Genomic DNA, 57,230 nt, shown 5'->3' with positions numbered 1-57,230 from the left:
GCGAATACGCCTCCTCGGACCAGCGCAATTCCGTGCTGACCCAATGGCTGCACCACTACAACTGGCACCGCCCTCACATGGGGATCGGTGGCCAGCCACCTATTTCCAGAGTCCTGCTGAACAACGTGGTGGGTTTACACAACTAACAGTCGACTCTACAGAAGCGGTGTGGAGCGCGCGGGCGGCAGAGCGCCCTCAAGTTCGGCGCCTACCCCGCCGATACAGCAGCCATGTCCCATGACCTGCTCAACCGGATCGACCAGCGGACCCGACTGGCCGGCCACAATCGCCTGGCGCTGCTGCTGTTCCGTCTCGGCGGACGTCAGCTTTTTGGCGTCAATGTCTTCAAGGTGCAGGAGGTCCTGCGGCGCCCGGAGCTGTTCCAGGTGCCCGGGCTGCCCAGCCAGTTCTCCGGCGTGGCCGACGTGCGCGGCCGTTCGGTGCCGGTGCTGGACCTCGGGCTGGCGATCGGCCATCCCGAGCGCGAGCCCGATGCGGACACCTCGCCCGGCTATCTGGTCGTCACCGAATTCAACCGTTCGATCCAGGGCTTCCTGGTCAGCGGCGTGGAGCGCATCGTCAACATCGCGGTGGAAGACATCCACCCGCCGCCGGAACTGGGCGCCGAATCGAGCTACCTGACCGCCGTGACCCGCTTCCAGGGTGAACTGATCCAGGTGATCGACGTGGAGAGCGTGCTGGCGGACATTGCCCAGGTGCGCGGCGAGGCGGTGCTCGATCCGGCGATGGCGATGCCCTCCGACGGCCCGCAGCTGCAGGTGCTGGTGGTGGATGACTCGCGCGTGGCCCGCCAGCAGATCCGCAGCGTGCTCGACCAGCTGGGCGTGGGTGCCACTCTGCTCTCCGATGGCAAGCAGGCGCTGGACCACCTGCTGCAGATTCACGCCTCGGGCGAGAACCCGGCCGAACGCTACGCCATGGTCATCTCGGACATCGAGATGCCGGCCATGGACGGCTATACGCTGACGACGGAAATCCGGCGCCATCCGGGCCTGGCCGGCCTGTACGTGCTGCTGCACACCTCGCTGTCGGGCGTCTTCAACAACGCCATGGTCGAGCGCGTGGGCGCCAACGCCTTCGTCGCCAAGTACTCGCCGCACGAGCTGGCCGATTTCGTGCTGGACCGCCTGCGCAAGGTCGCGATGGCGGCCTGACGGCCGCTGATCCGGTAGTGCCGGCCGCTGGCCGGCAACCGCAGATCCATCGGGGAGCCGGCCAGCGGCCGGCACTACCCTTCCCCTTTTGGCACACCCCTTGCAGCTTCCCGGGCAACGTTCCCGTGGGAGTGCACCGTGCGCAACCTGATTACCGACTACCTGGGCGTCCATGCCCAGGCCATGCCGTTGCGCGAACAGCGGATGAAGCTGATCGCCAGCAACCTCGGCAATGCCGACACTCCCGGCTACAAGGCCCAGGACCTGGACTTCGACGCCGCCCTGCGCCATGCCCAGGGGCAGGATGCCAATGGCCTGATGGCCACCACCCATGAGCAGCACTACGAAATCAGTAGCGGCCTGAACCCGTTCCAGATCGCGCGCGAAGGCGTGCAACCCAGCCTGGACGGCAACACCGTCGATCCCGATGCCGAGCGTGCGGCCTATGGCCGCGCCGCGCTCGAGTACCGCGCTTCGCTCAGCTTCGTCGAGAGCAAGGTGCGTTCCATGTTGACCGCGATCACGGGGCAATAAGCCATGAGCAACCTGCCGATCTTCGATATCGCCGGCTCCGCGCTGCAGGCGCAGTCGGTGCGCATGAGCACCATCGCCTCCAACCTCTCCAACGCCGATACCGTCGCCGGCTCCGCCGACGCGGTGTACAAGCCGCTGGAGCCGATCTTCCAGGCCGTCACCAGCAAGAACGATCCGAACATCACCTCGGTGAAGGTGAAGGAGATCACCCAAAGCGATGCGGCGCCGATCAAACGCTATGAGCCGGGCCACCCGCTGGCCGATGGCGATGGCTACATCTACCAGCCCGACGTCGACCCGGTGGCGCAGATGGTCAACCTGATCTCGACCTCGCGCAATTACCAGGCCGGCGTGGAGATGCTGACCACCGCCAAGGAACTGGCCCTGGCCACCCTGACCATGGGCCGCTGAGGCCCGCAGTACCGGATACCGCCATGACCACCGCCGTCAACAACCAGACCAACCAGGACGTCTACACCGCTCTCGGTCTGAACGCCCCGAACAGCAACGCCACCAAGAAGAAGAACACGCTGGACCAGGCCGATTTCCTGCGCCTGATGACCGAACAGCTGCAGCACCAGGATCCGCTGAAGCCGATGGACAACACGCAGATGGTCGCGCAGATGGCGCAGATGTCCACCGTGCAGGGCATCACCGATCTGAACAAGACGGTGAAGGGCTTCCAGGAATCGATGGCCAGCGACCAAGTGCTGCGTGGTGCGGCGCTGGTCGGCCACCAGGTGCTGGTGCCGTCGGAAAAGCTGGTGCTGGAAAAGGAAGGCAACGTTGAAGGCACGGTGGCCGCGCCCTCGGCCGGCATCATCACCGTCGACATCACCGATGTCACCGGCGCCAAGGTCACCTCGCTGAGCGTGGAAGCCAAGGCCGCCGGCGAGACTGCGTTCCAGTGGGACGGCAAGGATGCCAACGGCAAGCGCATGGAGCCGGGCAAGTATTCCATCGTTGCCAACCACGTCGATACCGCCGGCAAGAGCACCAAGCTGTCCACCTATGTGCAGGCGCCGGTGGAAAGCGTGACCGTCGGATCCGACGGCCTGTACCTGAACCTCAAGGGCCTGGGCACGGCCCCGATCGACTACGTGCTCCGCGTCAGCTGAGCCGCACACCCCGTACTTACCAGGAGCATCCCATGGGCTTCAATGTCTCGCTGTCCGGCATCAATGCCGCCAATTCCGACCTGAGCGTCACTGCCAACAACGTCGCCAACGTCAATACCACCGGCTTCAAGGAATCGCGCGCCGAGTTCGCCGACCTGTTCTCGGCCACCGGCTACGGCCTGTCGAAGAACGCGGTCGGCTCTGGCGTGCGCGTTTCCAATGTCGCCCAGCAGTTCAAGCAGGGCCACAACGAACAGACCGGCCGCAGCCTGGATATGGCCATTTCCGGTGAAGGCTTCTTCACCATGAACATGAACGGCAGCCGCGTGTACTCGCGCGCCGGCAACTTCCAGACCGATCCGTCCGGTTACGTGGTCAACCCGCAGGGCGCACGCCTGCAGGTGTTCGCGCCGAATGCCGATGGCACCAACTTCGATGCCGGCCGCATGGTCGACCTGCAGCTGCTGACCACCGACAGCCCGCCGAAGCAGACCAGCGAAGTGAAGGTCGGCTTCACCCTGCCGGCCAACGCCAAGCAGCCGACGGTCACCACCTTCGATCCGACCGATTCGAACAGCTACAACCACTCCAGCGGTGGCATCACTGTGTACGACTCGCTGGGCGTCAGCCACATCCAGGTCTCGTACTTCGTGAAGGGTGCCAACCCGAACGAGTGGACCGTGCGCAACTACGTGGACGGCCAGCCAGCCGGCGCGCCGACCCCGGTCACCTTCGACAACAGCGGCAAGCTCACCGCGCCGGCCAACGGCAAGGTCAGCCTCGGCACCTTCACCCCGACCACCGGTGCAGGCGTGCTGAACATGACGCTGGATGTGAGCGGCTCGACCCAGTACGGCGAAAAGTTCGCGCTGCGCAACACCCAGCAGGACGGCTACGCCGCCGGCAAGCTCAACGAAATCACGGTATCGGAAACCGGCGTGGTCTACGCCCGTTACTCCAACGGTGCCGACAAGCCGCTGGGCCAGGTCGCGCTGACCACCTTCAACAATCCGCAGGGACTGGAATCGAAGGGCAACAACCTGTGGGTGGATACCTTCAGCTCGGGCACGCCGCGCACCGGCATGCCGGACACCTCCAACCTCGGCAAGATCCAGGCCGGCTCGCTGGAAGCGTCCACCGTCGACCTCACCGAGCAGCTGGTCAACATGATCACCGCGCAGCGCAACTTCCAGGCCAACGCGCAGATGATCACCACCCAGGACCAGATCACCCAGACCGTCATCAACATCCGTTGATGACGCGCTGACCCTGTCACGGAACTCCCCGCATGGATAAAGCCCTTTACGTGGCGATGACCGGTGCCCGCGCCTCCCTGCAGGCGCAGGGTACGCTCAGCCACAACCTCGCCAACTCCGACACCCCCGGCTTCAAGGAAGCGCTGGCCAACACTGAAGCCTTCCCGATCCGTGGCCCGGGCTTTGCCTCGCGGGTGGATGCGCTGCACGTGGACGCCGGGTTCAACCGCACGCCCGGCTCGCAGCACATCACCGGCAAGCCGCTGGATCTGTCCCTGCAGACCGGCACCTGGCTGGCCGTGCAGTCCAGTGACGGCAGCGAGGCCTACACGCGCGGCGCGGCGTTGTCGGTGACGCCGAACGGCCAGCTGGTGACCTCCAGCGGCCGTCCGGTACTGGATGACAACAACAATCCGATCGCCATTCCGCCCTACCAGGCCATGGAGATCGGTGCCGACGGCACGATCTCGATCATCCCGCAGGGTGAAGGCCCGCAGACCATGGCGCAGATCGGCCGCATCAAAGTGGTGCAGGCACCGGATGAACGACTGGAGCGTGGCCTGGATGGCCTGTTCCGCAACACCGACCCGCGCCAGCCGTTCGCCCCGGCACAGGGCACCGCCGTGCACAGCGGGCAACTGGAGGGCAGCAACGTCGATGCCGCCGGTGCGCTGGTGCAGATGATCCAGCTGCAGCGCCAGTACGAAATGCAGGTTCAGGTGATCAAGCACGGCGACGACAACGCGCGCAGCGCCAACAGCATGCTGCGCCTGGGCAGCTGACGGAATTCCGGCGCCGGCTGACAGCGGCGCTGGCACACCGCTTGCACACCCGCATACAAGGGCCGCACCACGCGGCCGGCTTCACCAGACAGGACACCGAAGATGAACCAGGCATTGTGGATCGCGAAAACCGGACTGGATGCGCAGCAGATGCGCATGTCGGTGGTTTCCAACAACCTCGCCAACACCAACACCACCGGCTTCAAGCAGGACCGTGCCAGCTTCGAAGACCTGCTGTACCAGCAGGTGCGCCAGCCCGGCGGCTCCTCCTCGGCACAGACGCAGCTGCCCACCGGCCTGCAGCTGGGTACCGGCGTGCGCGTGGTCGCCACCGCCAAGAATTTTGAACAGGGTGGCCAGCAGCAGACCGGCCGCGCCCTCGACGTGATGGTCAATGGCCGCGGCTTCTTCGAGGTTCAGATGCCTGATGGCAGCTCGGCCTACACCCGTGATGGCTCGTTCAAGATCAACCAGGACAGCGAGCTGGTCACCAACAGCGGCTACCCGGTGCAGCCAGGCATCCAGATTCCCGAAGGCGCGCAGTCGGTGACCATCGGTACCGACGGCACCATCAGCGTGAAGATGGCCGACGGCGCCGCCTCGGTGGAAGTCGGCGCGCTGACCCTGACCGACTTCGTCAATCCGGCCGGCCTGCAGGCCCGTGGCGAGAATCTGTTCCTCGAGACCACGGCCTCCGGCCCGGCACAGAACGGCAACCCCGGCCTCAACGGCCTCGGCACCGTGGTGCAGGGCGCGCTGGAAGGCAGCAACGTCAACGTGGTGGAAGAGCTGGTGTCGATGATCGAAACCCAGCGCGCCTACGAAATGAACGCCAAGGCGATTTCCACCACCGATTCGATGCTCGGCTACCTCAACAACAAGCTCTGACCGGCCAACCCGGGAAACCGCCATGTCGCCCATTTCCAACTTCGCCCGCACTGCCCTCGCCTGCACCGTGGCTGCCCTGCTCGGTGGCTGCGTGATTGCTGGCGATGTGCGCCCCTATCCGGCAATGGCACCGATCCAGCCGATCATGCCACCGCAGGCCGAACCGACCGCCGGCGCGATCTACGCGGCCGGCCCGACCCTGCAGTTGTATTCGGACCGTCGCGCGCGCGATGTCGGCGACCTGCTGACCATCACCCTGCTGGAAAACACCACCGCGCAGACCAGTGCCAACACGGCCACCAACAAGGAATCGAACCTGAGCCTGGGCACGCCGTCCATCCTCGGCGCGCCGGTCACCCTGGGCGGCAAGGACATCCTCAGTGCGACGGCCAAGGGCGCGCGTGACTTCACCGGCAAGGGCAACAGCGCGCAGAGCAACCGCCTGCAGGGCAGCGTCACGGTCACGGTGATCCAGCGCCTGCCCAACGGCAACCTGGTGGTACAGGGGCAGAAGAACCTGCGCCTGAACCAGGGTGATGAACTGGTGCAGGTGCAGGGCATCGTGCGCCCGGGCGACATCAGCCAGGACAACACCATTCCGTCCAGCCGCGTGGCCGAAGCCCGCATCGTCTACGGCGGCCGCGGCCCGGTCGCGCAGTCCAACGCGATGGGCTGGCTGAGCCGCTTCTTCAACTCCGGCCTGACGCCGTTCTGAGTATGGCCATGAAACTCTTCTCCTCTTCTTCCTGGCAGCGACGCATGACGTCGCTCTACTGCGGCGTGTTCCTGGTCTTCGCCGTGGTGGCCCCGGCCAGCGCCGAGCGCATCAAGGACCTGGCCCAGGTCGGAGGCGTGCGTGGCAATGCGCTGGTGGGTTATGGCCTGGTGGTCGGCCTGGATGGCAGCGGCGACCGCACCAGCCAGGCACCCTTCACCGTGCAGAGCCTGAAGAACCTGCTCGGCGAGCTGGGCGTGAATGTTCCGCCGAACGTCAATCCGCAGCTGAAGAACGTGGCCGCCGTGGCGATCCACGCCGAACTGCCGCCGTTCGCCAAGCCGGGCCAGCCGATCGACATCACGGTGTCTTCGATCGGCAACGCGGTCTCGCTGCGTGGCGGTTCGCTGTTGATGGCCCCGCTGCGCGGCGCCGATGGCCAGATCTATGCCATCGCCCAGGGCAACCTGATCGTGGGCGGCTTTGGTGCACAGGGCAAGGATGGTTCCCGTGTCTCGGTGAACGTGCCCAGCGTCGGCCGCATTCCCAACGGTGCGACCGTGGAGCGTGCGCTGCCCGATCCGCTGGCCAACGGCGGCGAGATCACCCTGAACCTGCACAACAATGACTTCACCACGGTCTCGCGCATGGTCGCTGCGCTCAACAATGCGTTCGGCGACGGTGCGGCGCGTGCGGTCGACGGCGTGACCGTGGCGGTTACCGCGCCGACCGATCCGGGCGCACGCATCGGCCTGCTGGCGCGCATCGAGAACCTGGAACTGACCCCGGGCAGCGCTCCGGCCAAGGTGGTGGTCAATTCGCGTACCGGCACCGTGGTCATCGGCCAGCAGGTGCGCGTGGGACCCGCCGCGATCTCGCACGGTTCGCTGACCGTGACCATCCAGGAAAACACCAACGTCAGCCAGCCCAATGCGCTGTCCGGGGGCCGCACCGTGGCCAGCCCGCAGTCGACCATCACCGCCACCAACGACGGCAGCCGCATGTTCAAGTTCAGCGGCGGCACCACCCTGGACGAGATCGTGCACGCGGTGAATGCCGTGGGCGCAGCACCAGGCGATCTCATCGCGATCCTGGAAGCCCTGAAGCAGGCCGGCGCATTGAGTGCCGAGCTCGAGGTGATCTGACATGCGCATCAATCCCGCATTCGATCTGCACCCGGCACAACAGAACGATCCGGCCAGGATCGACAAGGTCGCGCGTCAGCTGGAAGGCCAGTTCGCGCAGATGCTGGTCAAGAGCATGCGTGACGCCAGCTTCGGCGACTCGCTGTTCCCCGGCGAAAACAAGATGTTCCGCGAGATGTACGACCAGAAGATTGCCGAGGCGATGACCCGCGGCAAGGGCCTTGGCCTGTCCGGCATGATCAGCCGGCAGCTGTCCGGCCAGGCCGTCGATGGCCCGGCGCTGGATACCCGCGTGGACCCGGCCAAGGCCAGCCGTGCCTATCAGCTCAATGCACCGGCCAAGCCGGCACCGTCGCTGCCGCTGGAAGACGGTAGCCAGGCCGTGCGTTTGCTGCAGCAGATGGCCGCCGGCGCGCAGTCCGGCGCACACGCGGCGGTTGCACCGATGGAACAGGCGCTGGACCTGATCGCCGGGCGCGAAAGCAGCAGCATGCACCGCTCGCTGGGTACCGAAGATCCGTACATCGGCGGCCTGCAAGGCGAGGACTGGGCTGCCAACAGCGACCAGTGGTCGGCCACCGCCAGCAACCGCGGCACGGCCATCAGCCCGGCCGATGCGATGGCGACCCGCACCGCCGTCGCCCAGCTGGGCGAACACACCCCGGAAGGCTTCGTCGCCAGCATCTGGCAGCACGCGCAGCGTGCGGCCAAGGAACTGGGCGTGGATGCCCGCGCCCTGGTCGCCCAGGCGGCGCTGGAAACCGGCTGGGGCAAGCGCCACATCAAGCATGCCGACGGCAGCACCTCGCACAACCTGTTCGGCATCAAGGCCAATGGCTGGAACGGCCAGCGCGCCGTGGCCGGCACCCACGAGTACGTCGATGGCGTGCGCCGCAACGAAACCGCCAGCTTCCGTGCCTACAGTTCGCCGGCCGAGAGCTTTGCCGACTACGTGCGCCTGCTGAAGACCAGCCCGCGCTACCAGCAGGCCCTGCAGGCCGGCACCGACGTGCAGGGCTTCGCCCGTGGCCTGCAGCGCGCCGGCTATGCCACCGATCCGCGCTACGCGGCCAAGATCGCCGCGATCGCCGGCGGACCGACCATCGAGCGCGCCGTCAGCGCCGTGGCCGATGCCGGCTCGCGCCTCGGCCAGACCTTCGCCAGCACCGCAACCGCGGCGCTGGGTATCACCCGTCGTTGAGGAACCCCATGTCCAGCGTACTTTCCACCGGTACCGGTGCCCTGCTCGCCTTCCAGCGTGCGTTGGCGACCACCAGCCACAACGTGGCCAACCTCAATACGCCCGGCTACAGCCGGCAGAAGGTCAACTTCGCCACGGCTGATCCCCAGAACTACGGCTACGGCACGGTCGGCAACGGCACCCGCATCACCGACATCCGCCGTACCGCCGACCAGCTGGCGATCTCGCGCCTGCTCGACAGCAGCGGCGAGCTGGCGCGCCTGAAGCAGCTCTCCGGCATGGCCGACCGGGTCAATTCGTTGTTCTCCGACGCGGCAACCAACGTGTCCGGCGTCTGGTCGAAGTTCTTCGATTCGGTCAGCGGCCTGTCCTCCAATGCCGCCGGCACCGCCGACCGCCAGAACATGCTGGATGGTGGCAAGGCGCTGGCCAACCGCTTCGTGCAGCTCAACACGCACCTGAACAACCTCAACAGCGAGGTCAACAACGGCCTGCTGGCCGGCGCCACCGAGGTCAACCGGCTGGCGCAGGAGATCGCGCAGATCAACGGTGCGATCGGCACCAACATCGCTACCGCCGCACCGGACCTGCTCGACCGCCGCGACCAGCTGATCACCCAGCTGATCGGCTACACCGGTGGCACCGCAGTGATCCAGGACGGCGGCATCATGAATGTCTATACCGCTGGCGGAAACGCGCTGGTGGTGGGCACCACGGCGACCAAGGTCACCACCGTTGCCGACCCGTACCAGCCGGAGCGGCTGCAGCTGGCGCTGGAAACGCAGGGCAACACCATCCGGCTCGACCCGAAGGCGGTCGGTGGCCAGATCGGCGGCCTGCTGGAATTCCGCGACACCGTGCTGACGCCTGCCCAGGCCGAACTGGGCAAGCTGGCGGTAGGCCTGGCCGAGAGCTTCAACCAGGTGCATCACCAGGGCGTGGACCTGTATGGCCAGCTGGGGGGTGACTTCTTCAACATCGGCAACCCGCGCGTCACCGCCAACAATGCCAACACCGGCACCGCCAGCCTCAGCGCCAGTTACGGCGACCTCGGCAAGCTGGACGCGCAGAACGTGGTGCTGCAGTTCGATGGCACCAACTGGAAGGCCAGTCGTGCCGACACCGGTGCCAACGTTCCGCTGACCGGCACCGGCACCGCCGCCGATCCACTGGTGATCAACGGCGTCAAGCTGGTGGTCGGCGGTACCCCGGCGGCCAACGACCGCTTCCTGCTGCAGCCGACCGCAGGCGTGGCTGGCAGCATGGAAGTGGCGATCACCGATCCGTCGCGCATCGCCGCTGCTGCGGCAGTGAAGGGCGCGGCGGCGACGTCCAACACCGGCACCGGCAAGCTGAGCGGTGTCACCGTCAGCGATTCGACCAACGCCAACCTGCGCAATCCGGCCGCGATCGTGTTCACCTCGGCCACCACCTACACCATTGATGGGGGGCCGCCGCAGACCTACACCCCCGGCCAGACCATCAGTGCCAATGGCTGGAGCTTCGTGCTGGACGGTGCGCCGAAGGTTGGCGACACCTTCAACATCACCCCGACTCCGGCGGGCTCGTCGGACAACAGCAACGCCTCCAGGCTGTCCAAGGTGGAGAGCGCCAAGGCATTCAACAGCGGCACGGTCACCCTCAACGGCGCCCTGGGGGGCCTGACCACCCAGGTCGGTGCAGCCGCCCGCTCGGCCGAGTATTCGCTGGAAGCGCAGCTGGTGATCAATGACAAGGCGCAGGAAGCACGCGATGAAGTATCCGGCGTCAACCTGGACGAGGAGGCGGCCGACATGCTGCGCCTGCAACAGGCCTACCAGGCAGCCTCGCAGCTGATCTCCACCGCCGACAGCATGTTCCAGACCATCCTGGGAGCCGTCCGTCGATGAGCAGCCGTATCTCCACCAGCATGATGTTCAACCAGTCCGTGTCGCTGATGATGGCCAAGCAGGCCAAGCTCAGCCACCTGGAGCAGCAGATCGCCACGGGCAGCAAGATCGTCAGCGCCAAGGACGATCCGGTTGCCGCTGGTGCGGCGGTCGGGCTTGACCGCAGCCTGGCCGCACTGGACCGGATGAAACTGAATGCCGGCAACGTGCAGAACCGACTGGGCGTACAGGAAAACACCCTGGCCCAGGTCAACGACCTGATGGCGCGCGTCAACGACCTGACCATCCAGGCCAGCAATCCGGCACTGGGCGCCGCCGACAAGAAAACGCTGATCACCGAACTGAACCAGATCCGCGAGGGCCTGCTGTCGCTGGCCAACGCCGACGACGGCACCGGCCGCTACGTGTTCGGCGGCACCAACGATGGCGATCCGCCGTTCGCCAAGATCAATGGCAAGGTGGTCTACCGTGGCGACCAGACCCAGCGCCAGATTGAAGTCGGCCCCGATACCTATGTGCGGGATGCCCTGCCCGGCAGCGAAATCTTCATGCGCATTCCTACCGGCGACGGCTTCGTCGATGGTGTTGCCGCAGCCGGCAATACCGGCAATGGCGTGCTGACCAACATCACCCGCGATGGCAGCGACAGCTGGAACGGCCAGTCCTTCAGCATCCGATTCACCGCCGCCGACCAGTACCAGGTACTGGACGGTGCTGGCAACGTGACCGGCACCGGCACGTTCAAGGCCGGTGACAACGTGGAAGTCAACGGTGTCCGCCTGCAGATCACCGGCGCACCCGCTGCCGGTGACAGCTTCAACGTGAAGCCGGCAACCAGTCGCGACATCTTCGACACCATGGACAAGCTGATTGCCGCGCTGGATGCCGACACCGGCACCACCGCCAGGATGAGCGCGCAGCAGAACGAACTGCAGAGCGCCCTGCGCGATGTGGCCCGTGCGTCGGAACGGATGATCGATTCGCGTGCGGCCGGCGGTGCGCAGCTGAAGGCACTGGACAATGCCGCCGACATGCGCGAAGCCAACAGCGTGACCCTGAAGACCACGCTGTCGCAGATGCGCGACCTGGACTACGCCGATGCACTGAGCCAGTACCAGTTGCAGAGCACCGCGCTGCAGGCGGCACAGACGATCTTCTCGCAGATGCAGTCGATGTCGTTGTTCAACAAGATCCGCTGACGCATCTCCTGCGTCACCCCTGAAAGGCCGCGATGCCCTGCATCGCGGCCTTTTTCGTTTCTGCTTGCCCGTTCCGTCGCGCTCGCCGGGCGTGGCCCGGCGCTACCGGAAACGTGCTGCACGCATTTCCCGTGATTGCCCATCAAGCCCGGCCCTGCCCCGCCGATACCTTCATCAGCGCTGGTTGGGCATGCCCAACCGCCCTTTCCGGGGTCGCCTTCACGCCCAGCCAGGGCTGGAAAACCCGGGAAAAACAGCCTCCGGCACCGGATTTCAGCATCGACGGAATTCACGGCTAAAGGTTGTTGACAAAGCGCCGTTATTCATTTGGCAACAGCGAAGCACACAGCCACACAAAAAAACAGGCGGCGCTTCGTTTCATTCACCAACGGGTTCCATATAAGAGGAGACGACCCCATGGCACAGGTAATCAACACCAATACGATGTCGCTCAACGCTCAGCGCAACCTGAGCACCAGCGGCAGCTCGCTCGCTACCACCATCCAGCGCCTCTCGTCCGGCCTGCGCATCAACAGCGCGAAGGACGACGCGGCCGGCCTGGCCATCAGCGAGCGCTTCACCACCCAGATCCGCGGTCTGGACGTGGCCATCCGCAACGCCAACGACGGTATCTCGCTGGCCCAGGTCGCCGAGGGTTCGCTGAGCGAAGTCGGCAACAACCTGCAGCGCATCCGTGAACTGGCCGTGCAGTCCTCCAACGCCACCAACTCGGCCAGCGACCGCAAGGCCCTGCAGGCTGAAGTGACCCAGCTGGTCTCGGAAGTCGACCGCGTGGCCAAGCAGGCCGACTTCAACGGCACCAAGCTGCTGGACGGCTCCTTCACCAGCCAGCTGTTCCAGGTCGGCGCCAACGCCGGCCAGGCCATCGCCATCAACAGCGTGGTCAACGCCAAGGCCGATTCGCTGGGCGCGGCGACCTTCGCCAACGGCTACACCGGCACCAGCCTGGCTGCGGCCGACAAGGCCACCGCCGACACCACCTACTCCGGCCTGCAGATCTCGGTGACCCCGCCGGGCGGCACCGCCACCACGGTCACCATCAACGACTTCACCGTGAAGGCGGGCGAATCGATCACCTCGGCCACCTCCGCAGCGATCAACAACAAGCTGGGCGAAACCGGCGTCATGGCCTCGGTCAATGCCGGCGTGATCAGCCTGGCCTCGGTCAAGGACGGCCAGACCTTCACCCTGGGCGTCAGTGCCGCAACCCCGCCGGCCGGCGCCACCGCCGCGACCATCGCCGGCCTGGGCCTGACCGAAACCAGCACCAACGGCGGCCTGCTGACCGGCGCCACGGCCAACTTCGTCAAGGACCTGAACGTCACCACCGCCGAAGGCGCGCAGAAGGCGCTGTCGATCGTCGACAAGGCCCTCGAATCGGTCAACAGCGTGCGCGCCGACCTCGGCGCGATCCAGAACCGCTTCACCTCGGTGGTGGCCAACCTGCAGACCTCCTCGGAGAACCTGTCGGCCTCGCGCAGCCGCATCCGCGATACCGACTTCGCCAAGGAAACCGCCGAACTGACCCGCACCCAGATCCTGCAGCAGGCCGGTACGGCCATGCTGGCCCAGGCCAACCAGGTACCGCAGAACGTGCTCAGCCTGTTGCAGCGCTGACATGAGCCGCCCCCGGGGCACGTCGGGGGCGTCTAACCCAACTCACGTGCAACCGCTCAAGGACCTCTCCTCATGGCACAAGTCATCAACACCAATACGATGTCGTTGAATGCTCAGCGTAACCTGAGCACCAGCGGCAGCTCGCTGGCCACCACCATCCAGCGCCTGTCCTCCGGTTCGCGCATCAACAGCGCCAAGGACGACGCCGCCGGCCTGGCGATCTCCGAGCGCTTCGGCACGCAGATCCGCGGTACCGACGTCGCCATCCGCAATGCCAACGACGGCATCTCGCTGGCCCAGGTCGCCGAAGGTTCGCTGACCGAAATCGGCAACAACCTGCAGCGCGTCCGCGAGCTGTCGGTGCAGGCCTCCAACGCCACCAACTCGGCCAGCGACCGCAAGGCGCTGCAGGCCGAAGTGACCCAGCTGGTCTCGGAAATCGACCGCGTCGCCAAGCAGTCGGACTTCAACGGCACCAAGCTGCTGGACGGCACGTTCTCCAGCCAGCTGTTCCAGGTCGGCGCCAATGCCGGCCAGGCCATCGCCATCGACAAGACCATCGATGCGAAAGCGGGTTCGCTCGGCACCTCGACCTTCGCAAGCGGTGCAACTGACGTACTGGCCGCCAGTACCGACGGCTCGCGCATTACCGGCAAGGTAATGGGCGTGGACATCGGCACCGTCGAGATCAAGGCCGGCGCCACCACTGCCGACGCGTCCAAGGCTGTCGCCACGGCGATCAACGCAAAGATCGGCGAAGCCGGCCTCTATGCCGAGGCGAATGCCGACGGCTCGATGAAACTGACCTCGGTGAAGGAAGGCAAGGCCGTCGTCGCTGCCGACATCGCGCTTGAGCGCAGCGATCTGACCGCCGCGACCGGCGTGTGGAGCGCGAAGACCGCAGCCGGTGCTTACACCGCTGGCACCGCCACCGCCGCCAACGTGCAGAAGCTGGACGTGAGCACGGTGCTTGGTGCACAGCAGGCGATGGAAGTGGTCGACAAGGCCCTGGGTGCGATCAACAGCACCCGCGCGGACCTCGGTGCGATCCAGAACCGCTTCACCTCGGTCGTGGCCAATCTGCAGACCTCGTCGGAAAACCTGTCGGCGTCGCGCAGCCGCATCAAGGACACCGACTTCGCCAAGGAAACCGCAGAGCTGACCCGCACCCAGATCCTGCAGCAGGCCGGTACGGCCATGCTGGCCCAGGCCAACCAGGTGCCGCAGGGCGTGCTCAGCCTGCTGCGCTGATCCACGGCAAGAAGGCGCCGCTACCGTCGGATCGAACCGACGGTAGCGGCAACCCGGAAGCCACGGTGCACGAAGGCGCGGGCCATGCCCGGCCCGGGATCGCTCCCGAACCGGCTTGGCATCGCCCGCTCCTGCGGACCTCTCTTTCAGCGCTGTACCTTTGACTGTACGTACCGGGCGGCTTCGTCTCCCCCCGATTGTCAGTAGCCTGATCCCTCCCCTGCCTTGGGGGAGGGTTTTTTGCAGACTCCCGGCAGCCTGCGGTGATTCCACCCGCACCCTGCCCCAACCCTCCTGCAAACCGCGTGCCAGAACCTGCGCCAGACCACTGGCACGGCACGTGCATCAACGAAGTCCTCAAGACCCAGCGGCGCAGGCCGCTATTTTCGTTGACGACGGGCCACCGCACGGCGGCCAGGCCCGGATACCAGGAGAATCATATGGCAAGCTTTGGATACGGTGGCATTGGCTCGGGGCTCAACATCTCGGACATCGTCAACCAGCTGGTCGCAGCCGACCGCAAGCCCGCCGACAACGCGCTGAACCTGCAGCAGTCCAAGGCCAAGATGCAGCTGTCGTCGATCGGCACTGTCACTTCGGCCTTCGACAAGCTGAAGACCGCACTGACCGCACTGAAGGCCACCACGGCCTTCGATACCCGCACGGTGACCGCCACCGGCAAGGCACAGCCCGCCAACACCGACGACGTGCTGACGGCCTCGGTGGCACTGTACGACCTGGGCACGACCAAGGCAGCGGCCTCCAATGGCACGCATCAGGTGGAGGTGAAATCCCTTGCCACCGCGCACAAGCTGATTGCCAATACCTCGGTGGGGAAGACCGACACCTTCGGCGCCGGAACCTTGACGCTGACCGTTGGCGTTGGCGACAAGGCAAAGACGATGAAGGTCGAGGTGGAAGCCGGCGATACGCTGACCACCGTGCGCAACAAGATCGACGCCGCAGGCCGCAAGGAAGGCGTGCAGGCGACCCTGATCGCCTCGGGCGACAACCAGTACCTGTCGATCGCCCAGGAAAAGACCGGCGCGGCCAATGCCATCAAGCTCGAATACGGCGGCAGCGACCCGAAACTGACCGCACTGGTGGGCAGCCTCCAGGAAAACACCGCGGCAGCCGATGCCGAGCTGACCATCGATGGCGTCACGGTGGTCAGCGCTAGCAACACCGTGGCCGACGCCGTGCCGGGGTTGACCCTGAACCTCAAGGTCAAGGGCAAGAGCACCGTCGTGATCAGCACCGATACCACTGCAGCCACCAAGGTGATGCAGGAGTTCGTGACCGCCTACAACGCAGCAATCGCGGCGATCAACACCGAGACCAAGTACGACGCCAAGACCAAGGAAGCCGCCACGCTGACCGGCGACGCGCAGATGCGTGGTGCCTCCAGCCAGTTGCGCTCGGTGATGTCGGGCGTGCTGAAGGAGCTGTCCGCCGATGGCCTGGACCCCAAGACGCTGGGACTGCAGACGCGCGGCTATCCCAACGCCGACGGCAGCCTGGTGCTGGACGCCACCAAGTTTGCCGCCGCGCTGGCCAGCCAGCCCGAGAAGATCCGCTCGGCGATCACCGGCGACACCGGTGGTGCCGGCACGCTGTACACCATGGTCGACGGCTACGTCAGCACCACGGTCGGCAAGGAAGGCGCCTTCGTCGCCCGCACTAAGGGCCTCAACACCACGCTGGACAACATCGACAAGCGCCGCAAGGACCTCGACACGCGCATGAAGAACGTGGAAGAGCGCTACAAGAAGCAGTTCATCGCGTTGGACAGCCTGATGGGCAAGTTGCAGCAGAGCAATACATCGCTGCAGCAGCAGCTGGCACAGCTGAACCGCTAAAGGACTGCGTGCAACGCTCAAGTTTGGCGTGTAACGCACCGATAACGGACGCAACAGCAATCAACGCCGCACCGCCGTCAGCGGTCCCCACGACCGTCCGGCGGCACCCCGCGCAAGGAGAATCACGAATGTACGGTTCCAGCCGTCAATATGCCGAGCAGTACCGCCAGGTGGGAGTGACCAGTGCGGTCGCCGATGCCGATCCGCACAAGCTGGTGGCGATGCTGCTGGCCGGCGCGCTGGAGCGCGTGCGGCGCGCCCTGGCCAGCCTCGAGCGTGGCGACCAGGCCGGCAAGGGCAAGGCGATCGGAGAGGTCTGCGCGATCGTCGGCCACCTCAATGGCTCGCTGGATCATGAGGCTGGCGGTGAAATCGCCGGGAACCTGTCGGCACTCTACGACTACGTGCTGCAGCGCCTGACCGAGGCCAACCTGCACAACGACCGTGCCGCCCTCGATGAATCCCTGCAGTTGCTGGGCGAGATCGACAGCGCCTGGAATGCGATCCCGATGGAACAGCGCCGCCCGGCTGCGGTGGCCCCATGAGCCTGCACGAACTGCACGCCCAGCTGGACGCCTTCGAAAAGGCCCTGGGCGAAGACGCCCTCGACCAGGCCGACAGCCTGCTCGACGGTCACGACAGCACGCTGCATGCCCTGCTCAGCCAGCCGCTGACCTCGGACGACCACGCACCGCTCAGTGCGCTGTTCGAGCGCCAGCAGAACCTGCTGGGCCTGCTGCGCCAGCGTCGCGATGCGGTGGCAGCACTGATGAATGACGGCCAGCGCTCTCTTCGCGCGGCCCATGCCTACCTGCAGGCAGAATCGCTGGCATGACCCAACTGCCGACAACGTCGCTGCACCATCCCGCCGAAAGCGAGCTGTTCGACGAAACGCTCAGCTGCGAGCTGGCACTACCCGCCGAATTCCAGGCAGGCAGTGGCACCGGCCGTACCGGCAGTGCCGAGGGCCTGCTGCGCAGCCTGGCGCTGGTTGAAGACAGCCGCGTTGACGAGCATGACGACCGCAATGAAGCCAGCCTGCAATTGCAGCGGCTGGAGGCGAAGCTGGATCTGGCGATGGTGTTGCTTGGCCGTCTGGTCCGCCAGCAGGGCCAGGAACTGACCCTGCGCCCGGTGCGCTGGTCGCGCCGTGGCATCCGCCTGCAGCTGGGCCCGCGCAGTGGCGCCAGCCCGGGCCAGGCGGGCCTGGTCCGTCTGCAGCCCAGCGATTGGCTGCCCGACCATATCGACCTGCCGGTGGAAGTGATTGCCGAAGCGGCCGATGGCGGCGGCGGCCACTATCTGTGGCTGCGCTTCCAGCGCCTTGGCGATGGCCTGGAAATGGCCATGGAGCGCCACCTGTTCCGCCTGCACCGGCGCCAGGTGGCCGAGGCACGCCGGGCGCGTTGAAACCTGCCACCATCACGCTTGGCGGGCAAGCCTTGGCGCGCCCGTTCAGCTAAGTTAAGGTGGACTCCCCTACACGGACCTGCTGCGTGCCTGTGCGAGTTCTCATCGTCGACGATCACACCCTGGTCCGCGCCGGCCTGGCGCGGCTGCTGCAGGGGTTTGCCGACGTGCAGCTGGTTGCAGAGGCCAGCAACGCCGAACAGGCGCTGCAGCTGGCCCTGCAGCACGCCCCGGACGTGGTCCTGATGGACCTGTCATTGCCTGGCCGTACGGGTCTGGAAGCGCTCAGCGATATCCGGCTGCGCGCGCCCGGTACCCGGGTTGTGATGATGACCATGCACGACGACGCCGCTCACGTGCGCGATGCGCTGGATCGGGGCGCGGTCGGGTTCGTGGTCAAGGATGCAGCACCGCAGGAGTTGGAACTGGCGCTTCGCGCGGCGCATGCCGGCCAGGTGTTCCTGAGCCCGCAGATCTCCGCCAAGATGCTGGCACCGATGCTCGGCCGCGAGAAACCCACCGGCATCGCCGCACTGTCGCCGCGCCAGCGCGAGATCCTGCGCCGCATCGGCAAGGGCGAGAGCAACAAGGAAATCGCCGCCGACCTCGGCATCAGCGTCAAGACAGTGGAAACCCACCGCGCACGCATGATGGAGTCACTGGGCTGCCGTCGCGCCAACGATCTGCTGCTGCTGGCCGCGCGCCACCAGCACGAGCTGGAGTGATCCAACCCCACCGTGGGCGTCGGGAAAATGCCGGGTAGAGTCGACTGCCAGTCGACTTGCGCGCGAAGCGCGCGGGCGTTTTTCGCTATCTGACCGGAGAGCAGTCGACTGGCAGTCGACTCTACCAACCCACGCCCGCCCACTTCACCGGCGTCGAATTCCCGTCATCCCGACACTCCCCGACAGGAATACGTACACGGCGCAGCCCGATCAATCCGGGCCTTGCACCGGAAATCAGCAACTTAGCGGAGCTCATCGTCAACATTCCGCGCCGCTGTAGGGAATACCCCTACACGCCGTCAGGAAATTCACGAAGCTCCTCAGGAACCCCCCGATTCCGCCACCGCCGGATCAAAAGCAAGATGCGTTCCACAAGGCGCCGGGGAGCGGCGCCGGGGAACCACGATGAAGGCTGCACTCTCGACCCAGCTGGGCCAACAACTTCACCTCACCCCGCAGCTGCTGCAGTCGATCCGGCTGCTGCAGCTTGATGGCCTGCACCTGGAACAGGAAATCCAGCGCCTGCTGGACTCCAATCCCCTGCTGGAAATCGAAGAGCCCGAAGCACCGGCCGCCGACGCCACCGACGTTGCCACCGCGACGCTGGAAACCGCCGCGTTCGACGAGCTGCCGGAGTCGTCGATGTGGGACGTGGCCGGCGCCAGCTGGCAGGACGACGACGACGACCGCATGGCGCGCATCGCCGCCGGCGAATCCACCGACCCGCAGCTGCGCGTGCTGCAGCGTCTGTCGCTGGACATGGATGACCGCCAGCTGGCAGTGGCCGCATTCTGGCTGGACCACTGCGACGAGGCTGGCTACCTGCAGGCGCCACTGGGCCAGCTGCAGCTGCTGGCCAGCGCCCAGTTCGACATCGACGCCGACGGCGTCGAAGCCATCCGCCAGCAGCTGCTGCACGGTGAACCGGCCGGCATGGCCGCCCAGGACCTGCGCGAGGGCCTGCAGGCGCAGCTGCGCAGCCTGCACGGCGCGGTGCCTGCCCGCCACCTGGCCACGCGCATCCTGGACGGCGCACTCGATGCGCTGGCCGCACATGATTACCCCGCCCTCGCCCGCCAGCACGACGCCGAGATCGACGACGTGCGCGAAGCGGTACGCCTGATCCTGTCGCTGCAGCCACGCCCAGGCGACAGCCTGCTGCCGGAACGCAATGCCGTTGTGGTTCCGGATGTGGTCGCCTGGCACGCCGATGGCCAGTGGAAAGTGGCATTGAACCCGGCCACCAGTCGCCGCGTCTCCATCAACAGCCAGTACGAACAGGCGCTGGCAGAGACTAGTGAAGCCGCCCCGGCTCTGCGCGAGATGCTGCAGGAAGCGCGCTGGTTCAGCCGCGGCCTGTCGATGCGCTACGACACCCTGCTGCGCACCGCGCGGGTGATCGTCGAGCGCCAGGCCGCGTTCCTGGTGCGTGGCGAGGAAGCCATGGCGCCATTGACCCTGAAGGAAGTGGCCGAGGAAATCGGCATGCACGAGTCCACCGTCTCGCGCATCACCACCGGCAAGTTCCTGCAGACCCCGCGCGGCACCTTCGAACTGAAGCATTTCTTCGCCGTCCGACTGGAAGGCGCCAGCGTCTCCGGGCAGGCGGTCAAGGCCATGGTCCGCCGCCTGATCGACGCCGAACCGGCCGGTCGGCCACTGGCCGATGAGGCGATCGCCGGCCTGTTGTCACGCCAGGGGGTGAACATTGCCCGCCGAACCGTCGCAAAATACCGGGAACAACTGGACATCGCCCCGGCCCGTGAACGGCGCCGGCTCGGCGCCAGGCAACCACAGCTGGCCCGGGTGGGCTGAAAAGGATGTTGGACATGAACAAGCTTACCGTCCTGCTGGTCGATGACCACGAGGGCTTCATCAACGCGGCAATGCGCCACTTCCGCAAGATCGACTGGCTGCAGATCGTCGGCAGCGCCGGCAACGGCCTGGAAGCGATCGAGCGTTCGGAAACGTTGCGCCCGCAGGTTGTATTGATGGATCTGGCAATGCCTGAGATGGGCGGCCTGCAGGCCACCCGCCTGATCAAGTCGCAGGACGACGCACCGTACATCGTGATCGCCAGCCACTTCGACGACGCCGAGCACCGCGAGCACGCGCTGCGTGCTGGTGCCGATAATTTCGTCAGCAAGCTGTCCTACATCCAGGAAGTCATGCCGATCCTGGAAGGCCTCAGGGAGGAACAGTCGTGAGCGAATCGCGCATCCTTGTGCTGGACAACGACGCCGTGCGTGCAGAGCGCACCGTTGCCCTGCTGGAGTTCATGGACTTCAACCCGCGCTGGGTCTCCGACGCGGCCGACTTCGATCTGGGCCGGCAGCGCCAGAACGATTGGATGGCAGTGATCGTCGGCAGCCTGGACGACAACGCCGCCAGCGCCGCACTCTACAACTGGCTGGGCGGCAGCAGCCTGCCACCGCCGGTACTGCTGGCCGACGGTGATGCCGCAGCCTTCGCGCAGCAGCACGGCCTGCACGAAGCCAACATCTGGCCGCTGGAGACGCCGCTGCGCCACGCGCAGATGGAAGCCCTGCTGCGCCGCGCCAGCCTCAAGCGCCTGGATGCCGAGCACCAGGCCGGTGCCGCGCAGGAGCAGGGACCGACCGGCAACGGCCCGGCGGTCACCGCGCTGCGCACCATGATCGAGCAGGTCGCCGCGTTCGACACCACCGTGCTGGTGCTGGGCGAATCCGGCACCGGCAAGGAAGTGGTGTCGCGCGCCATCCACCAGCGTTCGCCGCGCCGTGATGGCCCGTTCGTGGCGATCAACTGCGGCGCCATTCCGGCCGACCTGCTGGAAAGCGAACTGTTCGGTCACGAGAAGGGTGCCTTCACCGGCGCATTGACCGCGCGCAAGGGCCGCTTCGAAATGGCCGAAGGCGGCACCCTGCTGCTGGACGAAATTGGCGACATGAGCCTGCCGATGCAGGTGAAGCTGCTGCGCGTGCTGCAGGAACGCAGCTTCGAGCGCGTCGGTGGCAACCAGACCATCCGCTGCAACGTGCGTGTCGTGGCCGCGACCCACCGTGATCTGGAAACCCGCATCGCCGAAGGCAAGTTCCGTGAGGATCTGTTCTACCGCCTCAACGTGTTCCCGATTGAAGTACCCGCGCTGCGCGAGCGTCGCGAGGACCTGCCGGCACTGGTGGAAACCATCGCCGCACAGTTGGCGCGAACCGGCCGTGGCGAAGTGCGCTTCACCCCGGAAGCCCTGCAGGCACTGGCCGGCTACGAGTGGCCGGGCAACGTGCGCGAGCTCACCAACCTGGTCGAACGACTGGCCGTGCTGCATCCGGGTGGATCGGTGCGCGTACAGGACCTGCCGGCCCGCTACCGTGGCGATGCCGCGCTGGCCGCCGTCGCTACGCCGGCGCCGGCACAGGCCGCCACCAGCGAAGAGCGACTGGACCTGCGCAGCTTCTCGTTCCACACGCCCGGCAGCGGCAACCAGCCGGCGCTGGAGCACGGCATCGCCGTCAATCGCCCGGCGGCACCGGCCGCCCTGCCCGACGAAGGCATGGACCTGCGCAACCACATGGCCAACATCGAACTGGGCCTGATCAACGAAGCACTGGAACGCACCCAGGGCGTGGTCGCCCACGCCGCCCAGCTGCTCGGCCTGCGCCGCACCACCCTGGTGGAAAAGCTGCGCAAGTACGGCATCGAGCGCGAGCAGGCCGAACTGGCCGGCTGACGCGCGCTACCAGCATGAAGGGGGCACGAACGCCTGGGCTTGCCCGGGCGTTGGTGTTTCTGGCGCCGCTGCACGACGTCAGTAGATCCACGTCATGCGTGGATAGAGACCGTGGCCGCGCGCTGACAGCGCCGCGCATCTGCACGAATTCCTACAGACAACGTTGCCGCGTTCCGGAGGATGGAGTGGGACCTCCCAACGAGGCTCCACCATGCATCGCCTCACCCTGCTCGCCGCCCTGCTCTGCCCCGGCATTGTCACCGCCACCGGCTGCACCCTGCCCGCCACGCTCGACCAGCGCCAGAATTCCGGCCGCTGGACCCTGCAGCCCCAGGCCAGAAAACCGACGCCGGTTAAATGGCGCCACCAATGGGGTCAGAGCCCGTGCCGACCAACGGTCGGCACCCACCATCAGCAGCAGGTTCCAACAGATCGCGGCCACCTGTCTAAGGCGGGGTGGGTCCGGTTGCGGGGGCGTGAGCGCCATGGATGGCGCGACCGAGCCTCCATGGACGGATTTACGGCGTCCCGCGTAACCGGACCCACCCCGCCACCCCACGGATAGCCCGATTTTGACGTTGATGTTGACGTGGCGTCGGCGGGTGCAGGGCGCAGCCCTGCCAGCACCCCCAACCCTCACTTCACTGAATCGAAAACCGGTTTCGGCACGGCACTTGCACTGGCTACAGCAGACAACCCCATCCCTGTTTCTGGAACCGTTGCAGATGTCCCACTCCGTCACTTCGATCCTTTCGCAGATCCGCTCCTATCAGACCCAGATGGGACAGCCGGCGCTCAACCCGCTGGGCGAAACGCCTCGCAGCAACGCCCTGACGGGCACGGTGCTGGATGCACCGCAGGCCCAGCCGGCCAGCTTCACCGAAACCCTGCGTGGTGCGATTGCCGGCGTCAACGATGCGCAACAGAAATCCGGCGCCCTCGCCAAGGCCTTCGAAATGGGCGACCCCAGCGCCGACCTCGCCAAGGTGATGGTCGCCTCGCAGCAGTCCCAGATCGCCTTCCGCGCCACCGTGGAAGTCCGCAACCGTCTCGTCCAGGCTTACCAGGACGTGATGAACATGCCGCTGTAAGGAATAGAGACGCATGGCACTGACGCTCTCCAAGGACAGCCTGAACGCCGAAAAGGCCGGGCAATGGTTCGACCGCCTGCAGAGCCTGCAGATCACCCGTCGGCTGGGCCTGATGGCGATGATCGCGGTGGCGGTGGCGGCAGGCCTGTCCGTGTTCTTCTGGTCGCAGAAGCCGGGCATGGTCCCGCTGTACACCGGCCTGGACCAGAAGGCGACCGCTGAAGCGACCGACCTGCTGCGCGCCGCGCAGATTCCGTTCGCACTCGACCCGGCCACCGGTGGCATCACCGTGCCTGAAAAGAACCTGCACGATGCCCGCCTGAAGCTGGCCGGCTCGGGCCTGACCGATAGCGGCAAGCTCGGCTTCGAGCTCATGGAACGCGACCCGGGCTTCGGCGTCAGCCAGTTCGTGGAAAGCGCGCGTTACCAGCATGCGCTGGAAACCGAGCTGTCGCGCACCATCAACACGCTGCGCCCGGTGCGCGATTCGCGCGTGCACCTGGCCATTCCCAAGCCCAGCGCCTTCACCCGCCAGCGCGACGTAGCCAGTGCCTCGGTCACCCTGGAACTGCGCGGTGGCCAGCAGCTGGAACGCAGCCAGGTGGATGCCATCGTGCACATGGTTGCGGCCAGCATCCCGGATCTCGCGCCGGAGCGGGTGACCGTGGTCGACCAGAGTGGGCGCATGCTCAGCATCACCGACCCGAACAGCGAAGCGGCGGTCAACGCTGCCCAGTTCGAGCAGGTGCGCCGCCAGGAAACCTCGTTCAACCAGCGCATCCGCGAGCTGCTGGAACCGATGACCGGCCCTGGCCGGGTCAACCCGGAAGTGAGCGTGGACATGGATTTCTCGGTGACCGAGGAGGCCCGCGAGCTCTACAACGGTGAGCCGCAGAAGCTGCGCAGCGAGCAGATGAGCGAGAACACCACCAGCACCCCTGGCCCGCAGGGTGTGCCGGGTGCCACCAGCAACAGCCCGCCGGGCCAGCAGGCTGCACCGGCCACCGCGCAGACGCCGACCGAAAGCAGCAAGAACGCCACCCGCAACTACGAGCTGGACCGCACCCTGCAGCACACCCGCCAGCCGGCAGGCCGCATCAAGCGCGTCTCGGTGGCGGTGCTGGTGGACAACGTGCCGCGCGCCGGCGCCAACGGCAAGATGAGCCCGCAGCCGCTGTCGGCCGCCGAACTGACCCGCGTCGAAGCGCTGGTCAAGCAGGCCGTCGGCTTCAACGCCGAGCGTGGCGATACCGTGTCGGTGATGAATGCCCCGTTCGTGCGGGATACCACGCCGGTCGAAGGGCCGGCCTGGTGGGAACTGCCGTGGGTGCACGATGCCGGCCGCATGCTGCTCGGCGCGGTGGTGGTGCTGGCGCTGCTGTTCGGTGTGCTGCGCCCGGCACTGCGTGCGATCACCGGCCAGAACAGGAAGAACGACGAACCGGCACTGGAACCGCATACCGCGGATGTGCAGCTGGTCGATGACGATGGCATGCCGCTGCCGGCGCTGGGCGCCGACCGGGCCAGCCTGGCCGGACCAGACGCACTGGCCCTGCCGGTGGATTCTTATGAGGAACGACTGCGGATGGCGCGTGAAGCCGTGAAGACCGACTCCAAGCGCGTGGCCCAGGTGGTCAAGGGCTGGGTGGCCAATGACTGAGGCACAACTGACCGGCGTACAGCGCGCGGCCGTGCTGCTGCTGTCCCTGGGCGAGCTGGATGCGGCCGAAGTGCTGCGCCACATGGAACCCAAGGAAGTGCAGAAGATCGGCATCGCCATGGCCACCATGACCGACATCACCCGCGAGCAGGTGGAACGGGTGATGGACCAGTTCGGCCAGGAGCTGGGCTCGAAGACCTCGCTGGGCGTGGGCTCTGACGACTACATCCGCAACATGCTGGTGCAGGCGCTGGGCAGCGAGAAGGCCGGCAACCTGATCGACCGCATCCTGCTCGGCCGCAACACCACCGGCCTGGACGCGCTGAAGTGGATGGACCCGCGTGCGGTGGCCGACCTGGTGCGCAACGAGCACCCGCAGATCATCGCCATCGTGATGGCGCACCTGGAGACCGACCAGGCCGCCGACGCGCTGAAGCTGCTGCCGGACCGTACCCGCGTGGACGTGCTGCTGCGCATCGCCACCCTCGACGGCATTCCGCCGAACGCGCTCAATGAACTCAACGAGATCATGGAGCGCCAGTTCGCCGGCAACCAGAACCTGAAATCGTCCAACATCGGCGGCGTGCAGTGCGCGGCCAACATCCTGAACTTCATGGACAGCGGCCAGGACCAGGCGATCCTGGGCGAAATCGCCCGCATCGATGCGCCGTTGAGCAACCGCATCCAGGACCTGATGTTCGTGTTCGACGATCTGGTCGACCTGGATGACCGCGAAATGCAGCTGGTGCTGCGCGAAGTGAGCGGCGAGCGCCTGGGCCTGGCCCTGCGCGGTGCCGACATCAAGGTGCGCGACAAGATCACCCGCAACATGTCGCAGCGCGCGGCCGAAATCCTGCTGGAAGACATGGAAGCCCGTGGCCCGGTGCGCCTGTCCGACGTGGAAGGCGCACAGCGCGAGATCCTGGCCATCGTCAAGCGCATGGCCGATGAAGGCACCGTCACCATCGGTGGCAGCGCGGAGGCCATGCTGTGAGCAACGTCGTGCGCTGGCTTGCCCCGGACCTGCTGGCCCAGCCCGAACCGGTGCTGGAGCAGGAGGATGCGTTCGAACTCACCGAGCCGGACCCGGAACACGAGCCGGAGCCGCCGCTGCAGCTGCCGACCCTGGAGGAGATCCAGGCCATCCAGGACAGCGCCGAGAAGGAAGGCTTCCAGCACGGCCATGCCGAAGGTTACGGCCAGGGCCAGGCCGAAGTGCGTCGCCTCGCCGCGCAGATCGAAGGCATCCTCGACAACTTCAGCCGCCCCCTGGTGCGGCTGGAGAACGAAGTGGTCGGCGCACTGGGCGAACTGGCGGTACGCATCGCCGGTGCGCTGGTCGGCCGCGCCTACGAAGCTGACCCGGCACTGCTGGCACAGCTGGTCGGTGAGGCCATCGACGCGGTGGGTGGCAGCACCCGCGAGGTCGAAGTGCGACTGCACCCCGACGACATCGCCGCCCTCGCCCCGCTGTTGAGCCTGCCGCCACAACAGCGCCTGGTGCCAGACACCAGCCTCAGCCGCGGCGATCTTCGCGTGCACGCCGAAGCCGTGCGCATCGACGGCACCCTGGAAGCCCGCCTGCGCGGCGCGCTGGACGCGGTGATCCGCCAGACCGGAGCCAATGCATGAACCCCGATCCGCAGCCGACGCCGCCACCGGCCGACTGGGCCATGGCCCGCAACCTGCGCCTGGCCCGTCGCCTCGATGGACTGCGCGTGGATACCGCCCATGGCCGTGGCCTGATCCGCGAAGGCGTGCTGCGCCGCGCGGTCGGACTGACCCTGGAAGCCGTCGGCTGCGAGGCGCCGCTGGGGGCCAGCTGCAAGGTGGAAGTGGTCGACGGCGGCTGGGTCGATGCCGAAGTGGTCGGCTTCGCCGGCGAGCGCACTTACCTGATGCCCAGTGCCGAGCTGCATGGCCTGTTGCCCAACGCCCGCGTGGTGCCATCGGCGCGCCGCGGTGGCGTGGAAGTGGGCGAAGGCCTGCTTGGCCGCGTCATCGACAGCGATGGCGTGCCGCTGGACGGCAAGGGCCCGATCCGCGCCGAAGGCCATGTCGGCATGGCCGGCGTGTCGATCAATCCGCTGGCGCGTGAACCGATCACCCAGCCGCTGGACGTGGGCGTGCGCGCGATCAACGCGCTGCTGCCGATCGGCCGCGGCCAGCGTGTCGGCCTGTTCGCCGGCTCCGGCGTCGGCAAGTCGACCCTGCTGGGCATGATGACCCGCTACACCGCCGCCGACGTGATCGTGGTCGGCCTGATCGGTGAACGTGGCCGCGAAGTGCGCGATTTCGTCGAGACCACGCTGGGCGAGGAAGGCCTGCGCCGCGCCGTGGTAGTGGCCAGTCCCGCCGACCGGCCGCCGCTGGCGCGCCTGCACGGCGCCTACCGCGCTACCGCCATCGCCGAATGGTTCCGCGACCAGGGACTGAACGTGCTGCTGCTGATGGACTCGCTGACCCGCTTTGCCCAGGCACAGCGCGAGATCGGCCTGTCGGTGGGCGAGCCGCCGACCACCCGCGGCTACCCGCCGTCGGTGTTCGCCAAGCTGCCGGCACTGGTCGAACGCGCCGGCAATGGCGCCAAGGGCCGTGGCTCGATCACTGCGTTCTACACGGTGCTGACCGAGGGCGATGATCCGCAGGACCCGATCGCCGATGCGGCGCGCGCGATCCTCGACGGCCACATCCTGCTCTCGCGGCGCGTGGCCGACAGCGGCCTGTACCCAGCCATCGACGTCGAATCGTCGGTCAGCCGCGTGGTCACGGAAATCGCCGACGAGCCGTGGCGCCTGCGCATCCGCAAATTGAAGCGACTGGTCTCGGCCTACTCGGCCAACCGTGACCTGATCGCCATCGGTGCCTACCAGCGCGGCAATGACGCGGCCACCGACGAAGCCCTGGGGCGCTGGCCGGAAATCATGGAGTTCCTCGGCCAGGACGTTGCCAAGGCCGCAGATCTCCCGCACAGCCAGGCGGCGCTGCAGCGCCTGGTGGAACAAGAGAGTTAAGCCATGAACCAGTCCAAGCGCATTGATCCCCTGCTCAAGCGGGCCCAGGAACACGAGGACGCGGTTGCCCGCGACCTTGCCGAACGCCAGCGCGTGCTCGATACCCATCTATCGCGACTGGACGAACTGCGCCGCTACGCCGAGGAGTACGCCAACGCTCAGATGGCCGCCACCAGCCCGGCGCAGCTGCTGAACCGACGCGCCTTCCTCGACCGGTTGGACAGTGCCGTCGAACAGCAGCAGGCCACGGTCAATGGCAACCGCGAAAAGGTGGAAGCCGAGCGCGCCCGGCTGATCCTGGCCAGCCGTGACAAGGCCGTGCTGGAACAGCTGGCCGCCAGCTACCGCGCGCAGGAAAAAGTGGTGACCGACCGCCGCGACCAGCGCGAGATGGACGATATCGGTGCGCGCCGCGCGCGTCTGGTCCAGGCCGAAGACCAGGACGGCACCGAGCAGGGAGGTCGCTCGTGATGCCCTCCCCACTCGCCGGCAGTGCCAACCCCGCCACGCCGGCCACCAGCAACAGTGCGGCGCGCGCCCCGCGCAGCGAAGGCGGAAAGGACTTCAGCCAGCTGCTGCAGGACGGCGCGCCCTCTGCACCCGGCCCTGCCGGCAGCGCCACCACGCCGTCGCCATCCACGACGAGCCAGCCGTCGACCACTGACAGCAGTGGCCAGGCACCAGGCGAACGCAGCGACGCCGAAGCGGTAACCGCTGAAGCGCCGCCGCCAGCGCCCGTTGCCGTGACCCCGGCTGTACCCGCTACCGACAAGGACAAGCCCGCCGCGACCGAAGACGCCCCTTGGCCGCCGCTCGGTCTGGCCGGCCTGGTGCTGGCGATGCCGACGACCGTGGATGCGGCCGCTGCCCTGCCGACCACCGCTGCACCGTCGCAGGCCAGCGACGGCAGCGCACTGCCCGTTCCCCCTGCCGCGAACCCGGCACTGCCTGCAACTGCCCCAGCAGCGGCCGCCGCAGCGACGGCCGACGGCAAACCGGCGGCGACCAGCGCGGGCGATGCCAGCGCGCTGCCACTGCCGGAGATGATCCTGCCCGGCAAGCGCAGCGAGCGCGGCGAAGGCAGTGACGTGGCCGCCGTTGGCGACCGCGCCAGTGCACCACTGCTGCATGCACCGGCGGGGGCCGCCGTACAGGACCTGAAGGCGGCGCTCGCCACCGGCAACGCGATCTTCAATGGCGAACCCACGCCCAAGCCCGTGCTGGGTGACGACGGCTTCGACCAGGCCATTGGCGCACGCCTGGGCTGGCTGGCCGACCAGAAAATCGGACACGCCCACATCCGCCTGAGCCCGGACGACATGGGCCCGGTCGACGTGCGCCTGCAGTTGAACGGCGACAAGGTGCATGCCAGCTTCAGCAGCCCGCACGTGGACGTGCGACAGGCTCTGGAAAGCAGCCTGCCGCGCCTGCGCGAGCTGCTGGGCGAACAGGGCTTCCAGCTGGCACACGCTGATGTTGGCCACCAGGGCCCGGGGGGCGACGGCAATGCGTCGGGAGCATCTGGCAACGGTGGGACCGCCGGTGACGGAGAACCGTCGCCGGGCGACACCAACGTGTCGTCCGCACAGTTGATCCGCCAGCGCGGGTTGCTGGACGCCTACGCCTGACAGGCGTGCCAACCAAGGTTGGCACCCACCAGGGCAGTGCGGTTGGCACCCACCAGAGTGGGGCGGTTGGCACCCACCAGGGCACCGGGGCAATAGAGCCGCACCGGCCAGTATCGCGTTGGTGGGTGCGGAGCTTGCTCCGCACGGCCCCACCGCCCCCCCCGACGGAATTCCGTCGCACCCCTCTGCCCCGGCTCCGGCACACCCCTTGCATATCCCGGTGAAGCAACCCTCAGGAGCTTCACCCCGTGGCCGCAGCCGCTGACAAAACCAAGAAGACCGCCGAGAAGGACAAGGCCGCCAAGCCGCGCAGTCCGATCCTGATCACCGCACTGGTGGCCGTACTGGCCGCCGCTGCCGCCGGTGGCGGCGTCTGGTTCTTCACCCAGTCCAAGCACGAAGACAAGGCCGCGCAGGCCCCGAAGAAGACCACGACCCCGGCACCGGCCCAGTATTTCGCGCTGGACCCGGCCTTCGTGGTCAACCTCAACGGCCCGGTCGATGGCCCGCGCTACCTGCAGCTGGAAGTGCAGCTGATGACCCGTGACCCGGCTGCGCTGGAAGCTATCAAGACCCATGCACCCGCCATCCGCGCACGCCTGCTGATGCTGTTCTCGCAGGTCAGCCCGGACCAGATCGCCGATGTCGCCGGCAAGCAGAAGCTGCAGGCTGCGTCGCTGGCCGAAGTGCAGAAAGTGCTCAAGGCCGAGACCGGCAGCAATGGTGCCGACGACCTGCTGTTCACCAGCTTCGTGACCCAGTAAGGGCCCACCGATGAATGATCTGTTGTCCCAGGACGAGATCGATGCCCTGCTCCACGGCGTGGACAGTGGCGCGGTCGAAACCGATCCGGAACCGCCGTCAGGCGAAGCGCGCTCGTACGACTTCGCCAGCCAGGACCGCATCATCCGCGGTCGCATGCCAACCCTGGAAATGGTCCACGAGCGTTTCGCGCGCCTGTGGCGGATCGGCCTGTTCAACCTGATCCGCCGCTCGGCCGAGCTGTCGGTGCGCGGCATCGAGCTGATCAAGTTCAACGACTACATGCACTCGCTGTATGTGCCGACCAACCTGAACCTGATCCGCTTCAAGCCGCTGCGCGGTACCGGCCTGATCGTGTTCGAGCCGACCCTGGTGTTCGCCATCGTCGACAACTTCTTCGGTGGCGACGGGCGCTACCCCACCCGCATCGAAGGCCGCGAGTTCACCGCCACCGAAATGCGGGTGATCCACCTGCTGCTGAAGCAGACCTTCGCCGACCTGCGCGAGGCCTGGGCGCCGGTGATGGACGTCGACTTCGAGTACATCAACTCGGAGATCAACCCACACTTCGCCAACATCGTGACGCCACGCGAATACGTCGTGGTGTGCCGCCTGCACGTCGAACTCGATGGCGGCGGTGGCGACATCCACGTCACCCTGCCGTATTCGATGCTGGAGCCGATCCGCGAGCTGCTCGACGCCGGCATCCAGAGCGACCGCAACGACCGCGACGAGAGCTGGGGCAAGACCCTGCGTGAACAGCTCAACATCGCCGAAGTCACCCTGTCCAGCGTACTGGCCAGCAAGCGCATGACCCTGCGTGACCTGACCCAGCTGAAGGTCGGCGACATCCTGCCGATCGAGCTGAGCCCGCAGGTGCCGGTGTGCGTGGAGAACATCCCGGTGTTCACCGGCGAGTTCGGCATCGCCAACGGCATGAACGCCGTGAAGATCACCGCTACCCATCCGCCGGGCACCCGCCCGCGCGTACCCGTCATCCAGGAAGACCCGCAATGAACGATATCGACGCCCTCGAACCCACTCCGGCCCAGTTCAGCAGCCTGCAGGCCGATGAGGCGAACGGCCCGGACCTGAACCTGGACGTGATCCTCGACGTACCGGTGACGCTGTCGCTGGAAGTCGGTCGCGCGCGCCTGCCGATCCGCAACCTGCTGCAGCTCAACCAGGGTTCGGTGGTGGAACTGGAACGTGGTGCCGGCGAGTCGCTGGATGTGTTCGTCAACGGCACCCTGATCGCCCATGGCGAAGTGGTGGTGATCAATGACCGCTTCGGCGTGCGCCTGACCGATGTGGTCAGCCCGAGCGAGCGGATCCGGAGACTGCGTTGAGCCTGCTGGCCTCCACCCTGCTGGCGGTCGGCAAGACCGCCGCTCCGGCCGGCCCGCAGATCGGCCAGCACGCAGCCGCCGCACCGAGCCTGTTCGGCGCGGTGCTGGCGCTGCTGGCAGTGCTGGCGCTGGTCATCGGCCTCGGCTGGCTGCTCAAGCGCCTGCCCGGCAGTGGTTTCCGCCCGGCCGAAGGCATGAAGGTGGTGGCCAGCCTGAGTGTCGGTGCCAAGGAGCGCGTGGTGGTGGTCGAGGTCAACGGCCAGCAGCTGCTGCTGGGCGTCACCGCCGGCGGCATCAACACCCTGCACACCCTGCCCGAACCGCTGCCGCCGCCCGCGCCCGTGCGCGTGCCGGACTTCAAGAATCTTCCGAATTTCGCCCAGCTGCTGCAGCAGCGGCTGCGCAAGGACCCCTGACATGCGTGTCACCCGTACCCGTCTTGCCACCCTGATGCCGTGGCTGCTGATGCTCGCCCTGTGCCTGTTGCCGGCACTGGCCTTCGCTGCACCCGGCGCACCGACCACGCCACTGCCGGACATCAACGTCGGCAAGATCGGAGGTGCGCCGGTCAGCCTGCCGCTACAGACCCTGCTGCTGATGACGGCGATCACCCTGATCCCGTCGATGTTGCTGGTGCTGACCTCGTTCACCCGCATCATCATCGTGCTGGGCCTGCTGCGCCAAGCACTGGGTACCGGGCAGACGCCCTCCAACCAGGTGTTGCTGGGCCTGGCGCTGTTCCTTACCGCAATGATCATGCTGCCGACCTGGGACAAGGCCTGGAGCACCGGCATGGCGCCCTATCTCAATGGCGAGATCGACTTCCAGACTGCCTGGACGCTGACCACCTCGCCATTGCGCGCCTTCATGCTGGCGCAGATCCGCGAGACCGATCTGATGACCTTCGCCGGCATCGCCGGGCACGGCACCTACGCCAGTCCCGATGCGATCCCGTTCCCGGTGCTGGTCGCCTCGTTTGTCACCAGCGAGCTGAAAACCGCTTTCGAGATCGGCTTCCTGATCTTCATCCCGTTCGTGATCATCGACCTGGTCGTGGCCAGCGTGCTGATGTCGATGGGCATGATGATGCTGTCGCCGATGCTGGTGTCGGCACCGTTCAAGATCCTGCTGTTCGTGCTGGTGGATGGCTGGGTGCTGACCGTGGGTACGTTGGCGGCGAGCTTCAATCCGGCGTGATTGAGAGGCAGTCGGGCATGGCTCGACTCTACAGAAGCACAGTCGAGCGCGGCTCGACTCCACACAAGCAGATGGACCCCGAATGTCTCCCGAACTTGCCTTGACCGAACTGCGTGGCGGCCTGATCACCGTGTTGTGGGTGGCCGGCCCGCTGCTGCTCACCGTGCTGGTGGTGGGCGTGGTGGTGGGCGTGGTGCAGGCCGCGACCCAGCTCAACGAACCGACCATCGCCTTCGTTGCCAAGGCGGCGGCACTGACCGCGGTGCTGTTCGCGCTGGGCAGCCTGCTGATCGGCCACCTGGTTGAATTCACCACGCTGCTGTTCCAGCGCATTCCACACCTGATCGGCTAGGACACGCGCCTCGATGGACGCCGCCACCCAGATGGCTGCCGACGGCCTGCAGGCCTTCGGCATGATCGGCACCGTGCTGTGGACCATGCTGCGCATCGGCGCGGTGGCCATGGCCATGCCCATGGTCGGCACCCGTGCGGTGCCGGCACGGATCCGCGTGATCCTGGCCGGTACCCTTGCCATCGCCTTGGCACCGCTGCTACCGCCGGTTCCGGACTGGACCGGCTTTGATGCTGCCACCGTACTGACCATCGCCCGCGAGCTGGCCATCGGCGTGTCCATCGGCTTCCTGCTGCGGCTGGTGTTCGAGGCCGGCGCGATGGCCGGCGAACTGATCGCCCAAGGCACCGGCCTGGCCTTCGCGCAGATGAGCGACCCGCTTCGTGGCGGCACCTCCGGCGTGATCGGGCAGTGGTTCTACCTGCTGTTCGGCCTGCTGTTCTTCACTGCCAACGGCCATCTGGCGCTGATCTCGCTGGTGGTGGACAGCTACCGGGCGCTGCCGATCGGCGCCCCGCTGCCGGACCCGCACGCCTTCTTCAGCATCGCTCCGACCTTCCTGCTGACCGTGCTGCGCGGCGCACTGACCCTGGCCATTCCACTGACCGTGGCGATGCTGGCGGTGAACCTGGCCTTCGGCGTGCTGGCGCGTGCCGCCCCGGCACTGAATCCGATCCAGCTGGGCCTGCCGGTCTCACTGTTGCTGGGCCTGTTCCTGCTGGCCCTGCTGGCCGGGGAAATGGGCCCGCCGGTCCAGCGCCTGTTCGATGCCGCCTTCCAGGCTGCGGACGCGGTCACACACTGACCCGATCATCACGTTTTGCTGCTTGCCCTTCCCCCGGGTCTGCGCGCTAGAGTGAATGCGCGGCAACCGGGGGGATGCCGCACGTGGCCGCCGCCCTGCGTCGGCCTGCCTCATGCATGCCCCACCGTGGTTTCCGTCGACAGGCAGGTCCGGGAGACTGACGAATGCTGGTAGGCACGTACAACCCGTGGCTGGTGGCGATCTCGTTGCTGGTTGCCGTGATGGCTTCATACACCGCGCTGGCGATGGCCGGGCGCACGGTCACCGCACCCGGCAAGGGTGCGGCCTGGTGGTGGCGTCTCGGTGGTGGCTTCGCCATGGGCCTAGGCATCTGGTCGATGCACTTCATCGGCATGCTCGCCTTCGACCTGCCCATTCCGCTCGGTTACGACCTGCCGATCACCCTGCTCTCCCTGGCCCTGGCCATCGCCTCATCGGTGTTCGCGCTGTGGCTGGTTTCGCTGCGCACCCTGCCGCACCCACGCCTGGCCGGCGGGGCATTGCTGATGGGTACCGGCATTGCCGGCATGCACTACGTCGGCATGGCGGCGATGCGCATGCAACCCGGCATCGACTATGACCCGGGCTGGCTGCTGTTCTCGCTGATCGTGGCGGTCGCCGCCTCATGGACTGCGTTGTATGTGGCCTTCCGCCTGCGCGCGCAGCGCACCCGTGTCGGCGACCGGCTGGCAGCCGCTGGCCTGCTCGGGCTGGCCATCGTTGGCATGCACTACACCGGCATGGCCGCCGCACGCTTTCCGGAAGGCAGCATCTGCGGCGCGGCGGTCGGCGATGGCCTGCAGAACGAGTGGCTGGCCATGCTGGTAGTGGTGCTGACGGTCGCGATCCTCGCGGTGGTGCTGGTGGTGTCCTGGCTGGACCAGCGGGTGGAGGCGCAGCTGCTGCGGCTGCGCAACTCCATGCTGAGCACCTCGCTGACCGATGCGCAGCAGGAACTGACCCAGGCCGCACTGCATGATCCGCTCACCCGCCTGCCCAACCGCCTGCTGTTGCAGCGCCGCATCGTGCAGGCACTGGCCGAGGCCGAACAGGGCGGCAGCCGCTTCGCGGTGATGTTCATGGACCTGGACGGCTTCAAGCAGGTCAACGATGCCTATGGCCACCAGGCGGGTGACGCATTGCTGGTGGCGGTGGCCGAGCGCACCCGCCAGCTGCTGCGCCCCCATGACATGCTGGCGCGCCTGGGCGGCGATGAGTTCGTGCTGGTGGTGCGCATCGAGCACGATGAGGATCTGCCAACCCTCGCCCGGCGCATCCTGCAGGCGATCGGCAGTGGACCACTGCTGCCGGACAACGAACTGCAGGTAACCGCCAGCATCGGTGTGGCGATCTGCCCCGACCACGCCGCCAGCGAGCGGCAGCTGATGGCCTTTGCCGACGCGGCGATGTACCAGGCCAAGGAATCCGGGCGCAACGCCTTCGTGCTGTTCGCCGACTGGATGAATGACAGCGCCGAACAACAGTTCCGGCTGCTGGCCGACCTGCGCCGGGCCATCGGCAGCGAGCAGCTGTTCCTGCACTACCAGCCCAAGATCCGCGTGGCCACGCAGAAGGTGGCCGGTGCCGAAGCATTGATCCGCTGGCACCACCCGGAGCATGGCCTGATTCCGCCCGATCGGTTCATCCGCCTGGCCGAGCGCAGCGGCGCGATCAACGAGATCGGGCGCTGGGCGCTGGACCAGGCCTGCCTGCAGCTGCGGCGCTGGCACGATGCCGGTCACGAAGGCTGGTCGATGTCGGTGAACCTGTCGCCGGTGCAGTTCAGTTCGCCGCACCTGCTGCAGGATGTGCGCGCGGTGATCGAACGCCACAACATCGCCCCGCGCCACCTGGTGCTGGAAATCACCGAAAGCACGGTGATGCGCGATACCGACACCAGCCTGCGCCTGCTGCAGGCGCTGTCGGCGCTGGGCGTAGGCATCTCCATCGATGACTTCGGCACCGGCTATTCCAGCCTGCTGTACCTGAAGCGGCTGCCGGCTACCGAGATCAAGATCGACCATGCGTTCGTGCGCGACCTGGAACACAGTGCAGAGGACGTGGTGATCGTCTCGGCGATCGTGGCGCTGGGCCATGCGCTGGACATGGACATCGTCGCCGAGGGCGTGGAGACCGCCGCGCAGCGCGCCTACCTGGAGCGCCTGGGCTGCGACTTCCTGCAGGGCTACCTGCTCGGCCGCCCGGTCGATGCGGCGCGCTTCATGCAGCTGCACGACCTGCCCCGGCCGCGGGTCGAACTGGCGCAGAGCCCACCGCCCAGCGACAACGCGCCCCGGTAGCGCCGAGCCTGCGCTCGGCTCCCGCCGGGCACGGCCTGGCGCTACCATTGGTTGGCCTTCGGTAGATCCACGCCACGCGTGGATGCGCCGTTCCACCCTCATCCCAGGAAGCGCCCGTGGCCCTACGCACCCCCCTTGCTGGCCTGTTGCTGGCCCTTGCTGTTGGCCACGCTGCTGCCGCTGATCTGCCGTGGTCATTGCCAGCCGATGCTTCCCCGGCCCAGGTCGACGCTGCCCTGCAGGCCCTTGGCAAGGGCGTGCTGAAGTCGCCCGACCTGACCGATGTACAGCGCGGCCACGCGTTGGTGGCGGCGGGCCAGACGGCCGAAGCGCGGCGATCGATCCAGCAGGCACGCGCATCGCTGGCAAGCGAAGGTGATACCGCAGCAGTGCAACGCTGGGTACCGATGCTGCTGCTCGTCACCGCCGGCGAGCAGGACGCAGCGGAGTATGCGCGCGCCTTCCACGCCACCTTCGCCGCCCTCGACGACGTTGCCGCGGTGCAGGCCGGTGCCGCACTCTCGGTTGAGCCAGCCCCGGTGCGCGCCCAGCTGGAGCAGGCCGTCGCGGCACAGGCGGGGGCGACGACCATTGCCGAGGCTGTCGCCCTGGAACTGCTGCGCCTGCGGGCGGTACTGCGTGCGCAGACCCTGGCCGCTGCCCTGGCCCCTCCGCTGGTCGCGGCGGAAGAGCAGCGCCGCTTCGCCATCGACGACGCATTGCGCATCCCCGTTGGCGATGGCGTCGTGCTGTCGGCGCAGCTGGCCCGCCCTCGCGCCGCATCGGTGCCCCTGCCTGCGGCCATGCTGTTCACCATCTACACCGATCCACCCAAGAATCGGCAGAAGATGCTGCTGGCCGCCGCGCATGGCTACGCCGGCATCGTGGTCGATGCGCGCGGCAAGGGCCAGGGCACGGGCACCATCGCTCCCTACGAACATGACGGCAAGGACGCCAATGCGGCCATCGACTGGATCAGCCACCAGCCATGGAACGATCGCCGGGTCGCCATGTATGGCGGCAGCTACGAGGGCTTTACCGCCTGGGCAGCAGCGCGCCATCACCATCCCGCACTGAAGACCATCGTGCCCTACGTTGCCGCCATCCCCGGCCAGGGCCTGCCGATGGAGAACAACGTGTTCCTGAGTGCCAACTACGGTTGGGCGTTCTATGTGGCCAATGGCCCGATGCTGGACAACGACACCTACAACCAGAACGAACGCTGGTCACAGCTTGCCCCGCCGCTGGTATGCCTCCGGCCGCCCTTACCGGCAGATCGACCAGATCGACGGCACGCCCAACCCCTGGCTGCAGCGCTGGCTCGATCACCCGACGTACGACGCCTACTGGCAGTCGATGGTTCCCTATGGCGACCAGTTCGACGACATCCGCATCCCGGTGCTGACCATCACCGGGTACTACGACGACGGCCAGATCTCGGCACTGCAGTACTTCAAGGACCACCTGCGGCACCGCCCCGATGCCGATCACTCCCTGCTGATCGGCCCCTATGACCACCGCGGTGCGCAGTCGGCGCTCAAGCCGATGCAGCTGCGTGGATACGACCTGGACGCCGTCGCGCAGTTCGACACGCCCGCACTGACCTTCCAGTGGCTGGACCATGTGCTGCGCGGCGCCCCTCGCCCGGCGCTGGTGCCCGACCGCGTGAACTACCAGCTGATGGGCGCCAACCGCTGGGGGCATGCGCCAACACTGGACGCCGCTGCGGGTGCCCACCACCGCTACCACCTGTCGGCCGCACCCGCTTCCGCCGATGGCTACGACCGCCTGCAGGAACAGCCGCCAGCGCCGGGCCAGCTGGGGCAGACCGTGGACCTGGCCGACCGCAATGAAATGCGGCATGGCTACTACCCCTTCCCGATCATCGCAGCACAGGACGAAAGGGATACGGCGCTGTCCTTTGCCACCGATCCCTTTACCGGCCCGATGGATCTGGTGGGCGGCTTCTCCGGCGACCTGAAGGTGAGGATCAACAAGCGCGACTTCGATTTCACCGTCACCCTGTACGAGCTGATGGCCGATGGACACCGGATGCAGCTGTCCTATTACATGGGCCGGGCCAGCCACGTGCGTGACCCGGGCACGCGCCAGTTGCTGCAGCCCGGCCAATGGACCCACCTGCCCTTCGATCGCACGCGCATGGTCGCCCGCCGCCTGGCTGCCGGCAGCCGCCTGCTGGTGAAGGTAGACGTGCTGAAGGACGCCATGCACCAGGTCAACCACGGCAGCGGCCGCGATGTCAGCGACGAATCGGCCGCTGATGCGGGCACCCCGCTGCAGGTGGATTGGCACAGCGACAGTGTTCTGACGATTCCCCTGCGCCCCGCCAGCGACTCCCTACAGTAGATCCATACCATGCGTGGATAGGCAACGGCCCATCACGGAACACTTCTTGCAGGCACCCCGGCATCCCCTGCCGCAGTGCCTGTGATGTCCGAGAACGAATCCGCCGGCGAAAAGACCGAACAACCTACCGAAAAGCGCCTGCGCGACGCCCGTGAACAAGGCAACCTGCCGCGCTCGCGCGAACTTGGCACCGCCGCCGTGTTCGGCGCCGGCGTGCTGGCGGTTATGGCCATGAGCGGCTCGATCGGCCGTGGCGCCACGGCCTGGATGAAGCACGCGCTCAGCCCCGAGCAGAGCCTGCGGCAGAACCCGAAGGAACTGTTCGGCCACTTCGGCGACCTGCTGCTGCAGTTCATGCTGGTGATCGCACCGCTGGTGCTGGTCTGCCTGCTGGCCAGCTTCGTCGCCCCGCTGGTGATGGGCGGCCTGCGCTGGTCGCAGAAGGCGTTGCTGCCCGACATCAACCGCATGAACCCGATGAGCGGGCTCAAGCGCCTGTATGGCCCCGAGGCCATTGCCGAGTTCACCAAATCGCTGCTGCGCGTGGCGTTCGTCGGTGTGGCCGCAGGCCTGGTGGTCTGGACCGGCTTCGACATCCTGCGCGGGCTGATCCACCACCCGCTGGAAACCGCCATCACCGATGGCCTGGGCTTCACCCTGCGCCTGCTGCTGGCCACCGCCGGCGCCATGCTGGTGCTGGCCGCCATCGATGCCCCGTACCAGCGCTGGAACTGGATGCGCAAGCTGAAGATGACCCGTGAAGAGCTGCGCCGGGAAATGAAGGAGAGCGAGGGCAGCCCCGAGGTGAAGGGCCGCATCCGCCAGCTGCAGCAGCAGATGGCCAACCGCCGAATGATGGAGGCAGTGCCCACCGCCGACGTGGTGGTGGTCAACCCGACCCACTACGCGGTGGCCCTGAAGTACGAAGGTGGCGCCATGAACGCCCCCACCGTGGTCGCCCTGGGCGTGGACGAGACCGCCCTGCGCATCCGTGAAGTGGCCGACGGCAACAAGGTCGCGATCGTCTCCGCCCCGCCTTTGGCACGCGCCTTGTATCGGGAAGGCCAACTCGGAAAGGAAATCCCCGTGAGACTGTATTCGGCCGTCGCCCAGGTCCTGTCCTACGTCTACCAGCTGCGCGCCTGGCGCACTGGCCCGATGCCGGACGCCCCGCACATCCAGGTGGATGAATTCGGCAAGGGGGGCCGCCCGTGAGCGCCCAGCCCTCCACCGGCTTCAACACCCGCCGCGCCCTGGAAATGATCCGCCAGGGCCTTGGCGCACCGCTGATCGTGCTGGCCCTGCTGGCCATGGTCGTGGTCCCGCTGGCCGCGCCGGTGCTCGATGCGCTGTTCACCTTCAACATCGCCATCTCGCTGATGGTGCTGCTGGCGGTGGTCTACGTGAAGCGCCCGCTGGACTTCACCATCTTCCCGATCGTGCTGCTGATCACCACCATGCTGCGGCTGGCGCTGAACGTGGCCTCCACCCGCGTGATCCTGCTGAACGGCCAGAACGGCCACGACGCCGCCGGCAAGGTCATCGCCGCCTTCGGCGAATTCGTGATCGGCGGCAACTATGCGGTAGGCATCGTGGTGTTCGCGATCCTGACCATCATCAACTTCGTGGTCATCACCAAGGGCGCCGGCCGCGTTTCGGAAGTGACCGCGCGCTTCATCCTCGACGCGATGCCCGGCAAGCAGATGGCGATCGACGCCGACCTCAACGCCGGTTTGCTGACGCGTGAAGAAGCCAAGCTGCGCCGCGAGGAAGTGCGCGAGGAAGCCGACTTCTACGGCGCGATGGACGGCGCCAGCAAGTTCATCCGCGGTGACGCCATCGCCGGCATCCTGATCCTGTTCATCAACATGCTCGGCGGCCTGGCCGTGGGCGTGCTGCAGCATGGCATGCCGTTCGGCGAAGCCGCTGCCACCTACACCCTGCTGTCCATAGGTGACGGCCTGGTGGCGCAGCTGCCGGCCCTGCTGGTCTCCAGCGCGGTGGCGATGCTGGTGACCCGCGCCTCGCGCTCGCAGGACATGGCCCAGGCGATGACCGGCCAGGTGTTCGGCCAGTACCGCGCGCTGGCGATCACCGCCGGCATCATCGGCGTGGTCGGCCTGGTGCCGGGCATGCCCAACGTCGCTTTCCTGACGCTGGCCGCGATCCTTGGCTTCATCGCCTGGAAGGTCTACCGCAAGGGCAAGGCCGCAGCCACCGACCCGGCAGCCGCCGGCAATGACGCGGCCGCACTCAACGCACTCGGCCGCCCGGCGGCACCTGCGCCGACCGCCGAACTGAGCTGGGACGAACTGCGCCCGGTCGATCCGCTGGGCCTGGAGGTCGGCTACCGGCTGATCCCGCTGGTGGACAGCAACCAGGGCGGCGAACTGATGGCGCGCATCAAGGGCGTGCGCCGCAAGCTGACCCAGGACGTCGGCTTCCTGATTCCGTCGGTGCATATCCGCGACAACCTGGAACTGCCCGCCAACGGCTACCGCGTGCTGGTGCACGGCGTGCCGGTGGCCACCGCCGAGATCCACCCCGACCGCGAACTGGCGCTGGACCCGGGCAGCGCGCTGGGCACCCTGGAGGGCATTGCCGGCAAGGATCCCGCGTTCGGCCTGGATGCCACCTGGATCCAGCCGCACCAGCGTGCCCAGGCTGAAACGCTGGGCTACACCGTGGTCGACCCGGCCACCGTGGTGGCCACCCACCTCTCGCACCTGATCCGCGAACATGCGCCGGAACTGCTCGGCCACGAGGAAGTGCAGCACCTGCTGGCCAACCTGGCCAAGAGCGCGCCCAAGCTCGTCGAAGATCTGACGCCGAAGGCGCTGCCGCTGTCGGCAGTGGTGCGCGTGCTGCAGAACCTGCTGGTCGAGCGCATCCCGATCCGACAGCTGCGCAAGATCGCCGAGGCGCTGGTCGAACACGCGCCCAGCAGCCAGGACCCGGCGGTGCTGACCGCTGCCGTGCGCACCGCGCTGGGCCGCTTCATCGTGCAGGAGATCGCCGGAATGTCGGCGGAGCTGCCGGTGTTCACCCTCAACCCGCAATTGGAACGTGTCTTGCAGGAGTCCACGCAGGGCAACGGCGCCGCGCTGGAACCCGGACTCGCAGAGCGACTGCACCAGAGCCTGGCCGAATGTGTCAGCAAGCAGGAAGCGCGAAACGAGCCGGCGGTCGTGCTGGTACCGGGCCCGGTGCGCGCCGCGCTGGCGCGCCTGGTCCGCCACAGCGTTCCGTCGTTGTCGGTCCTGGCCTACAGCGAGGTGCCGGAGGACAAGCGCCTGAAGCTGGTCGGAACGATCAGCTGACGCCGCCCACCGATGCGCCAGAAAACAGACACCACCTTCGAACCAACGCAACAGACAGATACCAAGGGGAACCCGCACCGTGCAGACCACCGACCACCCGAGTTCTCCGACCACCACCCCGCCGTCTTCGTCCCGTGACCACAGCATGAAAATCAAACGATTCGTCGCCGCCGACATGCGCTCGGCCATGAACCTGGTGCGCAAGGAACATGGTCCTGACGCCGTGATCCTGTCCAACCGCCGGATCGAGGAAGGCGTCGAGATCGTCGCCGCGGCCAACTACGACGAGAGCGCCGTGCAGCGTGCACTGGAAGCCTCGCGCCGTGATGTCGCACCGCCGCCGGCACCCAAGCCGCGCACCGCCGCCGACGCGGTGATCGCCGCTGTCACCCGCCGCCGCAGCAGCACCCCCGCGCCGGAACCGGTCGCCGCCACCACCTCGGCCGTGGCCGCCCTCGCCCGTGCGGCCGTTGGGGCCACCGGCCGCACCCTGGACAGCGCCGACGAGATCGTGCCGACCCGTGGCAGCACTGGCTTCGCCGCCACCCTGGCGCGCGCCGCCGTCAACGAACCGGCGCTGCCCGAACAGAGCTTCGCCCCGTTCGCCGAGGCCATCGTCGCACCGGCCGCCACCGTGCCGGCCAACCGCGCCCGCTTCCAGATCGACCCGCCGCACGACATGCATCACGAAAGCGTGGCCCCGGCCGTGCAGCCGCCGCCGCTGCCGACCGCTGCCGTGACCGAAGCGCAGCCCGGGATCGCCGCCAGCGAACCGGTAGCGGTCGAAGCCGCCGGCGAAGCCAGCCCGGCCCCCATGCTGGCCCCGGCACCGACGCTGACCGTGGTTGCCCAGGACGACGCCGAGATCCGCCAGCTGCGCCAGGAAGTGGCCGGCATGCGCCAGGTGATCGAGCGCGAGATGAACCGCTTCACCGACGAGCGCCTGCGTGGTAGCCCGGTGCGCGCCACCGCGCTGGACCTGATGGACGAGTACGGTTTCGACGCCGGGCTGGCCCGCGACGTGGCCATGCAGATCCCGCTGGAGACCGAAGCCCATCGTGGCCGCGGCCTGATGCTGGGGCTGATCTCGCGCAAGCTGCCGATCGCCCCGGTCGACCCGCTGGAAGAAGGCGGCGTGATCGCCCTGGTCGGCCCGACCGGCGCCGGCAAGACCACCACCATCGCCAAGCTGGCCTCGCGCTTCGCCGAGAAGCATGCGCCGCGCGATGTGGCCCTGGTGACCACCGACACCACCCGCATCGGCGCCCGCGAGCAGCTGTACGGCTACGGCCGCCAGCTCGGCATCGCGGTGCACGAGGCCAACAGCGGCACCGACCTGGACCAGCTGCTGGAACGCCTGAAGGACTACAAGCTGGTGCTGATCGACACCGCCGGCCTGGGCCCGCGCGACCGCGCGCTGGCCGCGCAGCTGCAGTGGCTGCGCGCCGCCCGCCAGGTACGCACCCTGCTGGTGCTGCCGGCCAACACCAGCTTCGGCGACATGGACGAGGTGGTCCGCCGCTTCGGCGCCGCCAACCTGCAGGGCCTGGTGCTGAGCAAGCTGGACGAGACCGGCCGCTTCGGCAACGCCCTGTCAGTGGCCGTGGACCACGCCCTGCCGATCACCTGGGTGACCGATGGCCAGGACGTTCCGGAGGACCTGCACCGGGCCAGTGCGGCCAATCTCGTACTTCGCCTTGAAGATTTGCGCCGCGCGGCCGATATGCCCTGCAACCCGGAGTTGAACCATGCCGTCGCGTGAGTACGCCAAGCTGACCAAGACCTTCCCGCTGTCGGCCACCCGCAGCGAGCCGCTCGGCCCTGTGCGCACCATTGCCGTCACTGGCGGCAAGGGCGGCGTGGGCAAGACGAATGTGTCCGCCAACCTGGCGGTGGCACTGGCCGGCATGGGCAAGCGCACGCTGCTGCTGGACGCCGACCTGGGCCTGGCCAACATCGACGTGATCCTGGGGCTGAACCCGACCTTCACGCTGGCCGACCTGGTCGCCGGCCGCTGCTCGCTGGACGACGTCATCGTCGAAGGCCCGAACGGCGTGCTGGTGGTGCCGGCCGCGTCCGGCCGCCGGCACATGGCCGAGCTGGCCCCGGCCGAGCACGTCGGCCTGGTCAACGTGTTCTCCGAGCTGGAACGCGAACTGGACATCATGGTGGTGGACACCGCCGCCGGCATCACCGACGGCGTGCTGACCTTCTGCCAGGCCGCGCAGGACACCGTGGTGGTGGTCTGTGACGAGCCGGCCTCGATCACCGACGCCTACGCGCTGATCAAGGTGCTGTCGCGCGAACGCGGCGTGGACCGCATCCAGGTAGTGGCCAACATGGTGCGCGACCCCAACGAGGGCCGCGTGCTGTACGAAAAGCTGACCCGCGTCTGCGAGAAGTTCCTCGCCGATGTCTCGCTGAACTACCTGGGCTGCGTGCCGCAGGACGACTGGCTGCGCCTGTCGGTGCAGCGCCAGCAGCCGGTGGTGAAGGCCTACCCGTCCAGCCCGGCCGCGCTGGCGATCACCGAGATCGCGCGTCGCACCGCACGCTGGCAGGCGCCGACCGAACCGCGTGGCGGCGTCGAGTTCTTCCTCGAGCGCATCCTCAAGCAGCGCGGGGTGGCCGCATGAAAGGCGCAGCCCAGTACAGGGAAGTCCAGCGCTCGGCGGCCAACGAGGTCATCGCCCAGCATTCGGACCTGGTGCGGCGCATCGCCCACCACCTGGCCGCGCGGTTGCCGGCCAGCGTTGAAGTGGACGACCTGATCCAGGCCGGCATGATGGGCCTGATCGAAGCGTCGCGCAGCTACGACGCCGACCAGGGCGCCTCGTTCGAGACCTATGCCTCGATCCGCATCCGCGGTTCGATGATCGACGAGATCCGCCGTGGCGACTGGGTGCCGCGCTCGGTGCACCGCCGTGCCCGCGATGCCGCCGCCACCATCCGCCGCCTGGAACAGAGCAGCGGCCGCGCCGCCAGCGCCACCGAGGTGGCCGCCGCGATGGAGATGCCGCTGCCCGAATACCTGCGGTTGATGGAGGACGCCGCACGTGGCCAGGTGCTGAGCCTGGAGTCGCGCATCGAGGACCAGGGCGAGCTGGACACCGTCGCCCAGGGCGGCCCGACCCCGCAGCAGGTACTGGAGCGTGGTGAGTTCGGCCGCGAGCTGGGCAAGGCCATCGGCCACCTGCCCGAGCGCGAACAGCTGGTGCTCTCGCTCTACTACGAGCAGGAACTGAACCTGAAGGAGATCGGCGCGGTGCTCGGCGTGAGCGAGTCGCGGGTCTGCCAGATCCACGGCCAGGCGGTGCTGCGCCTGCGTGGCCGGCTCAAGATTTTCGAGGCGGCGGACGCCGGCCTGGAAGAATGAACATGCCCGAGGCGGCTGCCCCCGGCCGCCCGGAATGAACAACAAAGGAACTCTGCTTTGAACAAGAACATGCGCATCCTGATCGTCGATGACTTCTCGACCATGCGTCGGATCGTCAAGAACCTGCTGGGCGATCTGGGCTTCACCAATACCGCCGAAGCCGAGGACGGGCATGCCGCGCTGTCGCTGCTGCAGAGCCAGCCGTTCGATTTCGTGGTCACCGACTGGAACATGCCGGTGATGACCGGCATCGAGCTGCTGAAGGCGATCCGTGCCGATGCCAAGCTGAAGACCCTGCCAGTGCTGATGGTCACCGCCGAAGCCAAGCGCGAACAGATCATCGAAGCCGCCCAGAACGGCGTGAACGGCTACATCATCAAGCCATTCACTGCGCAGACGCTGGAAGAGAAGCTCGGCAAGATCTTCGAACGCCTGGCGGCCAGCGCCTGATGGATACCACGGTCGACAAGAGCGCCCTCGCCCTGCGCCTGCAGGAAGCCCTGGACGCACTCGAGTCCGGTGACGAGGCCGCCTGGCGGCAGCGCATCGACGGACTGGTCGCGCTACGTACGCAGCCGATGATGAGCGGCCTCTCGCGGCTGGCCCGCGAGCTGGGGCAGGCACTGGGTGAGCTGCCGACCGTGCCCAGCGAGGCCGGTGAGCTGGACGACGCCTGCGCACGCCTGGACCACGTGGTGGCCATGACCGAACAGGCCACGCACCGCACCCTGGACCTGGCCGAGGAATGCCGCAGCCTGACCGAACAGCTGCGTGCTGAAGGCCTGCAGCCGGGCCAGGACGCGCAGCTCGAGCGCATCCGCCACAACCTGACCGAGATCGCCCTGACCCAGAGCTACCAGGACCTGACCGGGCAGATCATCCGTCGCGTGGTCGGCATCGTCCGCCGCGTGCACGAGGGCTTCGGCGCACTCGGCCTGCCGCCGGAACAGCATCGCACCGACCCGGAACTGGCCGGGCCGGCACTGAAGGGACTGGACCGCCACGCGGTCTCGCAGAACGACGCCGACGACCTGTTGTCGGATCTGGGGCTGTAAGCATGAGCGCGGTATCCGACGACATCACTGCCGATTTCATCATCGAGGCACAGGAAATCCTGGATCGCCTGGGCGAACAGCTGGTGTCGCTGGAGCAGGCACCGCAGGACACCGAGCAGCTCAACGCGGTGTTCCGTGGATACCACACGCTCAAGGGCGGTGCCGGCTTCCTTGGCGTCACCGCGATGGTCGAGCTGTGCCACGCCGCTGAAGAGGCCCTGGGCATCGCGCGTGCCGGGCAGGCGGTGCTGCAGGCCCACCACTTCGACGCCGCCCAGCAATCGCTGGACTACCTGCAGTCGATGCTGGACGCCGTGTCCTCCGGCACCGAGCCGGGTTATGCGCCGCCGGACCTGATCGCGCAGTTCGACATGAACGGTGGCACTGCCGCGCCGGTCGCTGCGGCCGCGCCTGCGGCAGCCGGCAGCGACCTGATCACCGACGACGAATTCGAGGCCCTGCTCGACCAGCTGCATGGCGGCAACGCGCCGACCGCGGTCGCGCCGGCGAAGAAAGCCGACGATGGCCTGATCAGCGAAGACGAGTTCGAAGCCCTGCTGGACCAGCTGCACGGTGGCGCTGCGCCAGGCGCCAAGCCTGCTGCCGCCGTCGCGGCGGCCCCCGCCGCAGCACCGCGCCCGGCACCCGCCCCGGCACCTGCAGCCAAGCCGGCAGCCAAGCCGATGGCCGAGGCCGAGCACACCGTGCGAGTGGACACCAAGCGCCTGGATGCGATCGTCAACCTGATCGGCGAACTGGTGCTTTCCCGCAACCGCCTGAAAACCCTGCGTGCACGCCTGCGCGACGAGGAGCTGGACCGCGCCGTATCGACGCTGGACATCGCCACTGCCCGCCTGCAGTCGGCGGTGATGCGTACCCGCATGCAGCCGGTGGGCAAGGTGTTCTCGCGCTTCCCCAAGGTCGCCCGCGACGTCGCCCGCTCGCTGAAGAAGGAAGTGGACCTGGAGCTGGTCGGCGCCGAGACCGAGCTCGACCGCAACCTGGTCGAAGCGCTGGCCGACCCGCTGGTGCACCTGGTCCGCAACGCCATCGACCACGGCGTGGAAATGCCCGACCTGCGCGAAGCACAAGGCAAGCCGCGGATGGGCCATGTGCGCCTGTCCGCCCAGCAGGAAGGTGACTACGTCAGCATCGAGGTGCAGGACGATGGCGCCGGCATCGACCCCGAGAAGCTGCGCGCGAAGGCGCGCGAGAAGGGCCTGATCGACCCGGAAGCCGCTGCCCGCCTGAGCAGCGAGGAGTGCCTGCACCTGGTGTTCCTGCCCGGCTTCTCGACCAAGCAGCAGGTCACCGATATTTCCGGCCGCGGCGTCGGCATGGACGTGGTGCAGTCGCGCATCCGCGAACTGAGCGGCCAGATCCAGATCCAGTCGGAACTGGGGCGTGGCAGCCGCTTCCTGATCCGCGTGCCACTCACCCTGGCGATCCTGCCGACCCTGCTGGTGCAGGCCGGCGAGGACGTCTACGCGCTACCGCTGGCGCGTGTGATGGAAGTGCTGCACGCGCCGCGCACGTCGTTGGGCTGGTTCGATGGCCGCGCCGTGCTCGACCGCCGTTCGCACACCCTGCCGCTGGTCGACCTGCGCCAGTGGCTGGATGTGACGCCGGCCGCGTCGACCCTGCTGACCATCGTGGTGCTGCAGGCCGGTGAAGCGCGCTTCGGCCTGGTCGTGGACCAGGTGCGCGGGCGCGAGGAGGTGGTCATCAAGCCACTGCCGAAAGCCCTGCGCGGCCTGCGCGGTTATGCCGGTGCAACGTTGATCGGCGATGGTCGCATGGCACTGATCCTGGACGTGGACGGCATCCGCTGAATTCCGCCGGGCATGGCCCGGCGACCCGAAACTGTGACTACCGTCTGTACGCATTCTCCCGGTGTCTCAAGTCCCATTCATACAAGCCGATACCGGAACCATGGATAGACTCAGCCTCATTGGACTCTTTCTCGCCCTGGCCTCGCTGGTCGGTGGCAGCATCCTCAAGGGCGCCGGCCTGGCGTCGCTGTGGTCGCCTGCGGCGTTCGTGATCGTCATCGTCGGCACCGTTGCCGCGATCCTGCTTCACACCTCGCCGGCGGTGTTCAAGCATGCGTTCAAGATCGTGCGCTGGGTCGTGCGCCCGCCGCACAGCGATCGCCGCGAACTGATCCAGCAGATCGTCGAGTGGAGCAACATCGCCCGTCGCCAGGGCCTGCTGGGCCTGGAATCGCAGGTGGAAGCGCAGCAGGACCCGTTCCTGCGCAAGGGCCTGCAGCTGCTGGTGGACGGCGTTGAACCTGAATCGATGCGGCACATGCTGGAGATCGAACTGGGCAGCCAGGAGCACCAGGACCAGGCCGGTGCCAAGGTCTTCGAAGCGATGGGCATCTACGCACCGACGCTCGGCATCATCGGTGCCGTGCTCGGCCTGATCGCGGTGATGAAGAACCTGGCCGACCCGAGCAAACTCGGCCACGGCATCGCCGCCGCGTTCACCGCCACCATCTACGGCATCGCCTCGGCCAATCTGCTGTTCCTGCCGATCGCCGCCAAGCTCAAGAGTGTGATCTCGCACAACACCCGCGACCGCGAAATGGTCATTGAAGGCCTGATTTCGATCGCCCAGGGCGAGAACCCGCGCAACATCGAAACCAACCTCTCCGGCTTCCTGCACTGACATGGCCCGCCGCAAGCACCACGAAGAGCACGCCAACCATGAAGCATGGGCGATCCCCTATGCCGACCTGATGACGTTGCTGCTCGCCTTCTTCGTGGTCATGTACGCGATCTCCTCGGTCAACGAGGGCAAGTACCGGATCATGGCCGACGCGCTCACCGATGCCTTCGGCGGCGCGCCGCGCACCATCAATCCGGTGCAGGTGGGTAACAAGCAGGTGCAGGGTGGCGGCTGGGACAGCCCCTCGGTGATCAAGTCCGGCACCAAGATCGGCCCCTCCGCGCCCGCGCCGTCGCACGACCCGACCCTGCTGCCGTCGATGGCCTCGCAGATGCGCATGCCGGTCTCCGTGCACAACCAGGAACAGATCGCCCGTGCCGAGCGCCAGCTCAACAGCATCGCCGACCGCCTCACCGCCGCACTGGCGCCGCTGATCGACCGCGGCATGATCAGCGTGCGCCGCACCGAGTTGTGGATCGAAGTGGAGATCAACAGCGACATCCTGTTCCCCACCGGCTCGGCCGCGCTGGACGTGCATGCACGGCAGACGCTGGCCAGCCTGGCCGAGGTGCTGCGCGACGTGCCCAACAGCGTGCGCGTGGAAGGCCATACCGACAACGTGCCGATCGCCACCGCCACCTTCCCTTCGAACTGGGAACTGTCGGCCGGTCGCGCCGCCAGCGTGGTGCACCTGTTCGCCGACCAGGGCGTGCAGCCATCACGGCTGGCGATGGTTGGCTATGGCCAGTTCCGTCCGCGCGAAGAGAACGACAGCGCGCAGGGGCGCAACCGCAACCGCCGGGTGATGGTCATCATCCTGGCCGACACCTCGCATTCGGTGGATCCGCTTGGCCAGCGCCTCAATGCGGCCACCGGCGCCGTCGACGACAGCACCACCGAACAAGCCGCCGCAACTCCGGCTACCGCCCCCACCTCCCCCATCGCACCGGTGAAGTTGCCGCCGGTGCCGGCTGGCAGCCGCGTCGGCGCCGCCGTTCCCCCGGCAATGAAGGAGTAAACCGATGCGCATCTGGGCAGTCGCCAACCAGAAGGGCGGAGTCGGCAAGACCACCACCACCCTCGCCCTCGGCCGCGGCCTGGCCGCGCTTGGCCATCGCGTGCTGCTGATCGACCTCGATCCGCATGCCTCGCTCAGCCGCGCCTTTGGCGTGCCGGTGGATCCGCCGCCGGCGGGCGTGCTGGAACTGTTCGGCGCCCCGCCGGCCGATCTTTCCAGCCTGTGCCATGCCAGCAGCATCCACGGCCTGGACTACGTCTGCGCGCAGTCGGCGCTGGCCACGCTGGAGCGCCGCAGCGCCAACCAGCCCGGACTCGGCCTGGCCCTGCAGAACGCACTGGCGCGTCACCAGGGCCAGCACGACTACATCCTGCTGGACTGTGCCCCCACCCTTGGCCTGTTGATGATCAACGCGCTGGCCGCTGCCGACCGCCTGATCATTCCCACCCAGGCCGAGCCGCTGGCCCTGCATGGCCTGGACGGCATGGTCCGCACCGGCGAGATGGTCGAGCGCTCGCGCCGCCGCCCGCTGCCGATCTCGATCCTGCCGACCCTGTTCGATCGCCGCACCCGCGCCGGCAACGAGTCGCTGCGCACGATGCAGGATCGCCACGGCATCCGCGTGTGGGAAGACGCCATTCCGATCGACACCCGCATCAGCAACGCCGCAGGCCTGACCCTGCCCAGCGTTGGTGAGGACTACCCGGGCCGCGGCCTGGCCGCCTATCGCCGCGCACTGAACTGGATCCTCGGTGAGGATGCCCGTGCCCTGGAGCAGGCCGCATGAACAGCACCGGCGTACTGGACGACTACCTGGACGAACTGCTGGGCGAAGCGATCGCCCCGGCGGCCGTCGTGCTGCCAACGCCGGACAGCGCCGCCCCGGTTCCGGACAGCACATCGGAACCGGAACGCGAGCCGACCTGGGATGACCTGCCGGCCGAGGTGATCTACGAAACCGACAGCGTCGCCGCGGGGCCTGCCGTGGACAACGCCGCGCTCGAAGCCGCCTTCGAGGCGGCCACAACGGCCGAGCGCGAGCCCACCTGGGACGATCTGCCCGCTGAAGTGATCTATGAGACGGACGCTGTTGCCGTTGCCCCGGCACAGGATGACGCAGCACTGGAAGCCGCCTTCGAGGCCGCCGCAGTGCCGGTCGCCGCTCCCGAGCGCGAACCGACCTGGGATGACCTGCCTGACGAGGTGATCCACGAGACGACCCCGGCCAAGGCCGGCCCGGAGCCCACCTGGGACGACCTGCCCGACGAAGTGATCTACGAGACCGACGCGGCCGACAGCCATCAGCTCGCCCACACTGACAGCCCCGGTCTGCAGGCTGCGTTCGAAGCCGCTGCTGGTGGCGAGGATGTCCCCACGCCGCCACCGGCCGTGGTTGCGCCCCCGGCACCGCGTGCTGCCGCCGCGCCGCCGCCCCGCGTTGCCCTGGATGCCCCGGCCACCAACCGTCCCGGTACCTGGCAGGAGCTGCAGGCGCAGGCGCACCAGCCCGCCAGCAGTCCGCACCCACAGAACCGCCGCGCCGGCGAGCGCACCTCGCGCTGGCTGCGCCTGCGCTGCGGGACCCAGGCCTATGCGCTGGAACTGTTGAAAGTGCAGGAAGTGGTGTTGCCGGTGCCACTGCTGCCGTTGCGTGGCACGGCACCGGCGATGCTCGGGATCATGAACCTGCGTGGCCAGGTGGTGCCGGTGATGGACCTCGGCCTGCACCTCGGCGCCGCATCGGCAGAAGACGATGCCCAGACCCGCATCGTGGTGCTGGAAGAGGACGGCGAGACCATCGGCCTGCGCGTGTCGGCAGTGGAAGATGTCGCCAACCTCACCGATTCACAGATCGAACCCCCGGATACCGCCCGCATCTGCCAGATCTCCAATGATCTGTTCCGCGGCGTCGCCCGGGTCAGCCAGCGCCCGATGATCCTGCTGGACGCCACACGGCTGTTGAGTTGATCTGGAAAAAAGGGGACGGAGGGGATTAAGTCGCAAGTGGCTCGGCGCTTTGCGCCGAAGCGGTGCCTGTCGGGGACGCAAGGAGTTGAACCGTTGGATCAACTCCTTACGTCCCCACTGCGCGGTCGCCGTTGCCGAGGGGGCTGCAGTAGAGCCAGGTCGCTTGCGACTTAATCCCCTCCGTCCCCTTTTCAGCGGCGACCGCATCGACGCACCGCGTCGATTCCTCTAAAGAACCCCGCCGGGGTGCCGTTATGGATCACGGAACCGTTTGTCCGGAGCAACGATGAGCACTGTCGAACTGGGTGAGGATCTCGGCATCGAGAGCAGCACCGAGCTCAAGAACCGCCTCGCCCCGCTGGTGGCGCAGGCAGGCGAGCTGACCTTGGATGCAAGCCAGGTCGCCCGCATCCACACGGCCGCCGTGCAGGTGCTGTGTGCATTCGTGCAGGCCCGCCGCGAGGCAGGCCTGGGCACCGGCTTCCACGGTTGCACCGCGACCTTCCGTGACGCCGCACGCCTGCTGGGCGTCACCCAGGCCCTGGGCCTGGACGTAACCCATGACAACCTGAAATCTGTGGAGAACGCTGCATGAGCGCACGTATCTTGGTGGTGGACGATTCGGCGTCGATGCGCCAGATGGTTTCCTTCGCCCTCACCTCGGCCGGTTTTGCCGTCGAAGAAGCCGAAGACGGCGCGGTCGCGCTGGGTCGCGCCAAGGGCCAGCGCTTCAATGCGGTGGTCACCGACGTCAACATGCCGAACATGGACGGCATCGCGCTGATCCGCGAACTGCGCCAGCTGCCGGACTACAAGTTCACCCCGCTGCTGATGCTGACCACCGAATCGGCCGCCGACAAGAAGTCCGAAGGCAAGGCCGCCGGTGCCACCGGCTGGCTGGTCAAGCCGTTCAATCCGGAACAGCTGGTCGCCACCGTGCAGAAAGTGCTGGGCTGATCGCCCCGCACCGCTCCCCTTCTTCGCTTCCGGACCACCACTGCCATGAGCATGGACCTGCAACGCTTCCACGCCACCTTCTTCGAGGAGAGCCGCGAAGGCCTCGACGCGATGGAGGCTGGCCTGCTGGCCCTGGAATCGGGGCAGCAGGACGCGGAGATCATCAATTCGGTGTTCCGCGCCGCCCACTCGATCAAGGGCGGCGCCGGCACCTTCGGCTTCGATGCCATCGCCGGCCTGACCCACGTGCTGGAAACGCTGCTCGATGAGCTGCGTGCCGGCAAGCGCGCCCTGGAAGGCCATGCCGTCGATGCCATGCTGTCCTCGGTGGATGTGCTGCGCGCCCTGCTGCGCGAAGCCGAACATGGCCAGGCCGCAGACCCCGCTGCGGTCGCCGCAGTGAAGGCGCGCCTCGAAGCCGTTCTCTCCGGCCAGGCCGCACCAAGCGCGCCGGCCGCTGCCGCAGCCAAGGTGGACGATACGCCGGAAGCCTGGCAGATCGGGTTCACCCCGGCACCCTCGCTGTTCATGAGCGGCAACGACCCGTTGCGCATCATCCGCGAACTGGAACACCTCGGCTCGCTGCAGGTGGCCGCGCGCATGGAACGCCTGCCGGGTTTCGCCCAGCTCGACCCGCTCGAGGCCCACCTGGCGTGGGACCTGGGCCTGGTCGGCAAGGTGCCGCGCAGCAAGATCGAAGACACCTTCGCCTGGGTACTGGACGACTGCGAGCTGGACATCCGTCCGGCAGCGCCGCCGAGCCTGGCAACCCAGGCGCCCGTTGCTGCATCCCCTTCCACACCTGCTGCCGTCGTGCCGGCAGCGCCTGCTGCGCCTGCCGCCGGCGGTGCTGCCACCCAGGAAGCCGAAACGTCGATCCGCGTCAGCGTCGACAAGGTCGATGCGCTGATCAACCTGGTCGGCGAACTGGTCATCACCCAGGCCATGCTCAAGCAGGTCTCGCATGCGCTGGACCCGGTCCACGCCGAGAGCCTGTTCGCTGGCCTGGACCAGCTTGAACGCAACACCCGCGACCTGCAGGAAGCGGTGATCGGCGTGCGCATGCTGCCGGTCGATGCGGTGTTCCGCCGCTTCCCGCGCCTGGTCCGCGACCTGTCCAGCCGCCTCGGCAAGCAGGTGCGGCTGCGCACCGTCGGCGAAGGTACCGAGCTGGACAAGGGGCTGATCGAGAAGATCGCCGATCCGCTGGTGCACCTGGTGCGCAACTCGATCGACCACGGCCTGGAAATGCCCGACGTGCGCCGCGGTGCAGGCAAGGACGAAACCGGCACGATCACCCTGGCGGCCTCGCACCAGGGCGGCCACATTGTCATCGAAGTCAGCGACGACGGTCGCGGCCTGGACCGCGCCAAGATCCTGGCCAAGGCCACCGAGCGCGGCCTGGCCGTACCGGACAACCCGACCGATTCGCAGGTCTGGGACCTGATCTTCCAGCCCGGCTTCTCCACGGCCGATGCGGTCACTGACCTGTCCGGGCGTGGCGTCGGCATGGACGTGGTTCGCCGCAACATCCAGGCACTGGGCGGCGAGGTCCAGATCGAAAGCAGCCTGGGTACTGGCACCCGCACGCTGATCCGCCTGCCGCTGACCCTGGCCATCCTCGACGGCATGACCGTGGCGGTTGCCGGCGAAACCCTGATCCTGCCGCTGGCCTATGTGCTTGAGGCGTTGCAGCCGCAGGCCGAGGACATCCGCAGCATGGCCGGCGAAGGCCGCGTGCTGCGCGTACGTGGCGAGTACCTGCCGATCCTCTCGCTGAGCGAGTACTACGGCTACGGCAACCGTGCGCCGGGCAGTGAATCGCTGGTGGTCGTGGTCGAAGGCGATGGCCAGAAGATCGCACTGGAAGTGGATGAACTGGTCGGCCAGCAGCAGGTGGTGGTGAAGAACATCGAGAACAACTACCGCCGTATCGGCGGGGTGTCCGGTGCCACCATCCTTGGCGACGGCCGCGTCGCGTTGATCGTCGACATCGGCGGACTGGTGCGCTCGTTGCGGATGCCGCAGGCCGCCTGATCCACGCTGCATGCGTGTACTGGACCGCCGCCCTTCGGGGCGGCGGTTTTTGTTTATGCGCGCTCTGCCAAGGGATCCGACCCCATCCCTTCTGTGAACTCCGTCGCCATGATGGTTGCGGGCGCAACTACTTCATCCAAGCGAAAGCACGCCGCTGCAACGCTTTCGCGCTGTCATCCCTACGCAACCGAATGTGATCTGCGTCCATAAAGTCCACGCGGACGGCGCCGTTATTTCGCAATGACGGTCGTCACCGAACCCCACCGGGCACCCCCGTTCGCTCTGCAACCACCCCCGAACCGGCGCACAGACGCCGGCACTCTGCCCACCTGGAGCACCCTGCATGAAGTGGTTCCAAGATCTGCCCATCGCCCGCAAGCTGGCCGTGGGGTTCACCCTCACCACCTTGATGACCCTGATCCTCGGCGCCTTCGCACTGCTGCGCCTGAGCGAAGCCAACGCGCAGTTGCGCGAGATGGCTGGCAACGACATCCCCTCGGTCCAGCACCTGGGCGAGGCGCGCTCGCAGCTGGGGGAATTCCGCACCTATGAACTTGCACAGCTGAGCATGCTCGACCAGCCGGAGAAGGTCGCCGACTACAACAAGCGCATGGACGACACCGCCAAGGCCGTGCATGACGAGCTGGCCGCGTACTCGGCGCTGCCGGCGCTGGCCAAGGAGCGTGAACTCTATCGCGCGGCCAGCGCACAACTGGACCGCTACTTCGCCGCCAACAAGGCGATGCGCGACGCCGTGGCCGCCGGTGATGGCGCTCGGGCCCAGCAGATCTCCGACGAGCAGTCGCGCCCGGCGCGTCGCGACCTGTTCGCTGCGATGAAGGCGCTGGGCACCCACATCGCCGGCCAGATGGACGGCAAGATCGCCGACGCCAACGCCACCCATCGCAACAGCATGATCGCCATCATCGGCTGCATCGTCCTGCTGTCCCTTGTGGCCGCTGCGCTGGCCATCGTCATCTCACGTGCAGTGACCGGCCCCCTGGGCAAGGCCGTGAACGCCATCCAGGCCGTCGCACGCGGCGACCTCAGCGTCACCACCCAGAGCACCGGCAAGGACGAGGCTGGCCGCATGCTGGCGGCCACCGCCGACATGACCGCGATGCTGCGCCGCTTCAGCGAACAGACCCAGTTGATGGCACAGATGCATGCCGGCCCGGACATCAGCCACCGTATTCCGGAAGACTTCCCGGGCGTCTACGGCCAGCTGGCCAGCGGCATCAACACGGTGATCTTCGAACACCTCGATGCGATCGTCGATGCCATTGAAGTGCTCAACCAGTACGCCATCGGCAACCTCGCCCCGGACGCCCGCCGCCTGCCCGGCAGCCGCGCGATCCTGCACGAGTCGATGGACGCGGCCAAGGCCAGCCTGCTGGCCATCAACACGCAGATCCAGCAGCTGGCCTCGGCCGCCGCCGCCGGCGACTTCAGCCAGCGCGGTGATGCGCAGCGTTTCGATCACGATTTCCGCGTGATGATCGAGCAGCTCAACAGCATGATGCAGGTGGCCGACGGCAACCTCGGCCAGCTCTCGCAGCTGCTGCAGTCGATCGCCGCCGGCGACCTGACCGCACGCATGGACGGCCAGTTCAACGGCGTGTTCGCACGCATGCGTGACGACGCCAACACCACCGTCGCACAGCTCACCCAGATCGTCGGCCAGATCCAGGCCAGTGCCTCCAGCATCACCCTGGCCGCTGGCGAGATCGCGTCCGGCAACAGCGACCTGTCGCGCCGTACCGAGCAGCAGGCCGCCAACCTGGAAGAGACCGCTGCCTCGATGGAG

Annotated in this window: 55 protein-coding genes and 1 pseudogene; all 56 read left to right on the top strand. The window is 67.3% G+C overall.

The annotated features are described in order from the left end of the window. The coding region (locus AC5P68_RS17535) for an integrase core domain-containing protein (protein WP_143565888.1) at positions 1 to 146 on the top strand (146 nt) is incomplete at its 5' end. Between the two features lie 84 nt (positions 147 to 230). Continuing rightward, positions 231 to 1,175, top strand: a complete 945-nt coding sequence (locus AC5P68_RS17530; RefSeq protein ID WP_033835498.1) for a chemotaxis protein — start codon at positions 231 to 233, stop codon at positions 1,173 to 1,175. Between the two features lie 138 nt (positions 1,176 to 1,313). Continuing rightward, positions 1,314 to 1,709, top strand: coding sequence for a flagellar basal body rod protein FlgB (gene flgB, locus AC5P68_RS17525; RefSeq protein WP_005409576.1), 396 nt, complete (start codon positions 1,314 to 1,316; stop codon positions 1,707 to 1,709). Between the two features lie 3 nt (positions 1,710 to 1,712). Then, entirely contained in the window at positions 1,713 to 2,120 is a 408-nt protein-coding gene (gene flgC, locus AC5P68_RS17520; protein ID WP_005409575.1) for a flagellar basal body rod protein FlgC, read from the top strand. A 23-nt stretch (positions 2,121 to 2,143) separates the two neighbouring features. Continuing rightward, complete coding sequence (locus tag AC5P68_RS17515; RefSeq protein WP_414498158.1) at positions 2,144 to 2,827, top strand: flagellar hook assembly protein FlgD; 684 nt, start codon at positions 2,144 to 2,146, stop codon at positions 2,825 to 2,827. Positions 2,828 to 2,859: 32 nt separating this feature from the next. Then, positions 2,860 to 4,083 carry a flagellar hook protein FlgE gene (gene flgE / locus AC5P68_RS17510; protein ID WP_049436368.1) on the top strand — a complete coding sequence of 408 codons (1,224 nt, stop codon included), beginning with the start codon at positions 2,860 to 2,862 and terminating at the stop codon, positions 4,081 to 4,083. A 32-nt stretch (positions 4,084 to 4,115) separates the two neighbouring features. After that, positions 4,116 to 4,865, top strand: a complete 750-nt coding sequence (locus tag AC5P68_RS17505; RefSeq protein WP_033835495.1) for a flagellar basal body rod protein FlgF — start codon at positions 4,116 to 4,118, stop codon at positions 4,863 to 4,865. A 102-nt stretch (positions 4,866 to 4,967) separates the two neighbouring features. Next, on the top strand, positions 4,968 to 5,753 hold the full coding sequence (gene flgG, locus AC5P68_RS17500) for a flagellar basal-body rod protein FlgG (protein WP_005409571.1): 786 nt from the start codon (positions 4,968 to 4,970) through the stop codon (positions 5,751 to 5,753). Between the two features lie 22 nt (positions 5,754 to 5,775). Then, complete coding sequence (gene flgH / locus AC5P68_RS17495) at positions 5,776 to 6,468, top strand: flagellar basal body L-ring protein FlgH (protein ID WP_005409570.1); 693 nt, start codon at positions 5,776 to 5,778, stop codon at positions 6,466 to 6,468. 2 nt (positions 6,469 to 6,470) lie between these two features. Next, positions 6,471 to 7,613, top strand: coding sequence for a flagellar basal body P-ring protein FlgI (locus AC5P68_RS17490; protein WP_111118370.1), 1,143 nt, complete (start codon positions 6,471 to 6,473; stop codon positions 7,611 to 7,613). Position 7,614: 1 nt separating this feature from the next. Continuing rightward, entirely contained in the window at positions 7,615 to 8,814 is a 1,200-nt protein-coding gene (gene flgJ, locus AC5P68_RS17485) for a flagellar assembly peptidoglycan hydrolase FlgJ (protein ID WP_111172861.1), read from the top strand. Between the two features lie 8 nt (positions 8,815 to 8,822). Beyond that, complete coding sequence (gene flgK, locus AC5P68_RS17480; protein WP_005413269.1) at positions 8,823 to 10,703, top strand: flagellar hook-associated protein FlgK; 1,881 nt, start codon at positions 8,823 to 8,825, stop codon at positions 10,701 to 10,703. Continuing rightward, on the top strand, positions 10,700 to 11,902 hold the full coding sequence (gene flgL, locus AC5P68_RS17475; RefSeq protein ID WP_033835491.1) for a flagellar hook-associated protein FlgL: 1,203 nt from the start codon (positions 10,700 to 10,702) through the stop codon (positions 11,900 to 11,902). The genes flgK and flgL overlap by 4 nt, the downstream gene beginning before the upstream one ends. A gap of 417 nt (positions 11,903 to 12,319) precedes the next feature. After that, positions 12,320 to 13,540: a flagellin gene (locus AC5P68_RS17470; RefSeq protein ID WP_005413267.1), complete on the top strand. Its 1,221-nt coding sequence runs from the start codon at positions 12,320 to 12,322 to the stop codon at positions 13,538 to 13,540. 72 nt (positions 13,541 to 13,612) lie between these two features. Continuing rightward, entirely contained in the window at positions 13,613 to 14,791 is a 1,179-nt protein-coding gene (locus tag AC5P68_RS17465; RefSeq protein WP_005413265.1) for a flagellin, read from the top strand. Positions 14,792 to 15,231: 440 nt separating this feature from the next. Further along, positions 15,232 to 16,650 carry a flagellar filament capping protein FliD gene (gene fliD / locus AC5P68_RS17460; protein WP_043033573.1) on the top strand — a complete coding sequence of 473 codons (1,419 nt, stop codon included), beginning with the start codon at positions 15,232 to 15,234 and terminating at the stop codon, positions 16,648 to 16,650. Between the two features lie 128 nt (positions 16,651 to 16,778). Then, entirely contained in the window at positions 16,779 to 17,195 is a 417-nt protein-coding gene (gene fliS / locus AC5P68_RS17455; protein ID WP_049448908.1) for a flagellar export chaperone FliS, read from the top strand. After that, positions 17,192 to 17,485, top strand: coding sequence for a hypothetical protein (locus AC5P68_RS17450; protein ID WP_005413263.1), 294 nt, complete (start codon positions 17,192 to 17,194; stop codon positions 17,483 to 17,485). Before fliS ends, AC5P68_RS17450 begins: the two co-directional genes overlap by 4 nt. After that, complete coding sequence (locus AC5P68_RS17445) at positions 17,482 to 18,060, top strand: PilZ domain-containing protein (protein ID WP_005413262.1); 579 nt, start codon at positions 17,482 to 17,484, stop codon at positions 18,058 to 18,060. Before AC5P68_RS17450 ends, AC5P68_RS17445 begins: the two co-directional genes overlap by 4 nt. Positions 18,061 to 18,152: 92 nt before the next feature. Continuing rightward, on the top strand, positions 18,153 to 18,785 hold the full coding sequence (locus AC5P68_RS17440) for a response regulator (protein ID WP_005413261.1): 633 nt from the start codon (positions 18,153 to 18,155) through the stop codon (positions 18,783 to 18,785). A 405-nt stretch (positions 18,786 to 19,190) separates the two neighbouring features. After that, on the top strand, positions 19,191 to 20,600 hold the full coding sequence (rpoN, locus tag AC5P68_RS17435) for an RNA polymerase factor sigma-54 (RefSeq protein ID WP_414498093.1): 1,410 nt from the start codon (positions 19,191 to 19,193) through the stop codon (positions 20,598 to 20,600). Positions 20,601 to 20,614: 14 nt separating this feature from the next. Next, complete coding sequence (locus AC5P68_RS17430) at positions 20,615 to 20,992, top strand: response regulator (RefSeq protein ID WP_005409556.1); 378 nt, start codon at positions 20,615 to 20,617, stop codon at positions 20,990 to 20,992. Further along, positions 20,989 to 22,494 carry a sigma-54 dependent transcriptional regulator gene (locus tag AC5P68_RS17425; protein ID WP_049452559.1) on the top strand — a complete coding sequence of 502 codons (1,506 nt, stop codon included), beginning with the start codon at positions 20,989 to 20,991 and terminating at the stop codon, positions 22,492 to 22,494. Before AC5P68_RS17430 ends, AC5P68_RS17425 begins: the two co-directional genes overlap by 4 nt. A gap of 725 nt (positions 22,495 to 23,219) precedes the next feature. Further along, complete coding sequence (fliE, locus tag AC5P68_RS17420; protein ID WP_414498092.1) at positions 23,220 to 23,585, top strand: flagellar hook-basal body complex protein FliE; 366 nt, start codon at positions 23,220 to 23,222, stop codon at positions 23,583 to 23,585. 13 nt (positions 23,586 to 23,598) lie between these two features. After that, on the top strand, positions 23,599 to 25,245 hold the full coding sequence (fliF, locus tag AC5P68_RS17415; RefSeq protein ID WP_033833132.1) for a flagellar basal-body MS-ring/collar protein FliF: 1,647 nt from the start codon (positions 23,599 to 23,601) through the stop codon (positions 25,243 to 25,245). Between the two features lie 7 nt (positions 25,246 to 25,252). Then, positions 25,253 to 26,239 carry a flagellar motor switch protein FliG gene (gene fliG / locus AC5P68_RS17410; protein WP_024958226.1) on the top strand — a complete coding sequence of 329 codons (987 nt, stop codon included), beginning with the start codon at positions 25,253 to 25,255 and terminating at the stop codon, positions 26,237 to 26,239. Then, entirely contained in the window at positions 26,236 to 26,877 is a 642-nt protein-coding gene (locus tag AC5P68_RS17405) for a FliH/SctL family protein (RefSeq protein ID WP_005409549.1), read from the top strand. The genes fliG and AC5P68_RS17405 overlap by 4 nt, the downstream gene beginning before the upstream one ends. Further along, positions 26,874 to 28,259, top strand: a complete 1,386-nt coding sequence (locus AC5P68_RS17400) for a FliI/YscN family ATPase (protein WP_414498091.1) — start codon at positions 26,874 to 26,876, stop codon at positions 28,257 to 28,259. The genes AC5P68_RS17405 and AC5P68_RS17400 overlap by 4 nt, the downstream gene beginning before the upstream one ends. 3 nt (positions 28,260 to 28,262) lie before the next feature. Continuing rightward, positions 28,263 to 28,730 carry a flagellar export protein FliJ gene (gene fliJ / locus AC5P68_RS17395; RefSeq protein WP_005413256.1) on the top strand — a complete coding sequence of 156 codons (468 nt, stop codon included), beginning with the start codon at positions 28,263 to 28,265 and terminating at the stop codon, positions 28,728 to 28,730. Further along, positions 28,730 to 29,887 (top strand): flagellar hook-length control protein FliK, encoded by a 1,158-nt coding sequence (locus tag AC5P68_RS17390; protein WP_414498090.1) that lies wholly within the window; start codon positions 28,730 to 28,732, stop codon positions 29,885 to 29,887. The genes fliJ and AC5P68_RS17390 overlap by 1 nt, the downstream gene beginning before the upstream one ends. A gap of 248 nt (positions 29,888 to 30,135) precedes the next feature. Beyond that, positions 30,136 to 30,651 (top strand): flagellar basal body-associated FliL family protein, encoded by a 516-nt coding sequence (locus AC5P68_RS17385; RefSeq protein ID WP_012480107.1) that lies wholly within the window; start codon positions 30,136 to 30,138, stop codon positions 30,649 to 30,651. Positions 30,652 to 30,661: 10 nt separating this feature from the next. After that, positions 30,662 to 31,666: a flagellar motor switch protein FliM gene (fliM, locus tag AC5P68_RS17380; RefSeq protein WP_005409544.1), complete on the top strand. Its 1,005-nt coding sequence runs from the start codon at positions 30,662 to 30,664 to the stop codon at positions 31,664 to 31,666. Then, positions 31,663 to 31,998: a flagellar motor switch protein FliN gene (gene fliN / locus AC5P68_RS17375; RefSeq protein WP_005409543.1), complete on the top strand. Its 336-nt coding sequence runs from the start codon at positions 31,663 to 31,665 to the stop codon at positions 31,996 to 31,998. The genes fliM and fliN overlap by 4 nt, the downstream gene beginning before the upstream one ends. Beyond that, positions 31,995 to 32,414 carry a flagellar biosynthetic protein FliO gene (gene fliO / locus AC5P68_RS17370; protein WP_005409542.1) on the top strand — a complete coding sequence of 140 codons (420 nt, stop codon included), beginning with the start codon at positions 31,995 to 31,997 and terminating at the stop codon, positions 32,412 to 32,414. Before fliN ends, fliO begins: the two co-directional genes overlap by 4 nt. 1 nt (position 32,415) lies before the next feature. Next, a complete protein-coding gene (gene fliP, locus AC5P68_RS17365) occupies positions 32,416 to 33,195 on the top strand; it encodes a flagellar type III secretion system pore protein FliP (RefSeq protein ID WP_043395553.1) in 780 nt (259 codons plus the stop codon). Positions 33,196 to 33,277: 82 nt separating this feature from the next. After that, a complete protein-coding gene (locus AC5P68_RS17360; protein ID WP_005413254.1) occupies positions 33,278 to 33,547 on the top strand; it encodes a flagellar biosynthetic protein FliQ in 270 nt (89 codons plus the stop codon). A 13-nt stretch (positions 33,548 to 33,560) separates the two neighbouring features. After that, positions 33,561 to 34,352, top strand: a complete 792-nt coding sequence (fliR, locus tag AC5P68_RS17355) for a flagellar biosynthetic protein FliR (RefSeq protein WP_005409539.1) — start codon at positions 33,561 to 33,563, stop codon at positions 34,350 to 34,352. Positions 34,353 to 34,516: 164 nt separating this feature from the next. After that, positions 34,517 to 36,652 carry a putative bifunctional diguanylate cyclase/phosphodiesterase gene (locus AC5P68_RS17350; RefSeq protein ID WP_414498089.1) on the top strand — a complete coding sequence of 712 codons (2,136 nt, stop codon included), beginning with the start codon at positions 34,517 to 34,519 and terminating at the stop codon, positions 36,650 to 36,652. 407 nt (positions 36,653 to 37,059) lie between these two features. Beyond that, a pseudogene (locus AC5P68_RS17345) lies at positions 37,060 to 37,764 on the top strand (CocE/NonD family hydrolase); the annotation flags it as partial. A gap of 58 nt (positions 37,765 to 37,822) precedes the next feature. Then, the gene (locus AC5P68_RS17340) at positions 37,823 to 39,019 is read left to right on the top strand and encodes a CocE/NonD family hydrolase (protein WP_414498088.1); all 1,197 of its coding nucleotides are present in this window, start codon (positions 37,823 to 37,825) and stop codon (positions 39,017 to 39,019) included. Positions 39,020 to 39,103: 84 nt separating this feature from the next. Next, on the top strand, positions 39,104 to 40,234 hold the full coding sequence (gene flhB / locus AC5P68_RS17335) for a flagellar biosynthesis protein FlhB (RefSeq protein WP_049453552.1): 1,131 nt from the start codon (positions 39,104 to 39,106) through the stop codon (positions 40,232 to 40,234). A gap of 44 nt (positions 40,235 to 40,278) precedes the next feature. Next, complete coding sequence (flhA, locus tag AC5P68_RS17330) at positions 40,279 to 42,339, top strand: flagellar biosynthesis protein FlhA (RefSeq protein ID WP_169449112.1); 2,061 nt, start codon at positions 40,279 to 40,281, stop codon at positions 42,337 to 42,339. Positions 42,340 to 42,484: 145 nt separating this feature from the next. Next, complete coding sequence (gene flhF / locus AC5P68_RS17325) at positions 42,485 to 44,101, top strand: flagellar biosynthesis GTPase FlhF (protein ID WP_033833126.1); 1,617 nt, start codon at positions 42,485 to 42,487, stop codon at positions 44,099 to 44,101. Beyond that, positions 44,088 to 44,975: a MinD/ParA family ATP-binding protein gene (locus AC5P68_RS17320; protein ID WP_005409532.1), complete on the top strand. Its 888-nt coding sequence runs from the start codon at positions 44,088 to 44,090 to the stop codon at positions 44,973 to 44,975. Before flhF ends, AC5P68_RS17320 begins: the two co-directional genes overlap by 14 nt. Then, positions 44,972 to 45,715: an RNA polymerase sigma factor FliA gene (locus tag AC5P68_RS17315; protein ID WP_005413248.1), complete on the top strand. Its 744-nt coding sequence runs from the start codon at positions 44,972 to 44,974 to the stop codon at positions 45,713 to 45,715. The genes AC5P68_RS17320 and AC5P68_RS17315 overlap by 4 nt, the downstream gene beginning before the upstream one ends. Positions 45,716 to 45,772: 57 nt before the next feature. Next, positions 45,773 to 46,165 carry a chemotaxis response regulator CheY gene (gene cheY / locus AC5P68_RS17310; RefSeq protein WP_005413247.1) on the top strand — a complete coding sequence of 131 codons (393 nt, stop codon included), beginning with the start codon at positions 45,773 to 45,775 and terminating at the stop codon, positions 46,163 to 46,165. Next, a complete protein-coding gene (locus AC5P68_RS17305; RefSeq protein ID WP_010482455.1) occupies positions 46,165 to 46,770 on the top strand; it encodes a protein phosphatase CheZ in 606 nt (201 codons plus the stop codon). Before cheY ends, AC5P68_RS17305 begins: the two co-directional genes overlap by 1 nt. A gap of 2 nt (positions 46,771 to 46,772) precedes the next feature. Next, entirely contained in the window at positions 46,773 to 48,602 is a 1,830-nt protein-coding gene (locus AC5P68_RS17300; protein WP_033833124.1) for a chemotaxis protein CheA, read from the top strand. 100 nt (positions 48,603 to 48,702) lie between these two features. Continuing rightward, complete coding sequence (locus AC5P68_RS17295; RefSeq protein ID WP_005409527.1) at positions 48,703 to 49,443, top strand: flagellar motor protein; 741 nt, start codon at positions 48,703 to 48,705, stop codon at positions 49,441 to 49,443. Between the two features lies 1 nt (position 49,444). Next, positions 49,445 to 50,461 carry a flagellar motor protein MotD gene (gene motD, locus AC5P68_RS17290; protein ID WP_005409526.1) on the top strand — a complete coding sequence of 339 codons (1,017 nt, stop codon included), beginning with the start codon at positions 49,445 to 49,447 and terminating at the stop codon, positions 50,459 to 50,461. Positions 50,462 to 50,465: 4 nt separating this feature from the next. Further along, positions 50,466 to 51,248: a ParA family protein gene (locus AC5P68_RS17285; RefSeq protein WP_033833123.1), complete on the top strand. Its 783-nt coding sequence runs from the start codon at positions 50,466 to 50,468 to the stop codon at positions 51,246 to 51,248. After that, the gene (locus tag AC5P68_RS17280; protein WP_033833122.1) at positions 51,245 to 52,429 is read left to right on the top strand and encodes a chemotaxis protein CheW; all 1,185 of its coding nucleotides are present in this window, start codon (positions 51,245 to 51,247) and stop codon (positions 52,427 to 52,429) included. The genes AC5P68_RS17285 and AC5P68_RS17280 overlap by 4 nt, the downstream gene beginning before the upstream one ends. A gap of 286 nt (positions 52,430 to 52,715) precedes the next feature. Then, complete coding sequence (locus AC5P68_RS17275) at positions 52,716 to 53,024, top strand: STAS domain-containing protein (RefSeq protein ID WP_005409522.1); 309 nt, start codon at positions 52,716 to 52,718, stop codon at positions 53,022 to 53,024. Further along, positions 53,021 to 53,386 (top strand): response regulator, encoded by a 366-nt coding sequence (locus AC5P68_RS17270; RefSeq protein WP_005409521.1) that lies wholly within the window; start codon positions 53,021 to 53,023, stop codon positions 53,384 to 53,386. Before AC5P68_RS17275 ends, AC5P68_RS17270 begins: the two co-directional genes overlap by 4 nt. 45 nt (positions 53,387 to 53,431) lie before the next feature. After that, a complete protein-coding gene (locus AC5P68_RS17265; protein WP_005409520.1) occupies positions 53,432 to 55,423 on the top strand; it encodes a chemotaxis protein CheA in 1,992 nt (663 codons plus the stop codon). Between the two features lie 343 nt (positions 55,424 to 55,766). Then, on the top strand, positions 55,767 to 57,230 hold a 1,464-nt coding region (locus tag AC5P68_RS17260; RefSeq protein WP_495203765.1), incomplete at its 3' end, for an MCP four helix bundle domain-containing protein.

The organism is Stenotrophomonas sp. YJH_SMC_58, assembly GCF_059369635.1.
Note: the sequence above shows the minus strand (reverse complement) of the source record. Positions and strands in the feature narration are given on the sequence as shown.

Excerpts from the sequence above, each read along its gene's own strand:
- AC5P68_RS17530 (WP_033835498.1), top strand. The coding sequence starts at position 231 with ATGTCCCATGACCTGCTCAACCGGATCGACCAGCGGACCCGACTGGCC.
- flgC (WP_005409575.1), top strand. The coding sequence starts at position 1,713 with ATGAGCAACCTGCCGATCTTCGATATCGCCGGCTCCGCGCTGCAGGCG.
- AC5P68_RS17515 (WP_414498158.1), top strand. The coding sequence starts at position 2,144 with ATGACCACCGCCGTCAACAACCAGACCAACCAGGACGTCTACACCGCT.
- flgE (WP_049436368.1), top strand. The coding sequence starts at position 2,860 with ATGGGCTTCAATGTCTCGCTGTCCGGCATCAATGCCGCCAATTCCGAC.
- AC5P68_RS17505 (WP_033835495.1), top strand. The coding sequence starts at position 4,116 with ATGGATAAAGCCCTTTACGTGGCGATGACCGGTGCCCGCGCCTCCCTG.
- flgG (WP_005409571.1), top strand. The coding sequence starts at position 4,968 with ATGAACCAGGCATTGTGGATCGCGAAAACCGGACTGGATGCGCAGCAG.
- flgH (WP_005409570.1), top strand. The coding sequence starts at position 5,776 with ATGTCGCCCATTTCCAACTTCGCCCGCACTGCCCTCGCCTGCACCGTG.
- AC5P68_RS17490 (WP_111118370.1), top strand. The coding sequence starts at position 6,471 with ATGGCCATGAAACTCTTCTCCTCTTCTTCCTGGCAGCGACGCATGACG.
- flgJ (WP_111172861.1), top strand. The coding sequence starts at position 7,615 with ATGCGCATCAATCCCGCATTCGATCTGCACCCGGCACAACAGAACGAT.
- flgK (WP_005413269.1), top strand. The coding sequence starts at position 8,823 with ATGTCCAGCGTACTTTCCACCGGTACCGGTGCCCTGCTCGCCTTCCAG.
- flgL (WP_033835491.1), top strand. The coding sequence starts at position 10,700 with ATGAGCAGCCGTATCTCCACCAGCATGATGTTCAACCAGTCCGTGTCG.
- AC5P68_RS17470 (WP_005413267.1), top strand. The coding sequence starts at position 12,320 with ATGGCACAGGTAATCAACACCAATACGATGTCGCTCAACGCTCAGCGC.
- AC5P68_RS17465 (WP_005413265.1), top strand. The coding sequence starts at position 13,613 with ATGGCACAAGTCATCAACACCAATACGATGTCGTTGAATGCTCAGCGT.
- fliD (WP_043033573.1), top strand. The coding sequence starts at position 15,232 with ATGGCAAGCTTTGGATACGGTGGCATTGGCTCGGGGCTCAACATCTCG.
- fliS (WP_049448908.1), top strand. The coding sequence starts at position 16,779 with ATGTACGGTTCCAGCCGTCAATATGCCGAGCAGTACCGCCAGGTGGGA.
- AC5P68_RS17450 (WP_005413263.1), top strand. The coding sequence starts at position 17,192 with ATGAGCCTGCACGAACTGCACGCCCAGCTGGACGCCTTCGAAAAGGCC.
- AC5P68_RS17445 (WP_005413262.1), top strand. The coding sequence starts at position 17,482 with ATGACCCAACTGCCGACAACGTCGCTGCACCATCCCGCCGAAAGCGAG.
- rpoN (WP_414498093.1), top strand. The coding sequence starts at position 19,191 with ATGAAGGCTGCACTCTCGACCCAGCTGGGCCAACAACTTCACCTCACC.
- AC5P68_RS17430 (WP_005409556.1), top strand. The coding sequence starts at position 20,615 with ATGAACAAGCTTACCGTCCTGCTGGTCGATGACCACGAGGGCTTCATC.
- fliE (WP_414498092.1), top strand. The coding sequence starts at position 23,220 with ATGTCCCACTCCGTCACTTCGATCCTTTCGCAGATCCGCTCCTATCAG.
- fliF (WP_033833132.1), top strand. The coding sequence starts at position 23,599 with ATGGCACTGACGCTCTCCAAGGACAGCCTGAACGCCGAAAAGGCCGGG.
- AC5P68_RS17400 (WP_414498091.1), top strand. The coding sequence starts at position 26,874 with ATGAACCCCGATCCGCAGCCGACGCCGCCACCGGCCGACTGGGCCATG.
- fliJ (WP_005413256.1), top strand. The coding sequence starts at position 28,263 with ATGAACCAGTCCAAGCGCATTGATCCCCTGCTCAAGCGGGCCCAGGAA.
- AC5P68_RS17390 (WP_414498090.1), top strand. The coding sequence starts at position 28,730 with ATGCCCTCCCCACTCGCCGGCAGTGCCAACCCCGCCACGCCGGCCACC.
- fliM (WP_005409544.1), top strand. The coding sequence starts at position 30,662 with ATGAATGATCTGTTGTCCCAGGACGAGATCGATGCCCTGCTCCACGGC.
- fliN (WP_005409543.1), top strand. The coding sequence starts at position 31,663 with ATGAACGATATCGACGCCCTCGAACCCACTCCGGCCCAGTTCAGCAGC.
- fliP (WP_043395553.1), top strand. The coding sequence starts at position 32,416 with ATGCGTGTCACCCGTACCCGTCTTGCCACCCTGATGCCGTGGCTGCTG.
- AC5P68_RS17360 (WP_005413254.1), top strand. The coding sequence starts at position 33,278 with ATGTCTCCCGAACTTGCCTTGACCGAACTGCGTGGCGGCCTGATCACC.
- fliR (WP_005409539.1), top strand. The coding sequence starts at position 33,561 with ATGGACGCCGCCACCCAGATGGCTGCCGACGGCCTGCAGGCCTTCGGC.
- AC5P68_RS17350 (WP_414498089.1), top strand. The coding sequence starts at position 34,517 with ATGCTGGTAGGCACGTACAACCCGTGGCTGGTGGCGATCTCGTTGCTG.
- AC5P68_RS17340 (WP_414498088.1), top strand. The coding sequence starts at position 37,823 with ATGTGGCCAATGGCCCGATGCTGGACAACGACACCTACAACCAGAACG.
- flhB (WP_049453552.1), top strand. The coding sequence starts at position 39,104 with ATGTCCGAGAACGAATCCGCCGGCGAAAAGACCGAACAACCTACCGAA.
- flhA (WP_169449112.1), top strand. The coding sequence starts at position 40,279 with ATGATCCGCCAGGGCCTTGGCGCACCGCTGATCGTGCTGGCCCTGCTG.
- flhF (WP_033833126.1), top strand. The coding sequence starts at position 42,485 with ATGAAAATCAAACGATTCGTCGCCGCCGACATGCGCTCGGCCATGAAC.
- AC5P68_RS17320 (WP_005409532.1), top strand. The coding sequence starts at position 44,088 with ATGCCGTCGCGTGAGTACGCCAAGCTGACCAAGACCTTCCCGCTGTCG.
- AC5P68_RS17315 (WP_005413248.1), top strand. The coding sequence starts at position 44,972 with ATGAAAGGCGCAGCCCAGTACAGGGAAGTCCAGCGCTCGGCGGCCAAC.
- AC5P68_RS17305 (WP_010482455.1), top strand. The coding sequence starts at position 46,165 with ATGGATACCACGGTCGACAAGAGCGCCCTCGCCCTGCGCCTGCAGGAA.
- AC5P68_RS17300 (WP_033833124.1), top strand. The coding sequence starts at position 46,773 with ATGAGCGCGGTATCCGACGACATCACTGCCGATTTCATCATCGAGGCA.
- AC5P68_RS17295 (WP_005409527.1), top strand. The coding sequence starts at position 48,703 with ATGGATAGACTCAGCCTCATTGGACTCTTTCTCGCCCTGGCCTCGCTG.
- motD (WP_005409526.1), top strand. The coding sequence starts at position 49,445 with ATGGCCCGCCGCAAGCACCACGAAGAGCACGCCAACCATGAAGCATGG.
- AC5P68_RS17285 (WP_033833123.1), top strand. The coding sequence starts at position 50,466 with ATGCGCATCTGGGCAGTCGCCAACCAGAAGGGCGGAGTCGGCAAGACC.
- AC5P68_RS17280 (WP_033833122.1), top strand. The coding sequence starts at position 51,245 with ATGAACAGCACCGGCGTACTGGACGACTACCTGGACGAACTGCTGGGC.
- AC5P68_RS17275 (WP_005409522.1), top strand. The coding sequence starts at position 52,716 with ATGAGCACTGTCGAACTGGGTGAGGATCTCGGCATCGAGAGCAGCACC.
- AC5P68_RS17270 (WP_005409521.1), top strand. The coding sequence starts at position 53,021 with ATGAGCGCACGTATCTTGGTGGTGGACGATTCGGCGTCGATGCGCCAG.
- AC5P68_RS17265 (WP_005409520.1), top strand. The coding sequence starts at position 53,432 with ATGAGCATGGACCTGCAACGCTTCCACGCCACCTTCTTCGAGGAGAGC.